The 47,721-nt window shown below is 68.6% G+C and carries 48 protein-coding genes and 2 pseudogenes; 14 read left to right on the plus strand and 36 right to left on the minus strand.

Features of this window, described 5'->3' with window-relative positions:
- Positions 1-68: 68 nt before the first annotated feature.
- The 13 genes from QM582_RS09045 to QM582_RS09105 all read right to left on the minus strand — a co-directional run bounded on the left by QM582_RS09045 (position 69) and on the right by QM582_RS09105 (position 11,589).
- Positions 69-1,670 (minus strand): ABC-F family ATP-binding cassette domain-containing protein, encoded by a 1,602-nt coding sequence (locus tag QM582_RS09045; protein ID WP_415083702.1) that lies wholly within the window; start codon positions 1,668-1,670, stop codon positions 69-71.
- Positions 1,671-1,820: 150 nt separating this feature from the next.
- Positions 1,821-2,945: a ScyD/ScyE family protein gene (locus QM582_RS09050; protein WP_415083704.1), complete on the minus strand. Its 1,125-nt coding sequence runs from the start codon at positions 2,943-2,945 to the stop codon at positions 1,821-1,823.
- Positions 2,946-3,130: 185 nt separating this feature from the next.
- Positions 3,131-3,613, minus strand: a complete 483-nt coding sequence (locus tag QM582_RS09055; protein WP_415083706.1) for a MarR family winged helix-turn-helix transcriptional regulator — start codon at positions 3,611-3,613, stop codon at positions 3,131-3,133.
- 68 nt (positions 3,614-3,681) lie between these two features.
- Complete coding sequence (locus QM582_RS09060) at positions 3,682-3,924, minus strand: hypothetical protein (protein WP_415083708.1); 243 nt, start codon at positions 3,922-3,924, stop codon at positions 3,682-3,684.
- Positions 3,925-3,928: 4 nt separating this feature from the next.
- Positions 3,929-4,915 carry an SPFH domain-containing protein gene (locus QM582_RS09065; protein WP_415083710.1) on the minus strand — a complete coding sequence of 329 codons (987 nt, stop codon included), beginning with the start codon at positions 4,913-4,915 and terminating at the stop codon, positions 3,929-3,931.
- Between the two features lie 140 nt (positions 4,916-5,055).
- Positions 5,056-5,424: a metal-sulfur cluster assembly factor gene (locus tag QM582_RS09070; protein WP_415083776.1), complete on the minus strand. Its 369-nt coding sequence runs from the start codon at positions 5,422-5,424 to the stop codon at positions 5,056-5,058.
- Between the two features lie 5 nt (positions 5,425-5,429).
- Positions 5,430-5,882 carry a Fe-S cluster assembly sulfur transfer protein SufU gene (sufU, locus tag QM582_RS09075; protein ID WP_415083711.1) on the minus strand — a complete coding sequence of 151 codons (453 nt, stop codon included), beginning with the start codon at positions 5,880-5,882 and terminating at the stop codon, positions 5,430-5,432.
- Positions 5,879-7,153: a SufS family cysteine desulfurase gene (locus QM582_RS09080; RefSeq protein WP_415083713.1), complete on the minus strand. Its 1,275-nt coding sequence runs from the start codon at positions 7,151-7,153 to the stop codon at positions 5,879-5,881. Before QM582_RS09080 ends, sufU begins: the two co-directional genes overlap by 4 nt.
- Before the next feature lie 35 nt (positions 7,154-7,188).
- Positions 7,189-7,956, minus strand: a complete 768-nt coding sequence (gene sufC, locus QM582_RS09085; RefSeq protein ID WP_415083715.1) for a Fe-S cluster assembly ATPase SufC — start codon at positions 7,954-7,956, stop codon at positions 7,189-7,191.
- Positions 7,957-7,962: 6 nt separating this feature from the next.
- Positions 7,963-8,295, minus strand: coding sequence for a Rieske (2Fe-2S) protein (locus tag QM582_RS09090; RefSeq protein ID WP_415083717.1), 333 nt, complete (start codon positions 8,293-8,295; stop codon positions 7,963-7,965).
- Positions 8,292-9,440, minus strand: coding sequence for a Fe-S cluster assembly protein SufD (gene sufD, locus QM582_RS09095; protein ID WP_415083718.1), 1,149 nt, complete (start codon positions 9,438-9,440; stop codon positions 8,292-8,294). The genes QM582_RS09090 and sufD overlap by 4 nt, the downstream gene beginning before the upstream one ends.
- A complete protein-coding gene (sufB, locus tag QM582_RS09100; RefSeq protein ID WP_415083720.1) occupies positions 9,440-10,882 on the minus strand; it encodes a Fe-S cluster assembly protein SufB in 1,443 nt (480 codons plus the stop codon). Before sufB ends, sufD begins: the two co-directional genes overlap by 1 nt.
- Positions 10,879-11,589: a helix-turn-helix transcriptional regulator gene (locus QM582_RS09105; protein ID WP_415083722.1), complete on the minus strand. Its 711-nt coding sequence runs from the start codon at positions 11,587-11,589 to the stop codon at positions 10,879-10,881. Before QM582_RS09105 ends, sufB begins: the two co-directional genes overlap by 4 nt.
- 201 nt (positions 11,590-11,790) lie before the next feature.
- Here QM582_RS09105 and QM582_RS09110 point away from each other — a divergent pair, with 201 nt between their 5' ends.
- Entirely contained in the window at positions 11,791-12,075 is a 285-nt protein-coding gene (locus QM582_RS09110) for a ribbon-helix-helix domain-containing protein (protein ID WP_415083724.1), read from the plus strand.
- A pseudogene (locus QM582_RS09115) lies at positions 12,072-12,239 on the plus strand (type II toxin-antitoxin system RelE/ParE family toxin); the annotation flags it as partial. The gene QM582_RS09110 and the pseudogene QM582_RS09115, both read left to right, overlap by 4 nt.
- 46 nt (positions 12,240-12,285) lie before the next feature.
- On the opposite strand, the gene QM582_RS09120 reads toward QM582_RS09115, so the two are convergent.
- The 7 genes from QM582_RS09120 to QM582_RS09150 form a co-directional block, all read right to left on the minus strand.
- Positions 12,286-12,831 (minus strand): hypothetical protein, encoded by a 546-nt coding sequence (locus QM582_RS09120; protein ID WP_415083781.1) that lies wholly within the window; start codon positions 12,829-12,831, stop codon positions 12,286-12,288.
- A 186-nt stretch (positions 12,832-13,017) separates the two neighbouring features.
- A complete protein-coding gene (locus QM582_RS09125) occupies positions 13,018-13,521 on the minus strand; it encodes a hypothetical protein (RefSeq protein ID WP_415083725.1) in 504 nt (167 codons plus the stop codon).
- 400 nt (positions 13,522-13,921) lie between these two features.
- Positions 13,922-14,971, minus strand: a complete 1,050-nt coding sequence (locus tag QM582_RS09130; protein ID WP_415083727.1) for a hypothetical protein — start codon at positions 14,969-14,971, stop codon at positions 13,922-13,924.
- Between the two features lie 86 nt (positions 14,972-15,057).
- On the minus strand, positions 15,058-16,116 hold the full coding sequence (locus tag QM582_RS09135) for a hypothetical protein (RefSeq protein ID WP_415083728.1): 1,059 nt from the start codon (positions 16,114-16,116) through the stop codon (positions 15,058-15,060).
- 1 nt (position 16,117) lies between these two features.
- Positions 16,118-16,534: a hypothetical protein gene (locus tag QM582_RS09140; protein ID WP_415083730.1), complete on the minus strand. Its 417-nt coding sequence runs from the start codon at positions 16,532-16,534 to the stop codon at positions 16,118-16,120.
- A 108-nt stretch (positions 16,535-16,642) separates the two neighbouring features.
- Positions 16,643-16,987, minus strand: a complete 345-nt coding sequence (locus QM582_RS09145; RefSeq protein WP_415083732.1) for a hypothetical protein — start codon at positions 16,985-16,987, stop codon at positions 16,643-16,645.
- Positions 16,984-17,541, minus strand: a complete 558-nt coding sequence (locus QM582_RS09150) for a hypothetical protein (RefSeq protein WP_415083733.1) — start codon at positions 17,539-17,541, stop codon at positions 16,984-16,986. The genes QM582_RS09145 and QM582_RS09150 overlap by 4 nt, the downstream gene beginning before the upstream one ends.
- A gap of 1,104 nt (positions 17,542-18,645) precedes the next feature.
- Between QM582_RS09150 and QM582_RS09155 the strand changes: the two genes are divergently transcribed.
- The 6 genes from QM582_RS09155 (at position 18,646) to QM582_RS09180 (ending at position 25,415) form a co-directional block, all read left to right on the plus strand.
- Positions 18,646-19,716 (plus strand): sensor histidine kinase, encoded by a 1,071-nt coding sequence (locus QM582_RS09155; RefSeq protein ID WP_415083735.1) that lies wholly within the window; start codon positions 18,646-18,648, stop codon positions 19,714-19,716.
- Positions 19,674-20,330 carry a response regulator gene (locus tag QM582_RS09160; protein WP_415083737.1) on the plus strand — a complete coding sequence of 219 codons (657 nt, stop codon included), beginning with the start codon at positions 19,674-19,676 and terminating at the stop codon, positions 20,328-20,330. The genes QM582_RS09155 and QM582_RS09160 overlap by 43 nt, the downstream gene beginning before the upstream one ends.
- 202 nt (positions 20,331-20,532) lie before the next feature.
- Positions 20,533-23,145 carry a sodium-translocating pyrophosphatase gene (locus QM582_RS09165; protein WP_415083738.1) on the plus strand — a complete coding sequence of 871 codons (2,613 nt, stop codon included), beginning with the start codon at positions 20,533-20,535 and terminating at the stop codon, positions 23,143-23,145.
- A 19-nt stretch (positions 23,146-23,164) separates the two neighbouring features.
- The gene (locus QM582_RS09170; protein ID WP_415083740.1) at positions 23,165-23,866 is read left to right on the plus strand and encodes an ABC transporter ATP-binding protein; all 702 of its coding nucleotides are present in this window, start codon (positions 23,165-23,167) and stop codon (positions 23,864-23,866) included.
- On the plus strand, positions 23,863-24,558 hold the full coding sequence (locus QM582_RS09175; RefSeq protein ID WP_415083742.1) for an ABC transporter permease: 696 nt from the start codon (positions 23,863-23,865) through the stop codon (positions 24,556-24,558). Before QM582_RS09170 ends, QM582_RS09175 begins: the two co-directional genes overlap by 4 nt.
- Positions 24,546-25,415, plus strand: a complete 870-nt coding sequence (locus QM582_RS09180; RefSeq protein ID WP_415083744.1) for a COX15/CtaA family protein — start codon at positions 24,546-24,548, stop codon at positions 25,413-25,415. Before QM582_RS09175 ends, QM582_RS09180 begins: the two co-directional genes overlap by 13 nt.
- A 15-nt stretch (positions 25,416-25,430) precedes the next feature.
- On the opposite strand, the gene QM582_RS09185 is transcribed toward QM582_RS09180, so the two are convergent.
- Positions 25,431-26,345 carry a heme o synthase gene (locus QM582_RS09185; protein WP_415083746.1) on the minus strand — a complete coding sequence of 305 codons (915 nt, stop codon included), beginning with the start codon at positions 26,343-26,345 and terminating at the stop codon, positions 25,431-25,433.
- 181 nt (positions 26,346-26,526) lie between these two features.
- On the opposite strand from QM582_RS09185, the gene tal reads away from it, so the two are divergent.
- From tal to pgl, 4 genes are all read left to right on the plus strand, one after another.
- Positions 26,527-27,615, plus strand: coding sequence for a transaldolase (gene tal / locus QM582_RS09190; protein WP_415083748.1), 1,089 nt, complete (start codon positions 26,527-26,529; stop codon positions 27,613-27,615).
- Positions 27,616-27,697: 82 nt separating this feature from the next.
- Positions 27,698-29,176, plus strand: a complete 1,479-nt coding sequence (gene zwf, locus QM582_RS09195) for a glucose-6-phosphate dehydrogenase (RefSeq protein ID WP_415083778.1) — start codon at positions 27,698-27,700, stop codon at positions 29,174-29,176.
- A gap of 9 nt (positions 29,177-29,185) precedes the next feature.
- Positions 29,186-30,118 carry a glucose-6-phosphate dehydrogenase assembly protein OpcA gene (locus QM582_RS09200; RefSeq protein ID WP_415083749.1) on the plus strand — a complete coding sequence of 311 codons (933 nt, stop codon included), beginning with the start codon at positions 29,186-29,188 and terminating at the stop codon, positions 30,116-30,118.
- Positions 30,115-30,846 carry a 6-phosphogluconolactonase gene (pgl, locus tag QM582_RS09205; protein WP_415083750.1) on the plus strand — a complete coding sequence of 244 codons (732 nt, stop codon included), beginning with the start codon at positions 30,115-30,117 and terminating at the stop codon, positions 30,844-30,846. Before QM582_RS09200 ends, pgl begins: the two co-directional genes overlap by 4 nt.
- Before the next feature lie 345 nt (positions 30,847-31,191).
- Here the strand turns inward: pgl and QM582_RS09210 are convergent, their stop codons facing one another.
- The 12 genes from QM582_RS09210 to uvrA form a co-directional block, all read right to left on the minus strand.
- Complete coding sequence (locus QM582_RS09210) at positions 31,192-31,548, minus strand: RNA polymerase-binding protein RbpA (RefSeq protein WP_415083752.1); 357 nt, start codon at positions 31,546-31,548, stop codon at positions 31,192-31,194.
- A gap of 46 nt (positions 31,549-31,594) precedes the next feature.
- Positions 31,595-31,858, minus strand: a complete 264-nt coding sequence (gene secG, locus QM582_RS09215) for a preprotein translocase subunit SecG (RefSeq protein WP_415083780.1) — start codon at positions 31,856-31,858, stop codon at positions 31,595-31,597.
- Between the two features lie 68 nt (positions 31,859-31,926).
- Positions 31,927-32,709, minus strand: coding sequence for a triose-phosphate isomerase (tpiA, locus tag QM582_RS09220; protein WP_415083754.1), 783 nt, complete (start codon positions 32,707-32,709; stop codon positions 31,927-31,929).
- 1 nt (position 32,710) lies between these two features.
- Positions 32,711-33,922 (minus strand): phosphoglycerate kinase, encoded by a 1,212-nt coding sequence (locus QM582_RS09225; protein ID WP_415083755.1) that lies wholly within the window; start codon positions 33,920-33,922, stop codon positions 32,711-32,713.
- Positions 33,923-33,964: 42 nt separating this feature from the next.
- On the minus strand, positions 33,965-34,969 hold the full coding sequence (gene gap, locus QM582_RS09230) for a type I glyceraldehyde-3-phosphate dehydrogenase (RefSeq protein ID WP_415083757.1): 1,005 nt from the start codon (positions 34,967-34,969) through the stop codon (positions 33,965-33,967).
- A gap of 190 nt (positions 34,970-35,159) precedes the next feature.
- Positions 35,160-36,146 carry a DNA-binding protein WhiA gene (gene whiA, locus QM582_RS09235; protein ID WP_415083759.1) on the minus strand — a complete coding sequence of 329 codons (987 nt, stop codon included), beginning with the start codon at positions 36,144-36,146 and terminating at the stop codon, positions 35,160-35,162.
- A 41-nt stretch (positions 36,147-36,187) separates the two neighbouring features.
- Positions 36,188-37,138: a gluconeogenesis factor YvcK family protein gene (locus QM582_RS09240; RefSeq protein ID WP_415083760.1), complete on the minus strand. Its 951-nt coding sequence runs from the start codon at positions 37,136-37,138 to the stop codon at positions 36,188-36,190.
- On the minus strand, positions 37,135-38,004 hold the full coding sequence (rapZ, locus tag QM582_RS09245) for an RNase adapter RapZ (protein WP_415083761.1): 870 nt from the start codon (positions 38,002-38,004) through the stop codon (positions 37,135-37,137). Before rapZ ends, QM582_RS09240 begins: the two co-directional genes overlap by 4 nt.
- Before the next feature lie 8 nt (positions 38,005-38,012).
- Positions 38,013-39,959, minus strand: a complete 1,947-nt coding sequence (gene uvrC, locus QM582_RS09250; RefSeq protein ID WP_415083763.1) for an excinuclease ABC subunit UvrC — start codon at positions 39,957-39,959, stop codon at positions 38,013-38,015.
- A gap of 274 nt (positions 39,960-40,233) precedes the next feature.
- Positions 40,234-40,887 carry an SRPBCC family protein gene (locus tag QM582_RS09255; RefSeq protein WP_415083764.1) on the minus strand — a complete coding sequence of 218 codons (654 nt, stop codon included), beginning with the start codon at positions 40,885-40,887 and terminating at the stop codon, positions 40,234-40,236.
- Positions 40,887-41,279 (minus strand): ArsR/SmtB family transcription factor, encoded by a 393-nt coding sequence (locus tag QM582_RS09260; protein ID WP_415083766.1) that lies wholly within the window; start codon positions 41,277-41,279, stop codon positions 40,887-40,889. Before QM582_RS09260 ends, QM582_RS09255 begins: the two co-directional genes overlap by 1 nt.
- Positions 41,280-41,483: 204 nt before the next feature.
- Positions 41,484-44,417, minus strand: coding sequence for an excinuclease ABC subunit UvrA (uvrA, locus tag QM582_RS09265; protein ID WP_415083768.1), 2,934 nt, complete (start codon positions 44,415-44,417; stop codon positions 41,484-41,486).
- 75 nt (positions 44,418-44,492) lie between these two features.
- On the opposite strand from uvrA, the gene QM582_RS09270 reads away from it, so the two are divergent.
- Both QM582_RS09270 and QM582_RS09275 read left to right on the plus strand, forming a co-directional pair.
- Positions 44,493-45,206: a maleylpyruvate isomerase family mycothiol-dependent enzyme gene (locus QM582_RS09270; protein WP_415083770.1), complete on the plus strand. Its 714-nt coding sequence runs from the start codon at positions 44,493-44,495 to the stop codon at positions 45,204-45,206.
- Positions 45,207-45,210: 4 nt separating this feature from the next.
- Positions 45,211-45,825 carry an MBL fold metallo-hydrolase gene (locus QM582_RS09275; RefSeq protein ID WP_415083771.1) on the plus strand — a complete coding sequence of 205 codons (615 nt, stop codon included), beginning with the start codon at positions 45,211-45,213 and terminating at the stop codon, positions 45,823-45,825.
- 18 nt (positions 45,826-45,843) lie between these two features.
- On the opposite strand, the gene QM582_RS09280 is transcribed toward QM582_RS09275, so the two are convergent.
- The 3 genes and pseudogenes from QM582_RS09280 to QM582_RS09290 all read right to left on the minus strand — a co-directional run bounded on the left by QM582_RS09280 (position 45,844) and on the right by QM582_RS09290 (position 47,515).
- Positions 45,844-46,380, minus strand: a complete 537-nt coding sequence (locus tag QM582_RS09280; RefSeq protein WP_415083773.1) for a hypothetical protein — start codon at positions 46,378-46,380, stop codon at positions 45,844-45,846.
- Positions 46,381-46,506, minus strand: a pseudogene (locus QM582_RS09285) (HAAS signaling domain-containing protein); the annotation flags it as partial.
- 31 nt (positions 46,507-46,537) lie between these two features.
- Positions 46,538-47,515 (minus strand): TerC family protein, encoded by a 978-nt coding sequence (locus QM582_RS09290; protein ID WP_415083775.1) that lies wholly within the window; start codon positions 47,513-47,515, stop codon positions 46,538-46,540.
- Positions 47,516-47,721: the final 206 nt, after the last annotated feature.

A 47,721-nucleotide genomic window follows, 5' to 3' on the forward strand; every position in this document is an offset into this window, starting at 1 on the left:
CCCTCCCTAATCAGTTCTAGCCTCCCGTCGACGGGAGGCTAGAACTGATTAGGGAGGGCCTAGTGGGGTTAGGCGAGGGAGATCAGGTCGGCGTACTCGGGGCTCCAGAGGTCCTCGTCGCCGTCGGGCAGCAGCACCACCCGATCGGGCTCCAGGGCCTCCACCGCACCCTCGTCGTGGGTGACCAGGATGATCGCGCCGGCGAAGGAATGGATCGCCGCCAGCACCTCGGCCCGGGACGCCGGATCGAGGTTGTTGGTCGGCTCGTCCAACAGCAGCACGTTGGCCGCCGAGACCACCAGCATGGCCAGCGCCAGCCGGGTCTTCTCACCACCCGACAGCACCCGCGCCGGCTTGTCCACGTCGTCGCCGGTGAACAGGAACGAGCCCAGGATCTTGCGGGCATCGGTCGGCGACATGTCGTCCGGCGCCGCGGTCATCATGTTCTCCAGCACACTGCGGGACACGTCCAAGGTCTCGTGCTCCTGCGCGTAATAGCCCAGCCGCAACCCGTGCCCCGGCTGCACCTCGCCGGTGTCGGACGCCTCCATCCCGGCCAGAATCCGCAACAGCGTGGTCTTACCGGCACCGTTCAGGCCCAGGATGACCACCCGGGAGCCCTTGTCGATGGCCAGGCTGACGTCGGTGAACACCTCCAACGAGCCGTACGACTTGGACAGATCCGCACCCCGCAGCGGCACCTTTCCGCACGGCGCCGGGGTCGGGAACCGGATCTTCGCCACCCGGTCGGACGCCCGCTCGCCCTCCACGGACGCCAACAGCTTCTGCGCCCGCTTCGCCATGTTCTGCGCCGCCACCGCCTTGGTCGCCTTGGCCCGCATCTTGTCGGCCTGGGCCAGCAGTTGCTCGGCCTTGCGCTCGGCGTTCACCCGCTCCCGCTTGCGGCGCTTCTCGTCGGTCTCGCGCTGCAGCAGGTACCGCTTCCAGTCCATCGCGTACTGGTCCAGCTCGGACCGGTTGGCGTCCAGGTGGAAGACCTTGGTGACGATCGCCTCCAGCAGCCCGACGTCGTGCGAGATCAGGATCACGCCGCCGGGGTAGGCCTTCAGGAAGTCCCGCAGCCAGACGATCGAGTCGGCGTCCAGGTGGTTGGTCGGCTCGTCGAGCAACAGGTTGTCGGCCCCGGAGAACAGGATCCGGGCCAGTTCCACCCGGCGCCGCTGACCGCCTGACAACGTCCGCAGCGGCTGGCCCAGCACCCGGTCGGGCAGGCCCAGGTTGGCCGCGATCCGGGCCGCCTCGGATTCGGCGGCGTACCCGCCGGCGGCGGCCAGCTCGGCCTCGGCCCGGGAGTAGGAGCGCATCGCGGCGTCCTGGGCGTCCCCGGACTCGGTCGCCATCTCCACCGAATACCGGGTCAGCCGCTTCAGGATCGAGTCCAGGCCACGGGCCGACAGGATCCGGTCCTTGGCCAGGGTGTCCAGGTCTCCGGTGCGCGGATCCTGGGGCAGGTAGCCGATCTGCCCGGAGCGGGTGATCTGGCCGGCGGCCGGCAGCGCCTCGCCGGCCAGGATCTTGGTCAGCGTGGTCTTGCCGGCACCGTTGCGTCCGACCAGCCCGACCTTGTCACCGGCCGAGACCTGAAAGGACGCCGGCGACAGCAACAGCCTGGCGCCCGCCCGGACTTCGACTTCTCTCGCAACCAGCACGAGGGGACAGCCTACCGGGCGGGACCGCGACTCAGAGAATCACGGGTTTCGTCGGTCGAGCTTGTCGAGACCCCGGTTCGGGCGCCGACCAGGGGTTTCGACAAGCTCAACCAACGACCGGTTTCGACAAGCTCAACCAGCGGTGGGTGACTACGTGCGGGACTGCTGCTGCGGCTTGCCCTTCACGATCTTGACGATCGTGCCGGGTGCGGGCGGCGCCGAGGGATCCATGCTCCCCATCGTTCCCGCCCAGATGCTGCCGTCCGGACCGGTCTCCACCGCGATCACACCGGGCAGCTCGGCCAGCGTCGAGCGCTTGCCGTGGCTGATCTTGGTGATCTTCCCGGCGAACATCTCGGCCACGTAGAACTCACCGTGCTTGCCGATGGCCAGGTTGGTGGCGCCCAGGAAGCCGCTCGCCACGACGGTGGCCTTGCCGGTCCACGGGTTGACCCGCCACAGCTTGCCGCGGGCACCGAGCGCCGGGCTCTCCGGCCCGCCCGGCAGGGTGGTGACGTAGAGGTAGCCGTCCCGGCCCAGTTCGACATCGGTGGGCACCGACTCGAAGTTGTAGGTGACGCCGATGAAGCAGTCCGGCAACTCCAGCGCCGCGGCGGACGCCTTGTCGAAGGTGAACGGATGCGGCGGCAGCACCGACAGGGTGCGCACCTTGCCCGAGTTCGACACCGTGAACAGCGCGTTCGCGCCGGCGTCCGCGACCACCCAGGCACCGCGGACGGCGGCGACCGAGTAGGCGTGGGCGTCCACCAGGCCCTTGTAGGAGACCGGGAACTGCATGGCGTTCAGCGTGTCGGACACGCACTTGCTCGGATTCTTCACCCCGTAGCTGTACTTCTTGTCGGGGTTGTGTTTGACCTCGTAGGCGTGGATGTCGGCATATATGCGCTTGCCCCAGGGACCCCACAGGTTCAGTCCGCTGGCGGTGTTCTCGAAGGTCTGCTCGTTGGTCACCGTGGTGGCGAAGGCGAGCCATTTGCCGTTGCGGGACGTCGCGACACCGGCCGCGCCGGGCTGGTTGGACGCGATCGTGGCGAGGCTGCCGTCCTTCTTGAGCTTGCCGACCAGATTGAGCCCGCCGTCGGCGACCAGCACCGAGTTCCGGCCCACTTCCAGGTTGAACGGCATCATGACGGCCGACGACTTGATCACCGGCTTCGCCGTCGGCTTGGATTCCGCGGTCGCCACCCCGGGCAGGATCAGCGACAGACCGGCCGACACAGTGCCGACGGCCATGATGAATGAACGGGTTCGCATACGGTTCCCCCTTTGCCCCGGTCCCGGACAGGGACCGAATCGGACGCGCGGCGGCGAACGTCCTCCACATCCGCCTGCCGCTCGTGGGCCGATCAGGCCCTGCAGGCCATCCTGTGTCCGGGCTGTGCGGCGGTCAATGACTCCGCAACGGCAAGCGGTTGCGGAGCCGTACGCATAATTGCCGACTAGTCCGGCTGGCTGGTCAGCGATCCCCGCTCGGGAGCGATCACCGCGGCGACCCGGGCGAAGACGGCGCCCAGCACCTGCCGTTCGCTCTCGCTCATCAGGTCGATGAAGCTGGCCCGCACGGTGCGGACGTGGCCGGGCGCGGCGGCCTCGATCCGGGCCCGCCCCTCGGCGGTGATCGACACCACGGTGCCGCGTCCGTCCTCGGCGGCCGGGCAGCGCGAGACCAGGCCGCGGCTCTCCATCCGGCGCAGCTGGTGGGCCAGCCGGCTGCTCTCCCAGCCGATCCACTCCCGCAGCCGGCCGACCCGGACGCCGGCGCTGCCGGCCTCGCTGAGCCCGACCAGCACCGCATAGTCGGCATGGGACAGGCCGCTGCCGGCCAGGTCGGCGGAGATCACCCGGTCGAGGTCCTGCTGGGCCAGGATGAAGCTGCGCCACAGCGCCTGTTCGTCCAAGCTCAGCCAACGCACCTCATCCACAGCCGAGATCGTAGGCCACCGCAGCCCCGCTGCCCCAGCGCCATTCCGGCCGACCTCCGGTGACGACATCAGCCCTCCTTGGCCGGGCGGCCCCGGCGAGGCAGCGGTCCGGCGTCCCGGGGGGCGCGTCCGGCCTGCTTCAAGGCCTGCCGGAGCAGCAGCTCGACATGGGCGTTCAACGAGCGGAGATCGTCCGCCGCCCACCGGGCGAGCGCCTCGTGGACGGCAGGGTCGAGCCGCAGCAGGACGGGCTTTCGTGCCGCCCGCCTGCCGCGGCCCTGTGTCGACGCGTCGTCGATCTGCTCGGACATCGCCTCAGGTGTACAGCGATCCGGTGTTCACCACGGGCGTCGCTGAGGTAGAGCCGCAGAGCACCACCAGCAGGTTGGACACCATCGCCGCCTTGCGCTCCTCATCGAGCACCACGACGTCCTGGATCTCCAGTTGCCGCAGGGCACCCTGCACCATGCTCACCGCACCCTCGACGATCTTCTCCCGGGCCGCGACGACCGCGGCCGCCTGCTGCCGCTGCAGCATCGCGTGGGCGATCTCCGGGGCGTAGGCCAGGCTGGAGATCCGCGCCTCGACGACCTCCAGGCCGGCGATGGCGATCCGGGCGGCCACCTCCTCGGCGAGTTCCTTGGCGACCACCTCGGTGGAGCCGCGCAGCGACTCTTCGCCGGGTGCCGCGTTGTCGTAGGGGTGGCTGCTGGCCACGTGCCGCAACGCGGCCTCGGACTGCACCGCGACGAAGTCGGTGAACTTCTCCACTGAGAAGACCGCCTTGGCGGTGTCGGCGACCTGCCAGACGATGATCCCGGCGATGTTCACCGGGTTGCCGTCGGCGTCGTTGACCTTGAGCTCGTTGGTCTCGAAGTTCCGCACCTTCACCGACACCTTGCGCCGGGTGACCAGCGGCAGGGTCATCTGCAGGCCGTCGGCGCGCAGCGTGCCGACGTAGCGGCCGAAGAGCTGCACCACCCGGGTGTCGCCCGGGTCGACCACGGTGAGTGCAGTACCAGCGAAGGCGGCCAGGATCCACAGCGCGACCGCGAGCCCGAGCGCGCCCGGATTCTCTTCGCCCGCCTCCAGCGCCCACCCGACGTTGATCGCCGCGACGAGTCCGCCCAGGAACAACAGCAGCACCACGGCCAGGCCGATCACTCCGTTGGCCGACCACGCCCGCCGCTCGGACACGTCCACCCGGGCTCCGGCGTGCCCGACCGGCACCCCGGCCGGCTCGACGCCGGGGGCGTCCGGTTCATCACGGCTCACCATCGGGTCGTCGTCATGCTCACGCATCGTCCACCTCCTCTAATCTGATATCTAATTGATATCAGATTAGAGGGTCGGTGCACCAGCCCTGATACGTCGGTTCGGAGGGTTTCGGCAAGTTCGACCAACGGCGAACTCGGCCGTCGGCGGCCCGGTCGGCGAGGGCGTCAGACGTTGTAGCCGATCGCCCGCAGCTGCTCGCGGCCCTCTTCGGTGATGTTGTCCAGGGTCCACGGCGGCAGCCACACCCAGTTGATCTCGACCGAGTTGACCAGCCCGTCCAGCGCCATCTCGGTGTCGAACTCGAGCCGGTCGGTGAGCGGGCAGGTGGGCGAGGTCAACGTCATGTCGATGGTGCAGTTGTTGTCGTCGTCGAGGTGGATGCCGTAGACCAGCCCCAGGTCGACCACGTTCACCATCAGCTCGGGGTCGACCACGTCGCGCATCGCCTCGGTGAGGTCCTCCAGCGTGGGCCGCGCGGACGGCGGCGCGGTGCTGTCCGGGAAGGTGTCGTCCACCAGGTCGGACGGACGCATTTCGGTCATCGTGACTCCTCTTCGTTCGCCAGTGCCTGGGCGGCGGCGTCCTTGAACGCCGACCAGCCCAGCAGGGCACATTTCACCCGGGCCGGGAATTTCGCCACCCCGATGAACGCGATGGCGTCCTCCAGGCGGTCCTCGTCGGGCTCGATCTCGCCCCGGCTGTGCATCATCTCGGTGAAGTCCTCGTGCAGCGCCAGCGCCTCGGGCACCGTCTTGCCGATCACCAGGTCGCTCATCACCGAGGTGGACGCCTGCGAGATCGAGCAGCCGACGCCCTCGTAGGAGACGTCGGTGACCCGGTCGCCGTCCAGCGCGACGCGCAGCATCACCTCGTCGCCGCAGCTCGGGTTGACGTGGGTCACCTGGGCGCCGTACGGCTCGCGCAGCCCGCTGTGATGCTTGGCCCGGTAGTGGTCCAGGATGATCTCCTGGTACATCGCCTCGACGCTCACGCCACCCTCCCGAAGAAATCCCTGGTGTACTGCAGCGCGTCGATCAGCTGATCGATCTCGCGCTCCAGGGTGTACAGGTAGAAGGACGCCCGGGTGGACGCGGTTATTCCCAGCCGTTCGTGCAGCGGCCGGGCGCAGTGATGGCCGCCACGGACGGCGACGCCCTGCGAGTCCAGGAAGGTCATCACGTCGTGCGGATGGATGTCCAGGCCGTCGGCGGTGGCCAGGGTGAACGACACCGCGCCGCCGCGTCCCTCCGGCCCGACCTCGGTGGTGCCCAGGATGCGCACCCCGTCGACCTGCGCCAGGGCGTCCAGCGCGTAGCCGGTGATGGCCCGCTCGTGCGCGGCGACGTCGGCCATGCCCAACTCGTGCAGGTACTCCGCCGCCGCGCCCAGCCCGACCGCCTCGGCGATCGGTGGGGTGCCGGCCTCGAACCGGTACGGCGGCGCGGCGAAGGTCGAGCCGGTCATCTTCACGATCTCGATCATCTCGCCGCCACCCAGGAACGGCGGCAGTTCGGCGAGCAGGTCGTAGCGTCCCCACAACGCGCCGACCCCGGTCGGGCCGACCATCTTGTGCCCGGTGAAGGCGACCAGGTCGGCGCCCAGGTCGGCCACGGACGTGGTCAGCTGCGGTACCGCCTGGGAGCCGTCCACCACCATCACCGCACCCACCGCGTGGGCCTGTGCGGCGATCGCGGCGATCGGGTTCACCGTGCCCAGCACGTTGGACACCCAGGCCAGCGAGACGATCTTGGTGTTGCCGTTGATCAGGTTCTCGGCGGCCGCCTTGGCGAGGTCGAGCCGTCCGTCGTCGGTGATGTCGAACCAGCGCAGCGTCGCCCCGGTGCGGGCGCAGAGCAGCTGCCAGGGCACGATGTTGGAGTGGTGCTCCAGCACCGAGATGACCACCTCGTCGCCGGGTTTCAGCCCGGCGTCCCCCACGCTCGAACCCAGCGAGTGCGCGGCCAGGTTGAGGGCCTCGGAGGCGTTCTTGGTGAACACCACCTCCTCGGCGCGCGCGGCACCGATGAAGGCGGCCACCTTCTCGCGTCCGCCCTCGTAGGCCGCGGACGCCTCGGCGCCCAGCTGGTGCATCGCCCGGGCCACGTTCGCGTTGTGCCGCTCGTAGTGGTCGACCATGGCGTCGATCACCACCTGCGGCTTCTGCGAGGTGTTGGCCGAGTCGAGGTAGGCCAGCGGATACTCCCCCACCCGACGGTCCAGGATGGGGAAGTCCGCTCGGATCAGTTCGACGTCGTAGCTCACGACTTCTCCTGTCGTCGGCGCTGACGCGCCGAACCTCAGTTGGCTGCGGCGGCGGCCTTGACGAACCGCTCGTAGCCCTCGACCTCGAGGTTCTCGGCCAGCTCGGGGCCGCCCTCCTCGGCGATCCGGCCGTCCACGAAGACGTGCACGAAGTCGGGCTTGATGTAGTTCAGGATCCGCGTGTAGTGGGTGATCAGCAGCACACCGCGGTCGCCCTGGGCGTGGTACCGGTTGACCCCCTCGGAGACGATCCGCAGCGCGTCGATGTCGAGACCGGAGTCGGTCTCGTCCAGGATCGCGAAGCCGGGGTTGAGCAGCTCCAGCTGGACGATCTCGTTGCGCTTCTTCTCACCGCCGGAGAAGCCCTCGTTGAGAGAGCGGGCGGAGAAGGTCTGGTCGAGGCCGAGCCGGTCGAGCGCGGCGTTGACGTCCTTGACCCAGGTGCGCACCTTGGGCGCCTCGCCGTCCAGGGCGGTCTTGGCGGTGCGCAGGAAGTTCGCCACCGAGACGCCGGGCACCTCGATCGGGTACTGCATGGCCAGGAACAGGCCGGCGCGGGCCCGCTCGTCGACGGTCAGCTCGGTCAACTCGACGTCGTCGAGCTTCACCGAGCCGCCGGTGATGGTGTACTTCGGGTGACCGGCGATGGCGTAGGCCAGGGTCGACTTGCCGGAGCCGTTGGGGCCCATGATGGCGTGCACCTCGCCGGAGGAGACGGTGAGGTTGACCCCCTTGAGGATCTCCTTCGGACCGGACTCGGTCTGGACGTCGACGCGCAGATCGGTGATGGACAGTGTGGACATTCGGGTTCAGTTCTCCTGATTGATCGGGTTGTCGATGTCGACGTAGATGTCGGTGCCGTCCAGCCGCACGGGGTAGACGGGCACGGGTTCGGTGGCCGGCAGCTCCAGCGGGGCGCCGGTGCGCAGGTCGAAGCGGGAGCCGTGCATGTAGCACTCCAGCGTGCAGCCGTCGACGTCGCCTTCGCTGAGCGGGACCTCGGCATGGCTGCAGACGTCCCGGATGGCGAAGATGCCCTCGTCGGTGTTCACCACGGCCACCTCGGCGTCGCCGCCGAGGTCGACCGGAATGGCGGTGCCGACGGGGATCTCGTCGATGGTGGCGGCATGCCGGAAGGTCATGCGTAGGCTCCCATGGTGACCGACAGCTCACGCTCGACGGCCGCCATCATGTGCTCTTCGACCTCGGGGACGCCGATCCGGCGGACGATGTCGGCGAAGAAGCCGCGCACCACCAGACGACGGGCCTCGGCCTCGGTGATGCCGCGGGAGCGCAGGTAGAACAGCTGCTCGTCGTCGAAGCGTCCGGTGGTCGAGGAGTGCCCGGCACCCTCGATCTCGCCGGTCTCGATCTCCAGATTCGGCACCGAGTCGGCACGGCAGCCGTCGGTGAGCACCAGGTTCTTGTTCGACTCGTAGGTGGAGATGCCCTCGGCGACCTTGCGGATCAGCACGTCGCCGATCCAGACCGAGCGGGCACCCTCACCCTGCAGCGCGCCGCGGTAGTCGACGTTGGAGTGGGTGTTGGGGGCGTTGTGGTCGACGAAGAGCCGGTGCTCGATGTGCTGCCCGGCGTCCACGAAGTACAGCCCGAACTGCTCCAGCGAGCCACCGGGGCCGGCGAACCGCGCGGTCTCGGCGAGCCGGACGACCTTGCCGCCTAGGCTGACGGTGACCGTGCGCACCTCGGCGTCGCGGCCGACCAGGACGCTGTGGTGACCGCCGTGCACGGCGTCGTCCGCCCAGTCCTGGATGGACACGAAGTTCACCTTGGCGCCGTCGCCGACCAGCACGTCCACCTTGGTGGCGTAGCTGGCCGAGCCCTCGTGCCGCATCAGGATGGTGCCCTTGGCGCGGGCGCCCACCTTGAACACCAGATGACCCCAGACGTGCTGCCCGGTTCCGGTCAGGGTGATGCTGACCGGCTCGGTCAACTCGGCGTCGGGCGCGATCTCGATCACCCGGGCGCCGCCCGAGCGGGCGGCGGCCAGCACCGAGACCCGGTCGATCGGGGCCTCGGCGACCAGGGCGCGGGCCTGCTCGGTGCTCACCGTGCGGCTGGTCACGCCGTCGGGGTAGGACTCCGTCCAGGTCAGGTGCGCGTCGCTGGGCGCGTCGGTCAGCAGCGAGCCGATCCGGCGCAGCGGGGTGAACCGCCAGATCTCCTCCTGGCCCTTCGGGTAGGGGTGATCGTCGATCGTGAACGACGGGGTCGGGTGGAGGTGCGATTCCAGAGCCTCCACGGCCTCCATCACGGGTGCGGCCATCAGCCGACGGCTCCTTCCATCTGCAGTTCGATCAGGCGGTTCAGTTCCAGCGCGTATTCCATCGGCAGCTCGCGGGCGATCGGCTCGACGAAGCCGCGGACGATCATCGCCATCGCCTCGTCCTCGCCCATCCCGCGCTGCATCAGGTAAAACAGCTGGTCGTCGCTCACCTTGGACACGGTGGCCTCGTGGGCCAGCGACACGTCGTCCTCGCGGACGTCGACGTAGGGGTAGGTGTCGGAGCGGCTGATGGTGTCGACCAGCAGCGCGTCGCACTTCACCGAGGACGCGGAGTGGTGCGCGCCCTCCTGCACCTGCAGCAGGCCGCGGTAGGACGAGCGTCCGCCGCCCCGGGCGACCGACTTGGAGATGATCGAGCTCGAGGTGTGCGGCGCGCAGTGCACCATCTTCGAGCCGGCGTCCTGATGCTGGCCCTCGCCGGCGAAGGCGATGGACAGGGTCTCGCCGCGGGAGTGCTCGCCCATCAGGTAGACGGCCGGGTACTTCATGGTGACCTTGGAACCGATGTTGCCGTCGATCCACTCCATGGTCGCGCCCTCTTCGCAGGTGGCGCGCTTGGTGACCAGGTTGTACACGTTGTTCGACCAGTTCTGGATGGTCGTGTAGCGCACCCGGGCGTTCTTCTTCACGATGATCTCGACCACCGCCGAATGCAGCGAATCGGAGGAGTAGATCGGCGCGGTGCAGCCCTCGACGTAGTGCACGTACGAGCCCTCGTCGGCGATGATCAGGGTGCGCTCGAACTGGCCCATGTTCTCGGTGTTGATCCGGAAGTAGGCCTGCAGCGGGATGGTGACGTGGACGCCCTTCGGCACGTAGACGAAGGAGCCGCCCGACCACACCGCGGTGTTCAGCGAGGCGAATTTGTTGTCGCCCACCGGGATCACCGTGCCGAAGTACTCCTGGAACAGCTCCGGGTACTCCTTCAGGCCGGTGTCGGTGTCGAGGAAGATGACGCCCTGGCGCTCCAGTTCCTCGTTGATCTTGTGGTAGACCACCTCGGACTCGTACTGGGCGGCGACGCCGGCCACCAGCCGGGCCTTCTCGGCCTCGGGAATGCCGAGCCGGTCGTAGGTGTCCTTGATGTCGGCGGGCAGGTCGTCCCAGGTCTGGGCCTGCTTCTCGGTGGAGCGGACGAAGTACTTGATGTTGTCGAAGTCGATCTCGCTCAGGTCGGCACCCCAGGTGGGCATCGGCTTGCGGTCGAACAGCTTGAGCCCACGCAGCCGGGTGTTCAGCATCCACTCCGGCTCGCTCTTCAGCGCGGAGATGTTGCGCACCACGGCCTCGTTCAGCCCGCGCTGGGCGGCGGCGCCGGCGGTGTCGGAGTCGTGCCAACCCCACTGGTAGTTGCCGAGTGCCTGCAGATGCTCTTCCTGGGTTGCCCCCAGGCCGGGGGCCTGCGGTGCAGTGGTCGTCATGAGGCGGCCTTTCTATTCGGATGGTCGGACGGCTTCACCGGCCGCGGGACGTGGGTGGTGCACACCCCGTCGCCGTGGGCGATGGTGGCCAGCCGCTGGACGTGGCTGTCCAGGAGTTGGGCGAAGACACGGGTCTCGGCCTCGCACAACTCGGGGAACTCGGCCGCCACCAGGGCGACCGGACAGTGATGCTGACAAAGCTGCTTGCCGGTGGCCACCGGGTGCACCGAGGCCACGTAGCCGGCATCGTTCAACGCCTTCACCAACGCATCCACGGGATTGTCGTATTCCCCGCGGACCTCGTGGAAACGCTTCTCCACCGCGGCGACGAAGTCCTCGGCGAAGCGCTCCACGCCCTGCTCGCCGATGGCCTCGCGCAGGAAGGTGAGGGCGTCGATGGCCAGCGCATCGTAGGCGTGCGGGAACTCCGCGCGCCCCGCGTCGGTGAGCTCGAACACCATGGCCGGGCGGCCCCGTCCCCGGGTGCCGTAGACCCGCTGCTGGCGCGAGCTCAGGTGGCCGACCCCGATCAGCACCGAGAGGTGCCGCCGGACGGCCGCGGGGGTGAGATGCAGCCGTTGGGCCAGTTCGGACGCGGTGGACGGCCCGTGCTGCAGAATAGACCGGGCCACGCGGGCCCGGGTGGACGCGTCGGACTCGACCATCGGCGTCTGAGCGCCGATCTTGCCGGTCTGGTCCTTTTTCACAAGACCATTCTTGTCGAATCCGCGCAGGGGTCAAACTTCTTAGGATCGCCTAACCACGGCCACCGCGTGCGGGCGGGGTCCGCCGTCCCGCAGGCTGATACGGCGCCCCGCCGGAGCCCTGGAACCGCCGGATGCAGACGCTCGAACCAGGGACCATGACGCGGAGTAGGATTGAATCCTATCGAAAGTGAGGCCCTGATCATGCGTACGACGAAGCAGTTCAGCATCACCCTCCCCACGAACATGGCTCAGGCACTCAAGGATCGGGTCGCGTCCGGCGACTACGCGAGCGAGAGCGAGGTCGTCCGTGACGGCCTGCGCGCTCTGTTCGCCCGCGAGGAAGCGGTCGAGACCTGGCTCCGCACTGAAGTCGTCGCCACCTACGACGAACTGCGCGCCGACCCCTCTCGGGCGATCAGCGCCGCCGACGTGCGTGCCCACCTCGCCGAGTTGCACGCACAGCGGGTTGCGGAACGCGAGTCGTGACCCGGAGCGTCGTCTACTCACCCCGCGCCCGGCAGCAACTCACCGACCTTTACCTGTGGATCACGGAGCAGTCCAGCTTCCCCGACCGCGCCGAGGGTTACGTCACCGCGATCGTCGACTACTGCGACCGCCTCGCCGAGTTCCCCATGATCGGTCGCGCCAGGGACGACCTGCGACCGGGCCCCTCGTCCAGCCCCACAGGGTCAGACCTCACCACTCCTCGAGGTTCTGTCGCAACGCACTCACCGATGCGAGATATCGGCTTGCAGAATCGGGATCAAATACGACGATCAGTTCATCAGGCTGATATCCCAGACATCCCGAGGCATCCACATCCCCCAAAGCGATCGTGACCGAACTATCATCCAGGAGCAGGGTGACGCCGAGCAGGAGAACTCGCTCGAGTGAGTGCCAGACGAACTCGACACCAGACAAACACTTCCCATCAAACCCCCGCCAATGCGGCGTCGCAATCATTGATTGATGCACCCACACATCCGGCATTCCACGCTCGAAAGATACTGCCAAGCCTTCGTCGAAACCATCGATCGCCCAGTCAAATCTTAATATCAAGTCTCCGAAATGAAGCTCCAAAGCCATGTCGACACAATCAACGAGGGGTACCGTCGAGGAATCCCGATGGGGATCTAGATTGCCATACTTGACCTGCGTAAGGACGCGGCCGACGTAGTGCTGGAATAGACCGCTGAGAGCGCCGCGCTCAGCGTAAGTTGCGGGGGCAGGATTCAAGGTCATGGATAAGTCCCAAAATATCCAAACTTGCATGATCGCAAGAATGTCACTTCGATCGCATCAGGCAGTGAGCGCCGCCAGCATAACGACAACCTCTTTATCCGAGGGCCCCAGACCTTCTCACGGCGAACAGAAAGGATGGCAGCAATCAACGACGCCATAGGCCCGTGCAGCAGCTGATCACGACCCTCAATCACGGGATGCCCATGGCTCGGCGTCCGCAGCCTCGTGAAGCTCCAACAGCCACGTAAGACACTCATCATCCAATTCACGCATCATTTTCCAATCCGAGTTCACCAGTGCATAGAGTACGGCGTCACGAGCGTGCGCTGCGCCTGAGAGCCTCGACGCCAGTTCATATATTCGCCCCTCGGTCGACGCCGTGGCGCCCGGCGGCTCACCGACTTCGATCCCAGCTCCTACGCCGGTGACGCCGTGCGGAGAGCACTGCCCATCCGGCAGGAGCGGCGCCCAATGATCGGCAAGACCCATGTACACATAACTTGCTTCCGAATCAGCTTCTCGCGGTGCATGTAGCACTAGCCAGTCGGCAAGTTGCTCCACTTCCTGGTTCGATAGCGGATAGTCGGAAAGTATATCACACGATTGCCCCTTGCAGACAAGAGCCACCCAATGCGGCGGCGTTAGATCGCCGAAGACCGGCGACCATTTACCCACCCGGAACGAACCCATGCCACCACTCCGTTCCCTCGAATTCGAGTGTTCTCCCAAAGATGACTTCAAGTTCCCGGTTCTGGCTCCACACGCTACAACCTCGACGAACAGGGCGACCGCCAGTCAGCGTGCGCGCGAGACAGTTCATCACGTTCTCGTGTTGAAGACAGAAGCACATCCGCTCCACCATCATACGGATTATAGAGCCACTCGAAGGCGCGGGGAGCCATTATTACGTCACCGACTCGATCGTCGGCAACTTCAAGCCATTCTCGGCCACGGAAGACGCACCCCTCTCACTCGCCTCCATTCGGAATGCCATCCTATCCGCTCCCGTCGCTTGACGGCTAGTCCGTTCTTTTAAACCGAGGAGGATCCAGGTCGGAACTCCGTGTCGCGAATCAGTGACATACATCGGTCAGCTCAGACGCGATAGCGCAGCTGCCTGCAGGTCGTCACGCTCGCTCCCGTCCGTGGCGATCTCACGCAGCCGCTGGGCCACCTCATCGCCCATCGGCGCGAAGCGAACGCCTTGCAAGCGGGCGAGCGAGTCGCAGTCCCACAGGCACTCGAAGCCGTAGCGCGACCCGAAGTCCAGATCAGTTCGCGCCATCGCCTCTGCCGCCCTGCCACGCAGGAACGGATGACACGACTCCTGGTAGATAGTGGACAACTCCGGGTACGGTCCGAGCTCCGGCACACGCCCGAGAGCTCGAACGATGTCATCCATGTCCCAGTCGAGAACCATCGGCAGGAGCTCCCGTAGGTATGGCACGTCCTCTGGCTCTGCGTGCTCGCCGAGCATCGACGCTGCCGCCGCCCAGTGACCGCCAGAGAGCCTGATCCACTGCCGAGCGAGCGGCAAGGCAATGGGCGCGGGCAAGCTGCGGAAATAGCGCCGACTGCCGGCGCCCTGCATGCTCCTCGTGCCGAGAGCCGCTTCGGCCCGATCGAACAGCGACAAATCTCCCCGGCGACCGAGGATCTCCCAGGCCAGGTAGAACGGCATCCCCTGGCCATTCGAGGCAACATCTCGCAACACCGCGATCTCCGCAGGGTCCGAGGTCGTGGTCAGTCGCTCCAGCAAATCAGGCGAGGCAAGCAACTCCCCTCGTGGCACGTGTAGCGCGACCGCCGCCGGGGTATCGGCTGGCCACGCCGCCAACCGGGTCCACTCCGGCACCCCGTACCCCTGCAGAACCCTGTCGGGCAATGGCACTCGAACCCCGCGGGCCGCCATCTCAGCAAGAGTGGACACCGTGAGGCTGTGCTCGTCGGCAACGCCCTGCGCGGCAATCTCCTCCGCAGCCACACCCAGCCTCATCGCCAGCGTCGCGTAGTAGGGAGAGCGATACTCCTGACTCTCCAGGCGCGGATCCTGCCGCAGACAGGTCAACAGATCGTCGCGACCCCGCTCCGGATCGCGCACCGCAGCCAACCAGCCACCACCGCGCCCCCGCTGCAACATGCCCAGCGCGGTACCCGATGGCGCCGTACCAGCAACGCACTCAAACTCCATCAGCTACCAATCCCTGACCTACCCGGCGCGCCACGTCAGCATTCCGCCCCGTCCTGGCCTTTCCCGCCGCCACCGCAACGCTCCCGGTCATCGCTCCCCTCTCGTCGCCGACGGACCTCCCTGCGGCGCCACGCCCTGTTCAGCCGACGGCTCCCGTCCCCCGGCGGGCGTGGGTCGACCAGGGCCGCGAACACATCGTTCAAGCTCAGCTGATAGTGACCGGCTGTCGAGTCTGCGTATCCGATCGCACCGCGGCAGGACCATCGGAGATGGATCACATCCTCACCCTCCGGCACCGCGAGCCGTCCTTGGCTTCCCACCGGCAGCAGCTGGCCCCGGTCGATGACGAACGGGGTGATCAGGTCGTACTCGGATCCATACCCACCGATCAGCGCCATCCGGTGACCATCCACCAGCAGCGCCCGGGCACCACGAGCCGGAGCAATGCCGTAGTCGACGATCGTGTCCTCCGACACTTCCACCAGTTGATGGCTCCAATACGGACACAGGAACACCGATTCGCCGACGACGTTCAGGTTCTCGCAGTCGGAGAGGTCGGGCAGGCTGGTGTTCCACGGGTACAGCCAGGTCGGCCGCAGATCGACGCCGAACTCGACCAGCCCGTGCCCCTCGGGCTCCCTCCCGGTGAGCGCCTCGTCGAAGAACCCCACCCAGATGACGTCCGACTCGGTGACCAGCACGTGCTCCAGAGCGTCGCCCAGGTCCCCCTCGGCGATCAGGTCGCCACGAGCGTCCCAGATCTGCGCGGACGAGTCGGCCCGTAACCGACGGCTCGATGCGAGCAGCACGCGGCCTCCCGACAGCGGCTGAGTGAAGTAGATGCGCTCGAGCACGCCGTGCAGCACCTGTTCATGCACCTGAGCATCAGTCCACGACCGCCACCTGACCAGCGCCCCTCCTTCGCCGGGCAGCTGCCACAACGCAGCCCAGCCGCCGGCCGGTCCGTGACCCAGCACATCAGGAGCACCTTCAGGCCCATCCGCAGCGCGAACGTCCGCGGGCAAGGCCCGTGAGGCAAGCGGCACGGTCGGGAGCCTCTCCACCGTGTCGCGATCCAGAAAGTCCACGGTCACCTCACTGATTTTCTCTCGTAGACCCGTCATCGACCACAACGCGAAAGTGGTTGCTCACGCCCCACACCCGATCGTCGGCTCGAATGCTGCCTTTGAGTTCCACCAGACGCTCCGCACCCCGTTCCGTCAGTTTCATCCAGAACCCTGCCCCCTGCGGCATCCACGGTAGGCGGCTCAGCTCAGCGCGAGCACGCGCCATCCACTCCTCGGCACTCCCTGGCCAAGTGACGAATCCCGGCTCTAGAAGATCGCCGGGTTCCATATAGCCAGCACCGAACAATTCCTTCATCGCCACAAGCGCTGCCTTCTTCGACCACCGCTTCAAACCCGGGACGACAGCAAGAGACCCGACTTCGTCAACACTCACGTAGTCAAAGTCTCCCGCTTCCAACAACTCAAGCAGACTGTCTTCGGTCATGCACGCTGCTCCTCTCACTAAGCTTCTATTCCCAGGGAGCAACTTGCGGCCGCAGCAAGCCATGCCTGGCGGTCGCAACACGAAATAGTCGCGAACGCGGCGCCAGTCCTATCCCTCACGCTTGCCTCTGAGCTCGGCCAGACGTTCGGCACCGCGCTCCGTTAGATTCATCCAGAACCCAGCACTGTGTGGCATCCAAGGTAGCTGACTCAACTCGGCCCGGGCACGCACCACCCACGCCTCGGCACCTCCTGGCCATACAACGAACCCGGAGCCAGAGATATCGCCGGGCTCCATAAGGCCGGAACGGAAGAGTTCCTCCATCGCTGCAAGCGCGGCCTCTTTCGACTGCCGCCTAAAACCCGGAACGTCGGCCACAAACCCTATTTCGTCGACGCTCACGTAGTCAAAGTCTCCCGACTCCAACAACTCAAGCAGGCTGTCTTCGGTCATGCACGGTGCTCCTCCCGCTGAACTTTCTCATTCCGCTCAGGAAGTTGGCGCGAGCACACGACGAACGCTTCTCCATCGTGGGCGCCAACCATGACGGCTTCGAGCGTGAAGATGCCGGTGCGCAGAGCCTCGGTAGGGCAGCGCCTGGGGTCCACACCCGGCCGGGCAGTAACCACAGCAGCGACATACAACGACGTCGGATCGTGCGCCACCAGGGTTCTTGCGACAGTCGAGGACTCCGCATCCAGCGGCGCGTATGCGTAGCATTCGTCGCCACACACGACGGTGCTGACCGACCGCCCCTCAGGCCTGGAGTCCCGAGGCCGAACGAACGGCATCTCGACAAAGAGGTGCCCGTCCGGCCAGTCATCGACGAGCTCGACAGCCACTCGCTCGAGATCCAGCCGGAGGTTCCGTCCATAGCGCAGATCTGCCTGGTCATCTCCCCCGTCGTCGCCGAGCATGCGGATCGCGAAACCTCCTCGACCGACGACACGCGCCGCCTCGACGGCCATCGACATCCCGTCAGCCAGCCCCTGATGCAGCCAAGCCACGAGCCGTCCTGACCCGTCCAGACCACCCATCGGGGCCTCTGACCCATCCGGCAACAAGTGACGCCTCAACCCGACTCGGTGGAGACGACGGTCCGCACAAGTTCCTCGACTGCCTGTCGCAGCTCGGAGACTCCGACCAGAAACCTATGCTCGCGAATGAGGACCTCAGCGGTTGCTATCCGGTAAGCCTCGATCTCGCACTCACCTGTGTCCCAGATGGTGATCTGGCCCATGACCAGAGACCCATCAAGCGCCATCCAGGTCGACCCGTTCGAGCCTGTCTGGGGGCTGGCACCCAGACGAATCGATAGAGGGACGCGCCCAGAAGCGGACCATCCGTCCGCCCAACCGGTTAGGTACTCGAGTCGGGTCAACACCGCGCCACCAAGCGCCTCCTGGCCGTGCCCTCAGCCATCGGACCCACCTCTTGCGACATACGAAACCCGGCGGGTGCCCGCACGCCTGCGCGATCAGGAGCCGGGTCCGGCCGACCCCGAGGATCGGCCGGACCCGTCGTTCTCCAGCGCCGAGATCGGATGACCGGCCGAGATCCGGTGACCCGACGACGCCGCCCCCAGTGAACGCTGTGACACACAGCGAACCGTCTTGACGACCAGCAGGAGAGACCCGAGAGCGATGGCGCTCGCTAAGAACCAGACGTCAACCATCATCCCTCCGGATGTTTGTCGTCCGCAGGTGCAGCCATCGCGATATCTCCTGGGGGGTGTTTTTGTTTGGCCGGGCCGCTATATGCAGCCCGGCCAGTTCGGGAACACGTCGCACCAGCCCGCGTCCGCGGGCCGAGTGGCCGTGACTCCCGTCATCACCGACGCCGCCAGCAGGACCGCGACGATGTGAGGGACAGGCACAAGTCGGGCCAGCAGGGGGCGTCGCTGAAGCTTCGGCATGGCCGAACACTCTCATCCCGCCGACGCGACACGCCGGGGCTGAACATCAGGATTGGACCTTTGTCCGAACGATCCGGGACGACCGGGTTCGGCGGCCACCGGGCCGGCCCGGATCTCCGCAGGAGGGACGGCTGCTTGGTGGGAGGCCCACGAACAGGGTTTGATTGGCGGCATGCGGCCGGCCGGAATCCATCGATTGCTCCTCAACGGGGCCCTCGATGTCGTGCTGGCGGCGTTGGTGGCGGCACCCAGCGTGCTGATCGGGGTGACCTTCGGCCAGCCGCTCGCCATCGTGGTCGATCTGGCCGCCTGCCTGGCCGCGGCACTGACCATCCGCTGGCCGCGCGCCGCGGGCGCCGCGCTGGGCGCGGTGCTGCTGGTCTACCTGGCCTCGCCGCCCGATTGGGCTGAGACCGGCGAGTACGCGGCCCTGATCCCGATCCTCGGCACCGGCATCCGCAGCCAGCGCCGCGAGCGGATCGGCCTCAGCCTCGGCTATTGGCTGATTCTCGCGGTACGCCAGGTCGTCGGCTATCCGGGCGACCCGGTGCGCGGCGTGCTGAGCAGCCTGGTCTGGGCGGCACTATTCGCCGTGATGTGGCTGATGGGCAGCGCCATCGCCGCCATCAACAGCGCACAGGAACAGGCCCGGATCGCGGCACTGGCACAGCAGCGCCTGGTGCTGGCCCGCGAGCTGCACGACACCGTGGCGCGCAGCCTGGCCCGGCTGTCCCGGCAGGCGCACCGCGCCGCCGACACCCAGGACGCCAGCCAACTCGGCCCGATCGCCGACGGCATCGGGCACGCCGCCGGTCAGCTCCGCTGGCTGCTCGGTGCCCTGCGCGACTCCGATCAGACCACACTGAGCTCGACCGGCTCGCTGACCACCACCGTCCGGGAATGCCTCGAAGGCCTCCAGGCCCACGGCTTCCAGGTCAGCACCGCCATCGACGGCGACCTGGACGCCATCCCGCTGCGGACGGGCGGGGTGCTGGCCGATATCGTCAAGGAGGCCACCGCCAACATCGAGCGACACGGCGCCAGCAACCGGCCCTGCGCACTGGTCGCGAGCATCGACGAGACATCGGCCGACCTGGCCTTCATCAACGAAGTGGCCACGGCCAACGGTCAGCCGGCGGCGACCACACCGCTCGGCCTGCTCGGCGCCGCCGAACGCCTGGCGCTGGTCGGCGGCCAGCTGGAGGCCCGGCAGGAAGGATCGCAGTGGATCACCCGCGTGACGATTCCGATCACTCCGCAGAGCTGATCCGGGTCATCGTCGTGGACGACGACCGGGTCATCCGCGCCATGCTCACCGACGAACTGGGCTCCGCGGCCGGCATCTCGCTGCAAGGCAGCTACGAGTCGGGCCTCGACGCCGTCGCCGCACTGGACGTCGACCGTCCGCACGTCGCCCTGGTGGACATAGCCATGCCGGCATTGGACGGCCCCGAGACCACCCGCCGGCTGCGGGCCGCGTCCCCGCAGACCCAGGTGCTGGCGCTCACCTCGCTGACCGACCGGCACGCCGCCAGCGCGATGCTGAACGCCGGCGCGCTCGGCTTCCTGCCCAAGGACCTCGCCCCGCAGGCGATCGTGCACGCCGTGCGCACCGCCCGGCACGGCATCGCGGTGCTGGCAGGCGCGGGCGCCGGACTGGTCGACCGCACCCGCAAACCCGATCTCGCCGGCATGCTCAGCCCCACCGAGCGGCAGATCCTGCTGCTGATCCGAGAGGGCCGGACCACCCATCAGATCTGCCGCGAGGTCTACCTCTCGCCGTCGACGGTGAAGTACCACGTCACCGCGCTGATGGAGAAGCTGGGTGCCACCAACCGGGTCACCCTGGCCATCCGAGCGGTCGAGCTCGGCATCTGCTGAACCAACCCACGACTCCAGCCGGCGATAGAAACCCCTAGCCACAGCCGATTCATGAACGACAGGTGGACAAGGCTGCCTAATATCTGAGACGTCATCGACCACCCACCGACCCTGAGCGCGAATCCGACACCGTCTACGACACGCGGTAGTAGCTTGGTCGAGAAGCGGCCATCGGCCGACGACTCCTGTGAGGACCAGTGTGGTGACCACGGCTCTATCTTCTGTTTCCCGGCGGACGCGTGCCGCCCTGATCGGCCTGTCCGTCCTGCTCGGCGCGGCCCTGGCCGGCTGCTCGGGCAGTTCCACGGCTCCCCCGGCGCATGCCGGCGGCGGCGAGGCGAACCTGAGCCTGCCGGATCTCGACCAGGCCACGTTCCTGGGCATGGTCAGCGGCAAGCAGCTGCTCGGCATCGGACTGCTGATCGCGCTGGCCGGCCTGGCCTTCGGCATCGTCCGGTTCGTCCAGGTGAAGCGGCTGCCGGTGCACACCGCGATGCGCGAGGTCTCCGAGCTGATCTACGAGACCTGCAAGGCGTACCTGATCCAGCAGGGCAAATTCCTGCTCGTGCTGTGGGCCTTCATCGGCGCCGTGATCCTGGTCTACTTCAAGTTCCTGGCCGGGCTGAGCTGGGGCCGGGTGGCGATCGTGCTGGCCTTCAGCATCGTCGGGATGGCCGGCTCGTACAGCATCGCCTGGTTCGGCATCCGGCTGAACACCTACGCCAACAGCCGCACCGCCTTCGCCGCGCTGCGCGGGCGTCCGCTGGCCCTGCACCAGATCCCGATGAAGTCGGGGATGAGCATCGGCATGGTGCTGATCAGCGTCGAGCTGTTCATGATGCTGTCGATCATGCTGTTCCTGCCAGCCGAGATCGCCGGCTCCTGCTTCATCGGCTTCGCCATCGGCGAGTCGCTGGGGGCGTCCGCGCTGCGGATCGCCGGCGGCATCTTCACCAAGATCGCCGACATCGGCTCCGACCTGATGAAGATCGTCTTCAAGATCAAAGAGGACGACGCCCGCAACCCGGGCGTGATCGCCGACTGCGCCGGTGACAACGCCGGCGACTCGGTCGGCCCGTCCGCCGACGGCTTCGAGACCTACGGCGTCACCGGCGTGGCGCTGGTCACCTTCATCCTGCTGGCGGTGCACGAGCCGCTGGTCCAGGTGCAGCTGCTGTGCTGGATCTTCTTCGTCCGGGCCATCATGGTGCTCGCCTCCGCGGCCTCCTACGAGGTCAACAACGTGATCACCATCGCCAAGTACCGCAACCTGCGCGAGATGGACTTCGAGCGTCCGCTGACCAACCTGGTCTGGATCACCTCGATCGCCTCCATCTTCGCCACCTACCTGACCTCGTACCTGCTGATCGCCGACCTGGGCGACGGCACGCTGTGGTGGAAGCTGGCCACCATCGTCTCCTGCGGCACCCTGGCCGGCGCGCTGATCCCGGAACTGGTCAAGGTGTTCACCTCCACCAATTCGGTGCACGCCGAAGAGGTGGTGAAGAGCTCGCATCAGGGCGGGGCCTCGCTGAACATCCTGTCCGGCCTGGTCGCCGGCAACTTCTCGGCCTTCTGGCTAGGCGCGGCGATCATCGCGCTGATGGGCGCGTCCTTCCTGATCTCCAGCCTCGGCCTGGGCGCCCTGATGGTGGCGCCGGCGGTGTTCGCCTTCGGCCTGGTCGCCTTCGGATTCCTCGGCATGGGCCCGGTCACCATCGCGGTGGACTCCTACGGCCCGGTCACCGACAACGCCCAGTCGGTCTACGAGCTGAGCGTCATCGAAGAGCAGCCGGGGGTCGCCGAGGAGATCCATGCCGACTACGGCTTCACCCCGCACTGGGGCCGGGCGAAGATGCTGCTGGAGGCCAACGACGGCGCCGGCAACACCTTCAAGGCGACCGCCAAGCCGGTGCTGATCGGCACCGCGGTGGTCGGCGCCACCACGATGATCTTCTCCATCATCATGGGCCTGACCCACGGCATGACCGCCAACCTGGACAAGCTGTCCCTGCTGCACGCGCCCTTCCTGCTCGGCCTGATCACCGGCGGCGCGATCATCTACTGGTTCACCGGCGCGTCCATCCAGGCCGTCACCACCGGGTCGTTCCGGGCGGTCGAGTTCATCAAGAACTCGATCAAGCTGGACGGTGACGCCCGGGCCTCGGTGGAGGACTCCCGCAAGGTGGTCGAGATCTGCACCCAGTACGCCCAGAAGGGCATGCTGAACATCTTCCTGGGCATCTTCTTCGCCGCGCTGGCCTTCGCCTTCGTGGAGCCGTACTTCTTCATCGGCTACCTGATCTCGATCGCGCTGTTCGGGCTGTACCAGGCGATCTTCATGGCCAACGCGGGCGGCGCCTGGGACAACGCCAAGAAGATCGTCGAGACCGATCTGGCCGCCAAGGGCACCGAATTGCACGACGCGTCCGTGATCGGCGACACCGTGGGCGACCCGTACAAGGACACCTCCTCGGTCGCGCTCAACCCGGTGATCAAGTTCACCACCCTGTTCGGCCTGCTGGCCGTCGAGCTGGCGGTCAGCCTGAACGCCCAGGGCAACCATGTGCTGACCTGGTCGCTGGCCGCGGTGTTCTTCGTCGCCCTGTGCGTGATGGTCTGGCGCTCGTTCTACGGCATGCTGATCGACCGCGAGATGCTCACCGCGGACGACTTCGCCGAGCCGTCCGGCGACGACGAGCCCCCGGTCGAGGTGGTCGCCGACGACGAACTGCCGCCCGCCATCGGCAACGGCAGCAACTCCGGGCCACAGGCGGTGATGGTCGGCATCCGACGCGACACCTACGACGTGTGAGGCGTCATATGCTGAGCCGGTGATCCCCTCGTACGCGCTGGAGCTGGACGGGGTCACCGTCAGCCTCGGCGGCCGCCGGGTGCTGGACGGATTGTCCTGGGCGGCCGCCACCGGTGAACTGACCGCCCTGCTCGGGCCCAACGGGGCCGGCAAGACCACCGCGCTGCGCTGCGTCACCGGACTGATCGTTCCGGACGCCGGACGCGTCCGGGTGCTGGGCGGCCCGCCCGGCGGCGCCAACGACCGGGTCGGGCTGATGCCGCAGTCGGTGGGCGCCTGGTCGGCAGTCCGCCCCGGCGAGCTGCTGCGCTACCTGGCCGGGCTCTATCCCGATCCGCTGCCGGTGGCCGAACTGGTCGAGTCGCTGGCCCTGGGCCCGCTGCTGAACCGGCCCTACCGGCGACTCTCCGGCGGCGAACAGCAGGCGGTCAACCTGGCCGGCGCACTGATCGGACGCCCCGAGCTGGTGCTGCTGGACGAGCCGACGGCCGGGATGGATCCCCATGCCCGGCGGCGCACCTGGGAGGTGATCGGCGCACTGCGCACCCGCGGGGTGTCGGTGCTGCTCACCACCCACGACATGGACGAGGCGGCCCGGCTGGCCGACCGGGTCTGGATCATGGACGCCGGACGGGTGACCGTCTCCGGGACCGTCGCCGAACTGACCGCCGAGGCGTCCCTGGAGGACGTCTTCCTGCGCCACACCGGGGGTGCGGCATGAATCCGCGCCGGGTGACGCGGCATGCGGTGATGGAATTGCGGATGCTGCTGCGCAACGGCGAACAGCTGCTGCTGGCCTTCGCCATCCCGCTCGGCCTGCTGCTCGGCGGGCTGGCCTGGGGCGCCGGATTCGGGCTCGACCTGGCCGTCTTCCCCGCCTCGGTGGTGGCCGTCGCCACCTGGTCGACGGCGTTCACCTCGCTGGCCGTGGCGACCGGCTTCGAACGCCGCTACGGCGTCCTGGAACGGCTGGTCGCCACCCCGCTGACCCGGGCCGACCTGATCGCCGGCAAGGCGCTGGCGGCGACCGCGCTGGTGCTCGTCCAGTCGGTGCTGCTCACCGCGGTGGCGCTGGGCTGCGGCTGGCGTCCGGCCTGGACGCTCGCCGGCACGCTGTCGGCGCTGCTCGCCGTCGGGCTCGCCATCGCCGCCTTCGCCGGGCTCGGACTGCTGTTGGCCGGCACCTTGAAGGCCGAGGTCACCCTGGCCCTGGCCAACCTGGTCTATCTCGCCGGCCTGGCCCTCGGCGGGCTGATCGCCGACCAGCCCCCGTGGCTGCCGACGGCGGCGCTGGGCGCCGCGCTGCGGGCGGCGTCCGCGGGTGCCTTTGTCCCGCTCCCCCTGCTCGTCCTGGCCGCCTGGGCGGCCGTCCTGACCCTGATCGCACGAAAGGCCTTCCGATGGACATCCTGAGCGGGCAGCGCAGTCTGCACCGTTGGGCGGTGGCGAACCTGATCGCCAACATGGTGATCGTCTGGACCGGCGCGCTGGTCCGGCTGACCAAATCGGGCCTGGGCTGCTCGACCTGGCCACAGTGCGACGCCGGCTCCTACGTGCCGCATCCGGAGGCGGAGTGGCACGCCTTCATCGAGTTCGGCAACCGGACCCTCACCTTCGTGCTGATCGCGATCGCGCTGGGCACCGCGATCACCGCGTTCCGCTCCGGCCATGGACGCCGGATCCGGGTGCTGACGATCGTGATCGGCCTGGGTATCGGCTTCCAGGGCGTGATCGGCGGGCTGACCGTGCTCACCGAGCTCAACCCGTGGGTGGTCGGGCTGCACATGGTGCTGTCGGTGGCGCTGATCGTGGCCTGCGTCACGGTGGTACACGACGCCTTCGCGTTGCGTCCGGTGCCGGCGCCGCGGCTGCTCCGGCTGGGGACCCGGGCCGTCTTCTGGCTGTCGCTGGTGATGATGTACCTGGGCACCGTGACCACCGGCGCCGGGCCGCACTCCGGCGACGGCGGTGCCCAGCGCAACGGCTTCGATCTCAGCGAGGTGGCCCGGGTGCACTCGGTGACGATGTGGATCACCCTGGCCATCACCGTCTGGCTGGCGTTCGCGTCCCGCGGCGTGCCGCGGATCCAGCGTGCCGCGCTGCTGGTGATCGGCTGCGCCGTGCTGCAGGCCATCATCGGCTACACCCAGTACTTCAACCAGCTGCCGATGGGCGTGGTGTTCGCGCACATGGTCGGCACCACCCTGTACACCGTGGCGATCAGCCACCTGTGGCTGTCGGCGGCAGCGGAGGACCGGACGCTTCGCTAGAAGATCAGCGGTTCGCTAGAAGATCAGCGGGTCGACGGCGGCGGCCAGGAACACCACCGCGAGGTAGGAGTTCGACAGGTGGAACAGCCGCATCGGCTTCAGTGCGGCCTCGGTGAGCCCGGCCCGGGCACGCACCAGCAGCTGGATCGACTCGACGATCATCATCGCGCCGGCGACCAGCGCCACCGCCGGGTAGAGCCAGCCGGTGTGCGCCACCGGCCAGAGCACCAGGCTGACCGCGACGGTGATCACGGTGTAGATCGTGATCCGCCAGGCCACCGCCGGGGGCGCCATCACCACCGGCAGCATCGGCACGTGCGCCTGCCGGTAGTCCTCCTGGTAGCGGAAGGCCAGCGCCCAGGTGTGCGGCGGCGTCCAGAAGAAGACGATCGCGAACAGCACCAGCGGCGGCCAGTCGACGCTGCCGGTGACGGCCGTCCAGCCGATCAGCGGAGGAAAGCAGCCAGCGATGCCGCCCCAGACGATGTTCTGCGAGGTGCGCCGCTTCAGGCCCATCGTGTACACGAAGACGTAGTAGGCGTTCGCGGCCATCGCCAGGGACGCCGACAGCCAGTTGGCGCCGAAGCCCAGGATGACCGCGGCCAGCACCCCGAGCACGGCGCCGAAGACGTAGGCCCGCGCCGGCGGCACGCTGTTCAACGCCATCGGACGCCGCCGCGTCCGGCGCATCTCGGAGTCGATGTCGGCGTCCAGCACCGAGTTGAACACGTTGGCCGAGCCGGCCGCCAGGGTGCCGCCGATCAGCGTCCAGACCACCTTCTGCCATTCCGGCACGCCGCCGGCGGCCAGGAACATGGCGGGCACGGTGGTGACCAGCAGCAACTCGATGATCCGCGGCTTGGTGAGGGCGAGATAGGCCCGGAAGGAACCCGAAGCCGTGGCATCCACCGCCGGCGCGACTGAGTGCATCCGCGTCCTCTCCCCTCGCTCGGATCGCGAGCAGTCTAGCCCTTTTGCCTCGCCGGATCACCCGGGCGGCGCCGGCGATCCCGGCGGTCCGCGGCAGCGGACGCGGACGGCGTCCGGCGCGGGCGGCTGAGTAGAGTTTCTGCGGAACCGTGCACAGCGACGAGCAGGGAGTGGATCGAGAATGAACGATCGTTTGAAGGCCTTGGCGGACGCGGGAGTGAGCATCTGGCTCGACGACCTCTCCCGGGCCCTGCTCAGCAGCGGGAATCTGGCCCGCAAGATCGCCGAGGACTCGGTGACCGGGGTGACCACCAATCCGACCATCTTCGCCGCGGCCCTGAGCAACGGCGCCGACTACGCCGGACAGCTCGCCGGCCTGGGCGAGGTGGACGTCGACACCGCGATCAAGCAGCTCTGCGCCAGCGACGTCCGCGACGCCTGCGACCTGTTCGCCGGCGTCTACGCGTCCTCCGGCGGCTACGACGGCCGGGTGTCCATCGAGGTGGCACCCACCCTGGCGCACGACGCCGATGGAACCGTCGCCCAGGCGTCCGAACTGCGCGAACTGGTCGGTCGCGAGAACGTGCTGATCAAGATCCCGGCGACCAGGGCGGGGCTGCCGGCGATCCGGGACGCGATCGCCCGCGGCATCTCGGTCAACGTCACGCTGATCTTCTCCGAGGACCGCTACCGGGCGGTGATGGACGCCTACCTGTCCGGCCTGGAGTTGGCCGCTGCCGCCGGCCTGGACCTGCGCACCATCCATTCGGTGGCGTCCTTCTTCGTCTCCCGGGTGGACACCGAGGTGGACAAGCGGCTCACCGCGCTGGGCCGGACCGACCTGCACGGCCGGACCGCGATCGCCAACGCGCTGGTCGCCTACGGCGCCTTCCAGGAGGTGTTCGGCACCGAACGGTTCGCGGCGCTCCGGGCGAAGGGCGCCAATCTGCAGCGTCCGCTGTGGGCGTCCACCGGCACCAAGGATCCCGCCCTGCCCGACACCCTCTACGTCACCGGCCTGGTCGCCGACGGCGTGGTGAACACGATTCCGGAGAAGACCATGGACGCCTTCGCCGACCACGGCGAGGTGGGTCCGACGATCCTGGGACGGGCCGCCGAAGGCCGGGCGGTGCTCGACGAGGTGGCCGCGGCAGGGGTCGATCTGGCCGACGTCCACCAGGTTCTGGAGGACGAGGGCGTGGAGAAGTTCGTCGTTTCCTGGCACGAGCTCGTCGCATCGGTCGAGAAGGCAATTGCTTCCGTCAAGTGATCCGCGAAACTATGGCCGGGTGAGCGACACCAGCACCCCGGTCAATCCGCTGCGGGACCCTCAGGATCGTCGGCTACCCAGAATCGCCGGGCCGTGTGCCCTGGTGCTGTTCGGGGTCACCGGCGACCTGGCGCGCAAGAAGCTGATGCCGGCGATCTACGACCTCGCCAACCGCGGACTGCTGCCGCCTGGCTTCGGGCTGATCGGCTTCGCCCGGCGCGACTGGGACGGTGAGGACTTCGCCCAGATCGTCCACGACTCGGTCAAGGAGCGGGCTCGCACCCCGTTCCGCGAAGAGGTCTGGAAACAGCTGCTGGAGGGCATCCGGTTCGTCTCGGGCACCTTCGACAGCGACGAGTCCTTCCTGCTGTTGAAGGAGACCCTGAAGGAGCTGGACGAGAGCCAGGGCACCGGCGGCAACCACGCCTTCTACCTGTCGATCCCGCCGAAGGCGTTCGATCAGGTGATCTCGATGCTGTCCAAGCACGGGCTGGCCAAGCGCGACACCAAGGGCTCCTGGAGCCGGGTGGTGATCGAGAAGCCGTTCGGGCACGACCTGGCCAGCGCCATCGAGCTGGAGCGCCGGGTCTCGTCGGTGTTCCATTCCCAGTCGGTGTTCCGGATCGACCACTACCTGGGCAAAGAGACTGTGCAGAACATGCTGGCGCTGCGGTTCGCCAACCAGCTGTTCGAGCCGATCTGGAACCGCAACTACATCGACCACGTCCAGATCACCATGGCCGAGGACATCGGCATCGGCGGCCGGGCCGGCTACTACGACGGGGTGGGCGCGGCGCGGGACGTGATCCAGAACCATCTGCTGCAGCTGCTGGCGCTGACCGCGATGGAGGAGCCGACCTCGTTCGACGCGGAGCAGCTGCGCACCGAGAAGAAGAAGGTGCTGGCCGCCGCGCGTGCGCCGCGCGACATGGCCGCCCACACCGCCCGCGGCCAGTACCTGGGCGGCTGGGCCGGCGGCACGCTGGTGCCCGGCTACCTGGAGGAGGAGGGCATCGATCCCGCCTCGCAGACCGAGACCTACGCCGCGATCCGGGTGGACATCGACAACCGGCGCTGGGCCGGCGTCCCGTTCTATCTGCGCTCGGCCAAGCGGATGCCCCGGCGGGTGACCGAGATCGCACTGAACCTGCGCCGGGCCCCGCACCTGCCGTTCAGTCACACCGACACCGAGGCGCTGGGCAGCAACGCGCTGGTGATGCGGATCCAGCCCGACGAGGGCATCACGCTGCGGTTCGGCGCCAAGGTGCCGGCCACCCTGATGGAGATCCGCGACGTCACCATGGACTTCGCCTACGGCACCTCGTTCGCCGAGTCCAGCCCGGAGGCCTACGAGCGGCTCATCCTGGACGTGCTGCTCGGCGACCCGCCGCTGTTCCCGCAGCACGAGGAGGTCGAGCTGGCCTGGAAGATCCTGGATCCGATCCTGGACTTCTGGGCCGAGCAGAACACCCAGCCCGAGGGTTACCCGGCCGGCTCGTGGGGACCGCCCTGCGGCAAGGCCATGCTCGCCCGCGACGGCTTCGTCTGGCGCCGGCCCTAGGAGAATTCGATGATCATCACCATCCCGGACACCAATGCCACCGGCATCCACATGGCCCTGGTCGAGGCCAGGCACAACATCGGGGTCGCGTCCTCGATGGTGTTCACCATGATCGTGATCGCCGAGGCCCGGCACTACGACCGGGCGCTGGCGGCCTGCCACGACGCCGGCCGCGAGCACCCGTCCCGGATCATCCTGGTCACCAACGGCGACGCCGACGGCGACCGGGTGGACGCCGAGATCCGGCTGGGCGAGGAGGTCCCCGGCGAGATCATCTCGCTGCGCTTCCACGGCGAACTCACCGAGCACCGCGCCTCGGTGGTGCTGCCGCTGCTGCTGCCCGACTCCCCGGTGGTCGCCTGGTGGACCGGCAAGGCGCCGGACAAGCCCGGCGAGGATCCGCTCGGCAAGCTGGCCATCCGGCGGATCACCGACGCCATGGGCTCACCGCGTCCGCTGGCCGCGATCGAGCGCCGGGCCCGGAATTACTGCCCCGGCGACACCGACCTGACCTGGACCCGGCTCACCCCGTGGCGGGCGCTGCTGGCTGCCGCGCTGGACTCCTACCCCGCCCCGATCACCGCCGTGTCGGTGGAGGCCGCCCCGAACAACGCCGCCAGCATGCTGCTGTCGGCCTGGCTGGAGGATCGGCTGGGGGTGCAGGTCGACCGGCGCGAGGGCGACAAGGGCATCGGCGTCACCAACGTCACCTTGTCCACCACCAAGGGCGACATCGTGATCGCCCGCGAGGACGGCAAGACCGCCACCTTCTCCGCGCCCGGATTGTCCCGCCGGCAGGTGGCATTGCGGCGCCGGGAGATCAACGCCCTGATCACCGAGGAGCTGCGCCGGCTGGACGTGGACGACATCTTCGCCTCGGCGATGCGCACCCTGGTCGAGCGCTGCGAGCGGCGTGACGCCGAACAGGCGGCGACCAGGTGAACGACCAGGTGCTGCGGTTCGCCCGCGCCGACGAGCTCGCCGATCGAGCCGCAGCCATGCTGGTCGACCGGATCGCGGCGATTCAGGCCGATCCGGAGCGGATCGTCCACCTGTGCCTGACCGGCGGGCGGATCGCCCATCACCTCTACGAGATCTTCGGGGCCCAGATCGAGGGCTCCGGGGTCGATCCGGGCCGGCTGGAGTTGTGGTGGACCGACGAGCGCTTCACCTCCACCGACGACCCGGCCCGGCATGCCGGCCCGACCCTGGCGCTGCTGGCCGGCCAGTTCGCGCTGGATCCGGCCCGTACCCACCCGATGCCGGCCGCCGACGGGGTGGCGGACGCCGATGCCGCGGCCGCCACCTACGCCAAGGAACTCCGCGACGTCCCCTTCGACATCTGCCTGTTGAGCGTGGGCCCCGAGGGCCACGTGGCGGGCATCTTCCCCGGCCATCCGTCCTTCGACGCCCAGACCCAGCCGGTGATCGGGCTGACCGGCTCGCCCAAGGGCGAGGACGACCGGATCTCGCTCACCGTCCCGGCACTGTCCCGCTCGCGCGAGGTCTGGTTCCTGCTCAGCGGGCCGGACAAGGCCGGCGTCGCCGCCCGAGCACTGCAGGGCTCGCCCGACATTCCCGCCGGTGTCGTCCGGGGCACCGACGACACCCTGTGGTTCATCGACCGGGACGCAGCCGCCGAACTCCCCTGGTTCCACTGCGCCCTGTAGCCCCGTCCATCAGGGACGGTTCTCGACGGTTGAAACTCGACGCTCAGGGACGGTTCTCCACGGTCGAAACTCGACGCTCAGGGACGGTTCTCGACGGTTGAGAACCGTCCCCAACCAGCGAGAACCGTCCCCAACCAGCGAGAACCGTCCCCAACCAGCGAAACTCGACACCTCCAGAACCGTCCCGACCGTCGAGAACCGTCCCCGATGGTTGAGAACCGTCCCCGATGGTTGAGAACCGTCCCCGATGGTTGAACGTGTCGCGGGCACGGTCTCTACACCCTCGCGGAACGACAAAGAACCGTCCCCGAATCAAATCGGGGACGGTTCCTCGTCGTATCAGCGTCAGTAGATGACTTCGCCGGCCGCTCGCCGGGCCCGCAGTCCCTCCAGCGCCTCGGTCAGGATGGCGGCCGCTTCGGCATCGCTGCGGCGCTCCTTCACGTAGGCAAGGTGGGTCTTGTACGGCTGGATCTTCGGCGGAGGCGGCGGGTTCTCCGAATCCAGGTTCGCCGGGAGCCCGCACCGCGGGCAATCCCAGGTCTCCGGGACGACCGCATCGGCCGCGAAGGCGGGACGAGTCTCGTGCCGGTTCGAGCAGAAGTACGAGACGTACAGCCGCGGCGCGGAATCGCCCCGCTCGGCCTCGCCCATCGGCCCGGCACCAACCCGGCTGCCCCGGATCGCGCTACCACCAACCACTGTGTTTTCTCCTTAGTCAGCTTGCCCCCATGGAGGCAGGGGGAAGTCAGATGGTGCCGTAATCGGGGAAGAACCGATACAGCGCCAGCAGCCCGAGGACGGCGACCAGCCAGACCAGGCCGACGATCACCGTCAGCCGGTCCAGCGTGCGTTCGGCCGCCGAGGAGCCGCCCATCGAGGTCGACATGCCGCCGCCGAACAGATCCGACATGCCGCCGCCCCGGCCCTTGTGCAGCAGCACGAACAGGGCAAGGACGACGCTGGTCAGGATCAGGACGATCGACAACGTCAGGATCGGCCAGGTCAGCATGGGCACAACAATCACAGGGTGAATCCTAACCTACCCATTCCACCGCTCCGGCCTCGGCCGGACGGCGATCAGGCCTGCTGGTAGAAGGTGACGATCTTGGCGAACTCGCCGGCGTCCAGGCTGGCTCCGCCGACCAGGGCACCGTCCACGTCCGGCTTCGCCATGATGTCGACGATGTTGCTGGACTTCACCGAGCCGCCGTACTGGATCCGGACGGCGTCCGCCGCCTCCTGGCCGACCAGCTCCGCCACCCGGCTGCGGATCGCGCCACAGACCTCCTGAGCGTCCTCCGGGGTGGCCACCTCGCCGGTGCCGATCGCCCAGACCGGCTCGTAGGCGATCACCAGCGCGCCGACCTCGTCGCCGCTCAGCCCGGCCAGGCACTTGTCCACCTGGGCCAGCACGAACGGAACCTGGTTGCCCTCCTTGCGGACGTCCAGCTTCTCGCCGACGCAGACGATCGGGGTCATCCCGGCGGCCTGCACGACCTTGGCCTTGGAGTTGATCAACTCGTCGGTCTCGCCGTGGTAGTCGCGGCGCTCGGAGTGACCGATGACGACGTAGTTGCAGTTCAGCTTGGCGAGCATTGCGGCCGAGATCTCACCGGTGTAGGCGCCGGAGGCGTGCACCGAGACGTCCTGGGCCCCGAAGGCCAGCGGCAGCTTGTCGCCCTCGATCAGGGTCTGCACGGTGCGCAGGTCGGTGAACGGCACGATCACCGCCGCCTCGGACTTGCTCGCGTCGTACTTCAGGTCGTCCAGCGTCCAAGCGAGTTTCTGGACCAGGCCGGTGGCCTCGACATGATCGAGGTTCATCTTCCAGTTGCCGGCCATCAGGGGCGTGCGCGCCATATCAGTTGCCTTCCTCGAGCACCGCGATGCCCGGCAGTTCTTTGCCTTCCAGATACTCCAGCGAGGCTCCGCCGCCCGTGGAGATGTGCCCGAAGGCACTGTCGTCGTGGCCGAGCTCGCGGACCGCGGCGGCGGAATCGCCACCACCGACCACGCTCAGGCCGTCGACCTCGGTGAGCGCCTGGGCCACCGCGGCGGTGCCCTTGGCAAGCTCGGCGATCTCGAACACGCCCATCGGGCCGTTCCAGACCACGGTCTTCGCCGACTTGATCGCGTCGGCGAACAGCTTCTCGGTCTCCGGGCCGATGTCCAGGCCCATCTTGTCGGCCGGAATCGCGTCCGCGGCGACCACCTCGACCGGGCCGTCGACGGTGCGGGCCGCGAAGTCCATGCCGGACGCGATCCGGACGTCGACCGGCAGCAGGATCTGCTTGCCCTCGGCCTCAGCCGTGGCCAGGTAGCCCTTGCAGGTCTCGATGCTGGCCTCGTCGAGCAGCGACGCGCCGACCTGGTAGCCCTTGGCGGCCAGGAACGTGTAGGCCATGCCGCCGCCGATCACCAGGGTGTCGGCCAGCTTCAGCAGGTTCTCGATGACGGCCAGCTTGTCGGCCACCTTCGCGCCACCCAGCACCACCACGAACGGGCGGTCGGGATCGGAGAGCACCTTGGAGAAGACGTCGACCTCCTTCTTCACCAGGGTGCCGGCCGCGTGCGGCAGCAGCTTGGCCACGTCGTAGACGCTGGCCTGCTTGCGGTGCACGACGCCGAAGCCGTCGGAGACGAAGACGTCGGCCAGCGCGGCCCACTTCTGCGCCAGCGCCTCACGCTCGGCGTCCACCTTGGAGGTCTCGCCCGGCTCGAACCGGACGTTCTCCAGCAGCGCGATCTCGCCGTCGGCCAAGCCGGCGACGGTCGCTTCCGCGCCCGGCCCGGCGGTGTCGGAGGCGAGTTTGACCTCGGCTCCGATCAACTCGCCGAGCCGCTTCGCGGCAGGGGCCACCGAGTACTTCGGCTCGGGGGCACCCTTGGGTCGGCCGAGGTGAGCCAGCACGATGACCTTCGCGCCGGCGTCCTTCAGTTGGGTCAGGGTCGGCAACGCCGCCCGAATCCGCCCGTCGTCGGTGATCGTCTCGCCGTCGAGCGGGACGTTGAAATCGCAGCGGATGAGTACCCGCTTGCCCTTCAGATCACCAAGATCTTGTACTGACTTCACCTTCGGCCTCTCCTGTTTCGATCTATCGAGTGATTACCGGGATCAGAGCTTCGAACCGACCAGCACGGTCAGGTCGACGAGGCGGTTGGAGTAGCCCCACTCGTTGTCGTACCAGCCGACGACCTTCACCTGATCGCCGATCACCTTGGTGAGGCCGGCGTCGAAGATGCAGGAGTGCGGATCGGTCTCGATGTCCTTGGACACGATCGGATCCTCGGTGTAGGCCAGGATGCCCTTGAGCGGGCCCTCGGCGGCAGCCTTGATCGCGGCGTTGATCTCCTCGACCGAGGTCTCCTTGCCGGCCTGGAAGGTCAGGTCGGTGGCGGAACCGGTCGGGGTCGGGACGCGCAGCGCGTAGCCGTCGAACTTGCCCTTGAGCTCGGGGAGCACCAGGGCCACGGCGGCGGCGGCGCCGGTCTTGGTCGGCACGATGTTCAGCGCGGCGTTGCGGGAACGACGCAGGTCGCTGTGCGGGCCGTCCTGCAGGTTCTGGTCGGCGGTGTACGCGTGCACGGTGGTCATCAGGCCACGGACGATGCCGACGGTGTCGTTGAGCACCTTGGCCATCGGCGCCAGGCAGTTGGTGGTGCAGGACGCGTTGGAGATGACCGTGTCGGTCTCGGGGTTGTAGTCGCCCTCGTTGACGCCGACGACCACGGTGATGTCCTCGTTCTTCGCCGGAGCGGAGATGATGACCTTCTTGGCGCCCGCCTCGACGTGAGCCTTGGCCTTGTTGGCGTCGGTGAAGAAGCCGGTCGACTCGATCACGATGTCGGCGCCGATCTCACCCCACGGCAGGTTCTTGGGATCGCGCTCGGCGAACGCCAGGATCTTGTGCCCGTTGACCGTGATGGACTCGTCGTCGTAGCTGATCTCGCCGGGGAAGCGGCCCAGGATCGAGTCGTACTTCAGCAGGTGGGCCAGCGTCTTGTTGTCGGTCAGGTCGTTGACGCCGACGACCTCGATGTCGGCTCCGGACGCGGTCAGCGCACGGAAGTAGTTGCGGCCGATCCGGCCGAAACCGTTGATACCAACCTTCACCGTCATGTGATGGTTCCCCTTCGTTGAGAGATTTGCCCGCACTCCAGGCGCAGGCAAGGGTGGACGACGCCCACACTACAGAAAAAGGCCCGATGCGGAGCAGGTATGGCAAACCTCGTATCGGTGGCTGGTCAGCACCGCTCCAGCCATGCCGGACAGGCCTCGCGACGAGGCCGGGAAGCAGACCCGCGCGGGCTCAGTCGCGGTCGTCCAGCATCTCGCGGGACAGGTTGGCCTCGGTTCCGGGAATGCCCAGCTCGGCGGCCCGCTTGTCGGCGGTGGCCAGCAGCCGGCGGATCCGGCCGGCCACGGCGTCCTTGGTCAGCGGCGGGGTGTGCAGCTGGCCGAGCTCCTCCAGGGAGGCCTGCTTGTTCTCCAGCCGGAGCAGGCCGGCCACCTTCAGGTGGTCGGGGATGTCGTCGCCGAGGATCTCCAGGGCCCGCTCCACCCGGGCGCCGGCGGCCACCGCGGCCCGCGCCGAGCGGCGCAGATTGGCGTCGTCGAAGTTCGCCAGCCGGTTCGCCGAGGCCCGCACCTCGCGGCGGATCCGGCGCTCCTCCCAGGCCAGCAGCGACTGGTGCGCACCCAGCCGGGTCAGCATGGCGGCGATCGCGTCGCCGTCGCGGATCACCACCCGGTCGACGCCGCGCACCTCACGGGCCTTGGCCGCGATGCCCAGCCGGCGCGCCGCCCCGACCAGGGCCAGCGCCGCCTCCGAGCCGGGGCAGGTCACCTCCATGGCCATCGACCGGCCGGGTTCGGTGAGCGAGCCGTGGGCCAGGAAGGCGCCCCGCCAGCCGGCCACCGAGACGTCCAGGCCGCCGCTGACGATGGCCGCGGGCAGGCCGCGGACCGGGCGTCCGCGGTTGTCGATCAGCCCGGTCTGGCGGGCCAGCGACTCGCCGTCGCGGATCAGCCGGACGATGTAGCGGGTGCCTCGCCGCAGCCCGGACGAGGTGACCACCACGAACTCGGAGTTGAACCCGAACAGGTCCGCGATCGCGGTGCGCAGCCGCCGGGCGGCGGCCCCGGTGTCCAGTTCGGCCTCGACCACGATGCGGCCGCCGGCCAAGTGCAGCCCGCCGGCGAACCGCAGGGTGGCCGCCACCTCGGCGCGGCGGCAGGCGGGCTTGGTCACCGGCACGGTGGCCAACTCCGCCTTGACCTGCTGCGTCATCGCCATGGGCTCTTCCTTACCGTTCGGGGGTGTCAGATCGAGGGTCGTCACTGCTGCATGAGTTCGGCGTAGACCGCCGCCAGACGATGGGGATCGTGCCGGGGCGAGCCGTCGCGCATCCGTACATTCTCCACCACCAGCCGGGCCCCCAACGACCGGGCGAATTTCTCCAGCGGCGGATCGTCGGCGGCGAAGCTCGGATCGACGACCACCACGTCCAGCCGCAGCCGCGGGCAGTGATCGGCCAGCACCTCGAGATGCCGGGACGCCGGGAAACCCTTGGTCTCGTCGGCCGGCACCAGGTTCATGGTCAGGATCCGTTGCGCCCGGGTGTTGACGATGGCCTCGGCCAGCTCGGGCACCAACAGGTGCGGGATCACCGAGGTGAACCAGGAACCGGGGCCCAGCACCACGTGATCGGCGGCCAGCACGCTGTCCACGGACTCCTGCCGGGCCGGCGGATCGGACGGTAGCAGCCGCACCGCCCGGACGTCGCCGGTGGTCTTGGCCACCGTCGCCTGGCCGCGCAACAGCGCCAGCTCGTCCGGATGCCGGGGATCGGACCCGACCACTTCGGCCTCGATCACCAGTGGGACGGCGGCCATCGGCAGCACCCGGCCCTGGGTGCGCAGCAGCGCCCCGACCATGTCGAGCCCGGCGACCGGGTCTTCCAGCCATTGCCACAGCCCGGCGATCAGCAGGTTCCCGATGGCGTGCCCGGCCAGCGGCCCGCTGCCGCCGAAGCGCGATTGCAGCACGTCGGCCCAGGTACGGCCGAGTTCGTCGTCGGCGCACAGCGCGGCCAGCGCCATCCGCAGGTCGCCCGGCGGCAGGATGTCGAACTCCTCCCGCAGCCGGCCGGAGGAACCGCCGTCGTCGGCGACGGTGACCACCGCGGTCAGCCGTGGTGTCACGTAGCGCAGCGCGCTCAGCGCCGCGTACAGCCCGTGTCCCCCACCGAACGCCACCACCGCGGGCGGCGGGTAGCCCGGCCTCACTCTTTGCCCAGATCGCGATGGAACACCTGGCTGGCGACACCCAGAGTGCGCAGCCGGCGGGCCAGCTCTTCGGCCATGGCGGTGCTGCGGTGCTTGCCGCCGGTGCAGCCGACCGCGACCGTCGCCAGCCGCTTGCCCTCGCGTACGTAGCCCGGCTTGATCAGCGCGAGCAGGTCGGTCACGTGGGCCAGGAAGTCGTCGGCGCCGTCCTGGCCGAGCACGTAGCTGGACACCGCCTGGGACAGCCCGGTCTGTGCCCGCAGGTCGGGCACCCAGTGCGGGTTGGGCAGGAAGCGGACGTCGAAGACCATGTCGGCGTCGATCGGGATGCCGTTCTTGAACCCGAAGGACATCACGGTGAACAGCAGGTCGGGATTCTCGTCGGAGCCGAAGATGTGCGCCACCCGGTCGGACAACTGATGCACGTTGAGGTCGGAGGTGTCGATCACCACGTCGGCGGAGGCCCGCAGCGTGGCCAGCATCCGGCGCTCCTTGCTGGCGCCGTCCAGCAGGCCGCCCTCACCCTGCAGCGGCAGCGGACGCCGCACCGACTCCTGGCGCCGGACGATGGCGTCGTCGTCGGCGTCCAGGAAGAGGATCTGCGGCACCACCCCGGCCCGGCCCAGCGCGTCGAAGGTGGACGGGATCTGCTGGAAGGCCGACCGGGTGCGGACGTCGAGGCCGACCGCGACCTTGGTGAAGTCACGTTCCGTGGCGATCTGCACCAGGCCCGGCAGCAGCTGCGGCGGCAGGTTGTCGACCACGTACCAGCCCAGATCCTCCAGGGTGTGGCACGCCGTGCGGCGACCGGCGCCGGACATGCCGGTGACGATCACGAAGCGGAGCGCGGAGGCGGGTGTGCTCATGGGGGACATTATGGTGCGTCCAGCACTTCGCCCGTGGTGAGGTTGATCGCCTCGGGGGCCGGGCCGGCGAGCGCCTCGACGATGGCGGCGGCGATGGTGGGACCGATGCCGGGCACCTGGGCGAGCTCTTCGGGAGCCGCCGCGCGCAGCTTCTTCAGCGAGCCGAAGTGCTTCAGCAGGGTCTTGCGGCGCACCTCGCCGAGGCCCGGCACGTCGTCCAGCACCGACTCCACCATGGAGGCGCTGCGGCGTCCGCGATGGTGGGTGATGGCGAACCGGTGGGCCTCGTCGCGGACCCGCTGCAGCAGGTAGAGGCCCTCGCTGGTGCGGGGCAGGATGAGCGGGAACTCCTCCCCCGGCAGCCAGACCTCCTCGAGCCGCTTGGCCAGCCCGATCACCGCGACGTCGGCGATGCCCAGCTCGCCCAGCGCCCGCTCGGCGGCGGCCACCTGCGGGGCGCCGCCGTCGACCACTACCAGGGCCGGTGCGTAGGCGAATTTGCGGGCCGCGCCGGTGGTCGGGTCGACCAGCAGCGGGCCGTCCTCGCTGGGCGCCTGCTGCTCGTCGAGGTAGCGCCGGAAACGCCGGGTGATCACCTCGTGGATGGCGGCCACGTCGTTGGAGCCGTCGATGCCGCGGATCACGAACCGGCGGTAGTCGCTCTTGCGGGCCAAGCCGTCCTCGAAGACCACCATGGACGCCACGATCTCGGTGCCCTGCAGATGCGACACGTCGTAGCACTCGATCCGCAGCGGCGCGGTGGGCAGGGCGAGCGCCTGCTGAATCTCTTCCAGGGCCTGGTTGCGGGTGGACAGATCGCTGGCCCGGCGGGTCTTGTGCAGCGCCAGGGCCTCCGCGGCGTTGCGGGCGACCGTCTCCATCAGGGTCTTCTTGTCGCCGCGCCGCGGGGTGCGGATCACCACCCGGGAGCCGCGCGACTCGGTGAGCAGCTCGGCGATCAGCCCGCCCGTGGACGGCACCTCGGGTACCAGGATCTCCGGTGGCACCTCGGTGCCGTCGACGTCGGAGTAGAGCTGCAGCAGGAAGGTCTCGATCAGCCCGGACGTCTCGGTGTCGTCGGTGCGGTCGGCCACCCAGGCCCGCTGGCCGCGGATGCGTCCGTCACGGACGTGGAAGATCTGCACCGCCACCTCGAGCGGGTCTTCGGCGAGCGCGATCACGTCGGCGTCGGTGCCGTCGCCGAGCACGATGGCGTTGGAGTCGGTGGCCTGGCGCAGCGCGTGCAACTGGTCGCGCAGCACCGCCGCCTTCTCGAACTCCAGGTTCGCCGACGCCTCCTGCATCTGGCGTTCCAGCCGTCGCAGCAGCGTGTTGGTGCGTCCGGCCAGGAAGTCGCAGACGTCCTGAGCCAGGGCGCGGTGCTCGTCCGGACCGATCCGGCCGACGCACGGGGCGGCGCATTTGCCGATGTAGCCGAGCAGGCAGGGGCGTCCGGACGCCGCCGCCGAGCGGAAGACGCCATTGGTGCAGGACCGCATCGGGAACGCCCGCAGCAGCGGATCGAGGGTCTCCCGGATCGCCCAGGCATGGGCGTAGGGCCCGAAGTACCGGGTGCCCTTGCGCTTCTTGCCGCGTCCGACGAAGACCCGCGGGTACTCCTCCGACCAGGTCACCGCCATCCACGGATAGGACTTGTCGTCGCGGTACTTCACGTTGAACCGCGGGTCGTGCTGCTTGATCCAGGTGTACTCCAGCTGCAACGCCTCGAGCTCGTTGCGGACCACCGTCCACTCCACCTTGGCCGCGGTGCGGACCATGGTGCGGGTGCGGAAGTGCAGCAGCGCCGGATCGGCGAAATACGAGGTCAGCCGCTGCCGCAGGTTGACCGCCTTGCCGACATAGATCACCCGCCCGCCGGCGTCGCTGAACCGGTAGACGCCCGGCTGGGTGGGAATGGTGCCGGTCGCCGGTCGGTAGCTCTCCGGATCAGCCATGGCGGCCAGCATAGGTGCCGCCACCGACAGGTCGTGGACACCGGATCGGTTCCACCCACCCTGCTGCTCAAGCCGTTCATCACCTGGCTGGAGCGGCACACTCCCGACGACGACACGGACGCCGAACCCACCGAGGAGCCCGGCCGGGCGTAGCCGGGCACAACCGTGAAGGCGGGCACGCCCGACTGACGCCATCGGGAGCGACTGCCGCCCTGGGAAGCGCCAGTCGCTCCCGAACCGGCCAGTCACTCCCGGCAGCCAGCAGGCCCTCGGCTCACAGGGGAGCTTCGCCGACGTACATCGCGTAGACGGCGTCGGCCGCGGCCCGGGCGACCTCGGGATCGGCGCCGTCGGCGATGTGTGCCAGCGCCCAGCGGTCGGCGGCCAGCCGGTTGAACCGCCTGCCCTCGGGGCCGAGTTGCCACGCCATCGGATCCTCCGGACGCTGCTCCGGCGCAGTCAGGTGCAGGCTGAGACCGAGCAGTCCGGCGTCCCAGCCGAGACCGGTGGCACCGGGGCCGAACCGGTTCCAGAGCTCCTCGGGGACCGCGTCGACGGGCGCGGCGTGTTCCAGTTCCAGCCGGGTCGACGCGGCGTCCAGCGCCTGCAGCCGGACGGTCAGCCAGGTGACGCCGCCGCCGAACTCCCAGGAGACCCGGAACCGGGCGGACGCCCCGGCCGGCGGTTCGCACTCCAGCACCGTGCCGCCGGCGTTGCCCTGCAGCTGGTAGCGGCCGCCGAGGACGAGCTCGCCCTCGACCGGCAGGAACCAGCGGGCGATCCGGTCGGCGGTGGTGACCGCGTCCCAGACGTCGGCGAGCGGCGCCGGATAGCTCTGTGCGAGGGTCTGCACCCGCAGCGGCGCCCTGCCGTCTTCGGTGCTGGCCACCGCGCGGTCCACGGCGTCGATCTGGCTCTCGATGTCCATCAATGCTCCTCGGTGGTGCTGTCGTTGTGGTCCTGATCCGGATCGGCGTTGGCCCGCTCGGCGGCCAGCCGACGCTCCCGGCGTCCGCGCGCCAGTTCGGTGCCGAGCGCGGCCAGCGGTGGTTCCCAGAACCGCCGGAAGGTCGCCAGCCAGGCGTCGGCCTCGGCCAGCGGCGCCGGCTCCAGCGCATAGAGCCGCCGGGTGCCCTGCGGCCGGACCCGGGTGAACCCGGCCTCGCGGAGCACCCGCAGGTGCTGCGACACCGCCGGCTGGGAGATGCCGAACTCGGCCTGCACGACGCGTCCGATCTCGCCGGCCGCCGCCTCGCCGGACGCGAGCAGCTCGACGATCCGGCGTCGGACCGGATCTCCTAGGACGTCGAGCGCGTGCACGGCTCAATATTTGCGTGGGAACTTATATAAGTCAAGACTGAAATTGAGGGAGGATCTCACGCACGATCAGATCCCGGGGGAAGCCCGAGATGGCGAAAGTCGACAGCGGCACACCCCGACGCCCGTCATCCCGCCGGACGCCGGGATCCCGGCCGGACCACCCAGATCCCGGAGCAGGCCCGGGATGACCGATGGCGGCACCGATCAACTCGCCTTGCGTCGCCGCCTGGCCGGTGCCGGGGCGGGTGCCTCCACCAGCGGCTCCGGCGGCTCGGCCACCGGCACCTGGTGCCCCTTCAGCACCTCGCGGAGGAACTCGCCGGTGTGCGATTCGGGCGTCGCCGCGATCTGCTCGGGGGTGCCCTCGGCGATCACCAGGCCGCCTCGGGAACCACCCTCGGGGCCCATGTCGATCACCCAGTCGGCGGTCTTGATCACGTCGAGGTTGTGCTCGATCACCACCACCGTGTTGCCGGCGTCGACCAGCCGGCCCAGCACACCGAGCAGCTTGCGGATGTCTTCGAAGTGCAGGCCGGTGGTGGGCTCGTCCAGCACGTACATGGTGCGGCCGGTGGACCGCTTCTGCAGTTCGCTGGCCAGCTTCACCCGTTGCGCCTCGCCGCCGGACAGGGTGGTCGCCGGCTGCCCGAGCCGGACGTAGCCGAGGCCCACATCGACCAGGGTGCGCAGGTGCCGGGCGATCGCCGGGATGGCGGCGAAGAACTCCACCGCCTCCTCGATCGGCATGTCGAGCACCTCGGCGATGGTCTTGCCCTTGTAGTGCACCTCGAGGGTCTCCCGGTTGTACCGGGCACCGTGGCACACCTCGCACGGCACGTAGACGTCGGGCAGGAAGTTCATCTCGATCTTGATGGTGCCGTCGCCGGCGCAGTTCTCGCAGCGTCCGCCCTTCACGTTGAACGAGAACCGGCCCGGCTGGTAGCCGCGCACCTTCGCCTCGGGCGTCTCGGCGAACAGCTTGCGGATGTTGTCGAACACCCCGGTGTAGGTGGCCGGGTTGGACCGCGGCGTCCGGCCGATCGGCGACTGATCGACGTGAATCGCCTTGTCGATGTGCTCGATGCCGGTGATCGCACGGTGTCGGCCGGGCACCGTGCGGGCGCTGTACAGCTGCTTGGCCAGCGCCGTGTACAGGATGCCGTTGACCAGCGAGGACTTGCCCGAGCCGGAGACCCCGGTGACCGCGACGAACTGGCCGAGCGGGAAGGACACCGTGACGTCGCGCAGATTGTTCTCACGTGCCCCGCGGACGGTGATCGCCCGGCCGGTGCGAGGCCGGCGGCTGCTCGGCATCGGAATGCTGCGCCGTCCGGACAGATAGGCGCCGGTCAGCGAATCGGGATTGGACAGCAGCTCGCTCACCGGGCCGGACACCACCACGTGCCCGCCGTGCTCCCCCGCCCCCGGGCCGATGTCGACCGCCCAGTCGGCGGTGCGGATGGTGTCTTCGTCGTGCTCGACCACGATCAGCGTGTTGCCCAGATCGCGCAGTCGCACCAGGGTGTCGATCAGCCGCCGGTTGTCGCGCTGGTGCAGACCGATCGACGGCTCGTCGAGCACGTAGAGCACACCGACCAGCCCCGACCCGATCTGGGTGGCCAGCCGGATCCGCTGCGCCTCGCCGCCGGACAGGCTGCCCGCCGACCGGGCCAGAGTCAGGTAGTCGAGGCCGACGTCGAGCAGGAACCGGAGCCGCTCGTTGATCTCCTTGACCACCCGCTCGGCGATCTGCGCCTCGCGCTCGGTGAGCTCCAGCGAGCGCATGAAGCCGGCCACCTCGTCGATCGACATCGACGACACCTCGGCGATGCTGCGGCCGCTCACCGTCACGGCCAGCGAGGAGGGCTTGAGCCGGGCGCCCTTGCAGGTCGGGCAGGGCACCTCGCGCATGTAGCCGGCGAAACGCTCGCGGGAGTTCTCCGACTCGGCCTCGTTGAAGCGGCGCTTGATGTACGGCACCGCGCCCTCGAATTTGGCCCGGAAGGAGTGCTCCCGGCCGTGCCGGGACCGGGTGTGCACCTGGATGGTGCCCTGCACGCCGTGCAGGATCAGCGTCCGGACCCGTTCCGGCAGCGCGCTCCAGGGGGTGTCGAGGGAGAATTTGTGGGTCTCGGCGAGCGCCTTGAACAGGGTCTGGAAGTAGCCGGCGACGTACACCGACGTCCAGCACGAGACGGCCCCCTCGGCCAGGCTCTTGCCGGTGTCGGGCACGATCAGCTCGACGTCCACCTCGCTGGTGGTGCCCAGACCGGAGCAGGCCGGGCAGGCACCCCACGGCCCGTTGAAGGAGAACTGCCGCGGCTCCAGCTCTTCGATGGCGATGTCGTGCTCGTTGGGGCAGGCCAGCTTCTCGGAGTAGCGCCGTTCCCGGTCGGGATCGCCGGCCGGACGGTCGACGAAGTCGATCGCCACCACCCCGGCGGCCAGCCCGAGCGCGGTCTCCACCGAGTCGGTCAGCCGCTGCTTGGCGGACTCCTTGACCGCCAGCCGGTCGACGACCACGTCGATGTTGTGCTTCTTCTGCTTGTCGAGGGTCGGCGGATCGGTCAGCTGATGGATGTCGCCGTCGACCCGGACCCGGCTCAGCCCCTGGGTGGCGAGCTGCCGGAACAGGTCCTGGTATTCGCCCTTGCGGCCCCGGACGACGGGGGCCAGCACCTGGAACCGGGTGCCCTCGGGCAGCGCCAGCAGCCGATCGACGATCTGCTGCGGACTCTGCCGGGCGATCGGCTCGCCGCAGATCGGGCAGTGCGGACGCCCGGCGCGGGCGTAGAGCAGCCGCAGGTAGTCGTAGATCTCGGTGATGGTGCCGACCGTGGAGCGCGGATTGCGGCTGGTCGACTTCTGGTCGATGGACACCGCCGGGGACAGGCCCTCGATGAAGTCGACGTCGGGCTTGTCCATCTGGCCCAGGAACTGGCGGGCGTAGGCGGACAGCGACTCCACGTAGCGGCGCTGCCCCTCGGCGAAGATGGTGTCGAAGGCCAGCGACGACTTGCCCGAGCCGGACAGCCCGGTGAAGACGATCATCGCGTCCCGCGGCAGGTCGAGGCTCACGTTCCGCAGATTGTGCTCGCGTGCACCCCGTACGATCAGCCGTTCATTCACGGCGATCATGCTAGACGCCGGCTGTGACAGTTCCCGCAGCGGTCGCCTCGTCAGTGCGGAGCCGTACCCCTTAGGGTGGCCGTCATGACCGAGCAGACGTTCACGGCACCGCTGGAGACGTTGCGGAAGCGGGTCCAGGAGGCGACCCAGCGGCTGCTCGGCGAGACCATCGGCATCACCGACGACGATTGGAACCGGCCGAGTCTGCTGCCCGGCTGGTCCCGGGCCAACGTGGCCGCCCATCTGGCGTCCAATGCCGACGCGCTGGCCGAACTGATCGACCAGGCCAGGGCCGGGCGTCCGGCGGCGCTGTACAGCGACGAAGAGCTGCGCGCCGAAGGCATCGAGCGGGGCTCCAGCATGAGCGGCCTGGAGCTGCAGATCTGCCTGGACACCTCGGCCGGCCGGCTGGAACGCGCGATGGACGCGGTGGAGGACTGGGCCGCCCCGGTCGAATTGCTGGGCCGCCAGCTGACCCTGGCCCAGGTGCCGATGGCGCGGCTGGCCGAGATCGTGGTGCATCACCTCGACCTGGACTGCGGCTTCGACGTCGGACGCCTCGACCCGGCGTCCGCGCGCTGGCTGCTGCAGTGGGCGTCCTTCCGCTACGCCGAGGACCCCGGCGTGCCGGCGCTGCGGCTGGAGAGCACGTCCGGACTGACCGCCGAACTCGGCGCCGACGGCGTCCGGCGCACCGTGAGCGGTGGGGACGCCGCCTTGTGGGCCTGGCTGATGGGCCGGATCGGCGGCGGTGAGATCGAAGGAGCCGACGACCTCGCGCCGGTGCTGCGATCATGAGGCCATGCTGATCGGAGACGGGCTGCGGCTGACCAAGACCTCGGTCGGCCCGATGGACAACAACGCCTACCTGCTGACCCACGGCACGGACGCCCTGCTGATCGACGCCGCCGCCGAGCCGGCGGTGCTGCTGAGATTGCTGGACGGGCTGCGCCTGGTCGGCGTGGTGACCACCCACCGGCACCGTGACCACCTGCAGGCGCTGGCCGCGGTGGTGGCCGCCACCGGAGCGCCCGGCTACGCCGGAACCCCGGACGCGGCCACCATCACCGAGGCCACCGGCGTCACCTGCCAGGAGGTCTGGGACGGCGACGCAATCGCCCTCGGCGGCGTGGAGCTCGCGGTGATCGGCCTGGTCGGGCACACACCCGGCTCGATCGCGCTGGCGCACACCCCCTCCGACGACACGGACCGGCTGTTCACCGGGGACAGCCTTTTTCCGGGCGGGGTCGGCAAGACCACCCGCGGCACCGATTTCGACAGCCTGCTGCACGACGTGACAGCCAAGCTGTTCGACCGGTTCGACGACGCCACCATCGTCCACCCCGGGCACGGAGCAGACACCACGTTGGGGGCCGAACGGCCGCACCTGGAGGAGTGGCGCGCCCGGCGCTGGTGAGCTCCGGAAGCCGATCCGTCAGCGGCCGGCGGGCGAGCTGCCGGTAAGAGCTGCACCCGTCAGCCCCAGGGCCAACCACACCCCACCGAGCAGCCAGGGCGCCGCGAGCAGCATGCTCGGATCGACCACCGTCGCGATCATGCCGAGCGCACCCAGCACTGCCACCGCCACGAAGGCCGACCGGAAACCGGCGGCGACCAGGCCGGCGGTCGCGAGGGCGACCACCCCCAGCCCGACGCTGCCCCAGTCGGCGGCGACCGCACCGCTCAACATGCCTGCCGCCAACAGGACACCCGGCAGCGCCGGCACGACCGCCAGGACCACCCGCCACAGCGGTCGTGAGCGCAGATCGAACCCCCGGGACAGCGCCCGCGGGACGAGCACCGCCGACCACAACACCAGCACCAGCGGCACGAAGAAGAACCCGACCGTCGCGCTGCTGACCAGTGCGAACAGGGTGACGGACAGCGCCGCGAGCAGCAGCCGGGCCTGCATCCGCCGTCCGGGGGTCTCGTCGGCAGCGACGCCGAACTCGCGGAGATACTCCGCGGCCACCACGGACGCCGGACCCAGGGCCGCGATGGCTTCGGCGATCGGACGCCCGGCCTCGACCGCGTCCTCGAGGTGCGCCCGGACGTCGTCGCAGATCGCAGCGCGCTGGTCGGCCGGCAGCGGCGCCAGCCCGTGCTATGCAAGCGCTGGTGCGCCGGGCTTATCCGCTGTACTTGGCGTCCTCGCGGCGGGACTTGATCAGGCTGGCCACCGTGGTCACCGCCAGGGTGGCGATGATCACCGTCAGCGACAGCCAGATCGGGATGTCGACACTGAACCCCCAGGACTCGTCCAGGTGGTACTCGTGCAGGGCGTGCAGCACCAGCTTGACGCCGATGAAGGCCAGGATGAACGACAGGCCCACCGACAGGTAGACCAGCCGTTGCAGCAGGCCGCCGATCAGGAAGTAGAGCTGGCGCAGGCCCATCAGCGCGAACACGTTGGCGGTGAAGACCAGGAACGGCTCCTGGGTGAGGCCGTAGATCGCCGGGATCGAGTCGAGGGCGAAGAGCAGGTCGGTGCTGCCCAGCGCGACGATCACGAAGAACATCGGGGTGATCAGCCGCTTGCCCTGCTCGACGATGGTCAACCGGGTGCCGTGGTACTCCTCCGTCGACGGGAAGCTGCGCTTCACCCAGCGCATCGCGAAGTTCTCGGTCTTCTCGTCGTCGTCCTCGGGATGCAGGTAGTCCATGAAGAGCTTCCACGCCGTCCAGATCAGGAAGCCGCCGAACAGGAAGAAGATCCAGGAGAACCGCTCGATGGCGGCGGCGCCCAGGGCGATGAAGATCGCCCGGAAGACCAGGGCGAGCACGATGCCGAACATCAGCGCGTACTGCTGGTACTTCCGCGGCACCCGCAGGTTGCTCATGATGATCACGAAGATGAACAGGTTGTCGATGCTCAGGCTGTACTCGGTGAGCCAGCCGGCGAAGAACTCACCCGCGTAGCGCGGACCCGAGACCGCCCAGACGCCGAGGCCGAAGACCACCGCCAGCGCGACGTAGATGCTGATCGCGATGCTGCATTCCCGCATCGATGGTTCGTGCGGCCGGCGACCGATGATGAACAGATCGAACGCCAGGATCGCGACGGTGACACCGAGGGTGATCAGCCAGGCGGTCAGGGTGACGTGCAACGGAGGGCCTCCTCAGGCTCGAATCCCGGAGGTCTCCGCCACTGTTGCCAGCCGAGGCGCCGGGCCGGATAGCCGAGCCGTGATGACGACGTCCTCGCTAGGGAGTACTCCCCTCCGCGGACGATTGTCGCATCCGTCGCCGAGCCATGCCAATCGCCGCGGACGCCCGGACCGCCGCTCGCCGGCCCCGACCGCGCCGTCCGGAC

The organism is Micropruina sp., from assembly GCF_047607385.1.
Lineage (GTDB): Bacteria > Actinomycetota > Actinomycetes > Propionibacteriales > Propionibacteriaceae > Micropruina.

Coding starts and splice junctions, on each gene's coding strand:
- QM582_RS09145 (WP_415083732.1), bottom strand. CDS start 16,987: ATGACCGAAGACAGCCTGCTTGAGTTGTTGGAGTCGGGAGACTTTGAC.
- QM582_RS09270 (WP_415083770.1), top strand. CDS start 44,493: ATGACCGAGCAGACGTTCACGGCACCGCTGGAGACGTTGCGGAAGCGG.
- QM582_RS09180 (WP_415083744.1), top strand. CDS start 24,546: ATGGACATCCTGAGCGGGCAGCGCAGTCTGCACCGTTGGGCGGTGGCG.
- secG (WP_415083780.1), bottom strand. CDS start 31,858: ATGCTGACCTGGCCGATCCTGACGTTGTCGATCGTCCTGATCCTGACC.
- QM582_RS09125 (WP_415083725.1), bottom strand. CDS start 13,521: ATGGGTTCGTTCCGGGTGGGTAAATGGTCGCCGGTCTTCGGCGATCTA.
- QM582_RS09060 (WP_415083708.1), bottom strand. CDS start 3,924: ATGTCCGAGCAGATCGACGACGCGTCGACACAGGGCCGCGGCAGGCGG.
- QM582_RS09175 (WP_415083742.1), top strand. CDS start 23,863: ATGAATCCGCGCCGGGTGACGCGGCATGCGGTGATGGAATTGCGGATG.
- rapZ (WP_415083761.1), bottom strand. CDS start 38,004: ATGAGCACACCCGCCTCCGCGCTCCGCTTCGTGATCGTCACCGGCATG.
- QM582_RS09275 (WP_415083771.1), top strand. CDS start 45,211: ATGCTGATCGGAGACGGGCTGCGGCTGACCAAGACCTCGGTCGGCCCG.
- gap (WP_415083757.1), bottom strand. CDS start 34,969: ATGACGGTGAAGGTTGGTATCAACGGTTTCGGCCGGATCGGCCGCAAC.
- QM582_RS09140 (WP_415083730.1), bottom strand. CDS start 16,534: ATGACCGAAGACAGTCTGCTTGAGTTGTTGGAAGCGGGAGACTTTGAC.
- QM582_RS09185 (WP_415083746.1), bottom strand. CDS start 26,345: ATGCACTCAGTCGCGCCGGCGGTGGATGCCACGGCTTCGGGTTCCTTC.
- tpiA (WP_415083754.1), bottom strand. CDS start 32,709: ATGGCGCGCACGCCCCTGATGGCCGGCAACTGGAAGATGAACCTCGAT.
- QM582_RS09050 (WP_415083704.1), bottom strand. CDS start 2,945: ATGCGAACCCGTTCATTCATCATGGCCGTCGGCACTGTGTCGGCCGGT.
- sufB (WP_415083720.1), bottom strand. CDS start 10,882: ATGACGACCACTGCACCGCAGGCCCCCGGCCTGGGGGCAACCCAGGAA.
- uvrA (WP_415083768.1), bottom strand. CDS start 44,417: ATGATCGCCGTGAATGAACGGCTGATCGTACGGGGTGCACGCGAGCAC.
- QM582_RS09090 (WP_415083717.1), bottom strand. CDS start 8,295: ATGACCTTCCGGCATGCCGCCACCATCGACGAGATCCCCGTCGGCACC.
- tal (WP_415083748.1), top strand. CDS start 26,527: ATGAACGATCGTTTGAAGGCCTTGGCGGACGCGGGAGTGAGCATCTGG.
- QM582_RS09120 (WP_415083781.1), bottom strand. CDS start 12,831: ATGACCTTGAATCCTGCCCCCGCAACTTACGCTGAGCGCGGCGCTCTC.
- QM582_RS09255 (WP_415083764.1), bottom strand. CDS start 40,887: ATGGACATCGAGAGCCAGATCGACGCCGTGGACCGCGCGGTGGCCAGC.
- sufC (WP_415083715.1), bottom strand. CDS start 7,956: ATGTCCACACTGTCCATCACCGATCTGCGCGTCGACGTCCAGACCGAG.
- QM582_RS09070 (WP_415083776.1), bottom strand. CDS start 5,424: ATGCGTCCGTCCGACCTGGTGGACGACACCTTCCCGGACAGCACCGCG.
- QM582_RS09110 (WP_415083724.1), top strand. CDS start 11,791: ATGCGTACGACGAAGCAGTTCAGCATCACCCTCCCCACGAACATGGCT.
- QM582_RS09200 (WP_415083749.1), top strand. CDS start 29,186: ATGATCATCACCATCCCGGACACCAATGCCACCGGCATCCACATGGCC.
- QM582_RS09065 (WP_415083710.1), bottom strand. CDS start 4,915: ATGCGTGAGCATGACGACGACCCGATGGTGAGCCGTGATGAACCGGAC.
- uvrC (WP_415083763.1), bottom strand. CDS start 39,959: ATGGCTGATCCGGAGAGCTACCGACCGGCGACCGGCACCATTCCCACC.
- sufD (WP_415083718.1), bottom strand. CDS start 9,440: ATGGCCGCACCCGTGATGGAGGCCGTGGAGGCTCTGGAATCGCACCTC.
- QM582_RS09130 (WP_415083727.1), bottom strand. CDS start 14,971: ATGTTGCAGCGGGGGCGCGGTGGTGGCTGGTTGGCTGCGGTGCGCGAT.
- whiA (WP_415083759.1), bottom strand. CDS start 36,146: ATGGCGATGACGCAGCAGGTCAAGGCGGAGTTGGCCACCGTGCCGGTG.